This window comes from Pseudoalteromonas shioyasakiensis, from assembly GCF_022398475.1.
Classification (GTDB): domain Bacteria; phylum Pseudomonadota; class Gammaproteobacteria; order Enterobacterales; family Alteromonadaceae; genus Pseudoalteromonas.
The window spans coordinates 1-57,671 of the sequence record NZ_JAKEVM010000004.1 but is presented as its reverse complement, the minus strand read 5'-3'; the positions used below and the strand labels follow the sequence as shown (position 1 = coordinate 57,671).

General features: G+C 42.2%; 51 protein-coding genes and 1 tRNA gene (1 of these 52 running past the window's edge). 30 read left to right on the top strand and 22 right to left on the bottom strand.

Annotation, left to right across the window (positions count from 1 at the left end):
* The 5 genes from L1D51_RS02020 to L1D51_RS02000 all read right to left on the bottom strand — a co-directional run.
* Positions 1-50, bottom strand: the beginning of a protein-coding gene (locus tag L1D51_RS02020) for a YqgE/AlgH family protein (RefSeq protein WP_054562737.1). The gene continues 508 nt to the left of window position 1, outside the view; 50 of the gene's 558 nt are visible here — the first part of the coding sequence; it begins with the start codon at positions 48-50; the stop codon falls past the left edge of the window.
* 24 nt (positions 51-74) lie between these two features.
* Entirely contained in the window at positions 75-1,028 is a 954-nt protein-coding gene (gene gshB, locus L1D51_RS02015; protein WP_054562736.1) for a glutathione synthase, read from the bottom strand.
* 68 nt (positions 1,029-1,096) lie between these two features.
* Positions 1,097-1,831 (bottom strand): 16S rRNA (uracil(1498)-N(3))-methyltransferase, encoded by a 735-nt coding sequence (rsmE, locus tag L1D51_RS02010; protein WP_239962380.1) that lies wholly within the window; start codon positions 1,829-1,831, stop codon positions 1,097-1,099.
* A 69-nt stretch (positions 1,832-1,900) separates the two neighbouring features.
* Positions 1,901-2,362 (bottom strand): hypothetical protein, encoded by a 462-nt coding sequence (locus L1D51_RS02005; protein WP_054562734.1) that lies wholly within the window; start codon positions 2,360-2,362, stop codon positions 1,901-1,903.
* Between the two features lie 28 nt (positions 2,363-2,390).
* On the bottom strand, positions 2,391-3,284 hold the full coding sequence (locus tag L1D51_RS02000; protein WP_054562733.1) for a DUF350 domain-containing protein: 894 nt from the start codon (positions 3,282-3,284) through the stop codon (positions 2,391-2,393).
* 72 nt (positions 3,285-3,356) lie between these two features.
* Here L1D51_RS02000 and glnE point away from each other — a divergent pair, with 72 nt between their 5' ends.
* Positions 3,357-6,143, top strand: a complete 2,787-nt coding sequence (glnE, locus tag L1D51_RS01995) for a bifunctional [glutamate--ammonia ligase]-adenylyl-L-tyrosine phosphorylase/[glutamate--ammonia-ligase] adenylyltransferase (protein ID WP_239962378.1) — start codon at positions 3,357-3,359, stop codon at positions 6,141-6,143.
* On the opposite strand, the gene L1D51_RS01990 is transcribed toward glnE, so the two are convergent.
* The 3 genes from L1D51_RS01990 to tolC all read right to left on the bottom strand — a co-directional run bounded on the left by L1D51_RS01990 (position 6,140) and on the right by tolC (position 9,149).
* The gene (locus L1D51_RS01990; protein WP_054562731.1) at positions 6,140-6,715 is read right to left on the bottom strand and encodes a TcpQ domain-containing protein; all 576 of its coding nucleotides are present in this window, start codon (positions 6,713-6,715) and stop codon (positions 6,140-6,142) included. The genes glnE and L1D51_RS01990 overlap by 4 nt on opposite strands.
* Positions 6,716-6,774: 59 nt before the next feature.
* Positions 6,775-7,701, bottom strand: a complete 927-nt coding sequence (lpxL, locus tag L1D51_RS01985) for an LpxL/LpxP family Kdo(2)-lipid IV(A) lauroyl/palmitoleoyl acyltransferase (RefSeq protein WP_054562730.1) — start codon at positions 7,699-7,701, stop codon at positions 6,775-6,777.
* Between the two features lie 107 nt (positions 7,702-7,808).
* Entirely contained in the window at positions 7,809-9,149 is a 1,341-nt protein-coding gene (tolC, locus tag L1D51_RS01980; RefSeq protein WP_055021194.1) for an outer membrane channel protein TolC, read from the bottom strand.
* A 150-nt stretch (positions 9,150-9,299) separates the two neighbouring features.
* Between tolC and L1D51_RS01975 the strand changes: the two genes are divergently transcribed.
* The 10 genes from L1D51_RS01975 to L1D51_RS01930 all read left to right on the top strand — a co-directional run bounded on the left by L1D51_RS01975 (position 9,300) and on the right by L1D51_RS01930 (position 19,753).
* On the top strand, positions 9,300-9,932 hold the full coding sequence (locus tag L1D51_RS01975; protein WP_055197686.1) for an NUDIX domain-containing protein: 633 nt from the start codon (positions 9,300-9,302) through the stop codon (positions 9,930-9,932).
* Between the two features lie 9 nt (positions 9,933-9,941).
* Positions 9,942-10,400, top strand: coding sequence for a DUF1249 domain-containing protein (locus L1D51_RS01970; RefSeq protein ID WP_054562727.1), 459 nt, complete (start codon positions 9,942-9,944; stop codon positions 10,398-10,400).
* Complete coding sequence (locus L1D51_RS01965) at positions 10,387-11,169, top strand: metallophosphoesterase (protein WP_239962376.1); 783 nt, start codon at positions 10,387-10,389, stop codon at positions 11,167-11,169. Before L1D51_RS01970 ends, L1D51_RS01965 begins: the two co-directional genes overlap by 14 nt.
* Complete coding sequence (locus L1D51_RS01960) at positions 11,154-11,714, top strand: YqiA/YcfP family alpha/beta fold hydrolase (protein ID WP_055021196.1); 561 nt, start codon at positions 11,154-11,156, stop codon at positions 11,712-11,714. The genes L1D51_RS01965 and L1D51_RS01960 overlap by 16 nt, the downstream gene beginning before the upstream one ends.
* 33 nt (positions 11,715-11,747) lie before the next feature.
* A complete protein-coding gene (gene parE / locus L1D51_RS01955; RefSeq protein ID WP_054552648.1) occupies positions 11,748-13,637 on the top strand; it encodes a DNA topoisomerase IV subunit B in 1,890 nt (629 codons plus the stop codon).
* 52 nt (positions 13,638-13,689) lie between these two features.
* A complete protein-coding gene (locus L1D51_RS01950) occupies positions 13,690-14,790 on the top strand; it encodes a PQQ-dependent sugar dehydrogenase (RefSeq protein WP_054562724.1) in 1,101 nt (366 codons plus the stop codon).
* A 10-nt stretch (positions 14,791-14,800) separates the two neighbouring features.
* On the top strand, positions 14,801-17,098 hold the full coding sequence (parC, locus tag L1D51_RS01945; RefSeq protein WP_058586579.1) for a DNA topoisomerase IV subunit A: 2,298 nt from the start codon (positions 14,801-14,803) through the stop codon (positions 17,096-17,098).
* A 167-nt stretch (positions 17,099-17,265) separates the two neighbouring features.
* Entirely contained in the window at positions 17,266-17,952 is a 687-nt protein-coding gene (locus L1D51_RS01940; protein ID WP_425605529.1) for a 1-acylglycerol-3-phosphate O-acyltransferase, read from the top strand.
* Entirely contained in the window at positions 17,952-18,287 is a 336-nt protein-coding gene (rraB, locus tag L1D51_RS01935) for a ribonuclease E inhibitor RraB (RefSeq protein ID WP_054562721.1), read from the top strand. Before L1D51_RS01940 ends, rraB begins: the two co-directional genes overlap by 1 nt.
* A 248-nt stretch (positions 18,288-18,535) precedes the next feature.
* Positions 18,536-19,753, top strand: a complete 1,218-nt coding sequence (locus L1D51_RS01930; RefSeq protein ID WP_054562720.1) for a cyclic di-GMP phosphodiesterase — start codon at positions 18,536-18,538, stop codon at positions 19,751-19,753.
* On the opposite strand, the gene L1D51_RS01925 is transcribed toward L1D51_RS01930, so the two are convergent.
* A complete protein-coding gene (locus tag L1D51_RS01925; RefSeq protein ID WP_239962396.1) occupies positions 19,713-20,036 on the bottom strand; it encodes a hypothetical protein in 324 nt (107 codons plus the stop codon). The two genes, L1D51_RS01930 and L1D51_RS01925, sit on opposite strands and share 41 nt — an antisense overlap.
* 335 nt (positions 20,037-20,371) lie before the next feature.
* Between L1D51_RS01925 and L1D51_RS01920 the strand changes: the two genes are divergently transcribed.
* Entirely contained in the window at positions 20,372-21,649 is a 1,278-nt protein-coding gene (locus L1D51_RS01920) for an outer membrane protein transport protein (protein WP_054562718.1), read from the top strand.
* 110 nt (positions 21,650-21,759) lie between these two features.
* Here the strand turns inward: L1D51_RS01920 and L1D51_RS01915 are convergent, their stop codons facing one another.
* The 3 genes from L1D51_RS01915 to pepA all read right to left on the bottom strand — a co-directional run bounded on the left by L1D51_RS01915 (position 21,760) and on the right by pepA (position 26,726).
* Positions 21,760-24,615 (bottom strand): valine--tRNA ligase, encoded by a 2,856-nt coding sequence (locus tag L1D51_RS01915; protein ID WP_054562717.1) that lies wholly within the window; start codon positions 24,613-24,615, stop codon positions 21,760-21,762.
* Positions 24,616-24,638: 23 nt separating this feature from the next.
* Positions 24,639-25,085, bottom strand: a complete 447-nt coding sequence (locus L1D51_RS01910) for a DNA polymerase III subunit chi (RefSeq protein WP_054562716.1) — start codon at positions 25,083-25,085, stop codon at positions 24,639-24,641.
* 126 nt (positions 25,086-25,211) lie between these two features.
* Entirely contained in the window at positions 25,212-26,726 is a 1,515-nt protein-coding gene (gene pepA, locus L1D51_RS01905) for a leucyl aminopeptidase (protein WP_054552638.1), read from the bottom strand.
* A gap of 322 nt (positions 26,727-27,048) precedes the next feature.
* Between pepA and lptF the strand changes: the two genes are divergently transcribed.
* Both lptF and lptG read left to right on the top strand, forming a co-directional pair.
* Positions 27,049-28,161 (top strand): LPS export ABC transporter permease LptF, encoded by a 1,113-nt coding sequence (gene lptF / locus L1D51_RS01900; protein WP_055197692.1) that lies wholly within the window; start codon positions 27,049-27,051, stop codon positions 28,159-28,161.
* Positions 28,158-29,225: an LPS export ABC transporter permease LptG gene (gene lptG, locus L1D51_RS01895; protein WP_055197694.1), complete on the top strand. Its 1,068-nt coding sequence runs from the start codon at positions 28,158-28,160 to the stop codon at positions 29,223-29,225. The genes lptF and lptG overlap by 4 nt, the downstream gene beginning before the upstream one ends.
* A gap of 66 nt (positions 29,226-29,291) precedes the next feature.
* On the opposite strand, the gene L1D51_RS01890 is transcribed toward lptG, so the two are convergent.
* Entirely contained in the window at positions 29,292-29,792 is a 501-nt protein-coding gene (locus L1D51_RS01890) for an RDD family protein (RefSeq protein ID WP_054562713.1), read from the bottom strand.
* A 141-nt stretch (positions 29,793-29,933) separates the two neighbouring features.
* Here L1D51_RS01890 and L1D51_RS01885 point away from each other — a divergent pair, with 141 nt between their 5' ends.
* The 5 genes from L1D51_RS01885 to L1D51_RS01865 all read left to right on the top strand — a co-directional run bounded on the left by L1D51_RS01885 (position 29,934) and on the right by L1D51_RS01865 (position 36,503).
* Positions 29,934-31,586: an acyl-CoA dehydrogenase family protein gene (locus L1D51_RS01885; protein WP_239962372.1), complete on the top strand. Its 1,653-nt coding sequence runs from the start codon at positions 29,934-29,936 to the stop codon at positions 31,584-31,586.
* Positions 31,587-31,762: 176 nt separating this feature from the next.
* A tRNA-Leu gene (locus L1D51_RS01880) sits at positions 31,763-31,847 on the top strand.
* A 1,012-nt stretch (positions 31,848-32,859) separates the two neighbouring features.
* A complete protein-coding gene (locus L1D51_RS01875) occupies positions 32,860-35,031 on the top strand; it encodes a putative bifunctional diguanylate cyclase/phosphodiesterase (protein WP_055197696.1) in 2,172 nt (723 codons plus the stop codon).
* Between the two features lie 46 nt (positions 35,032-35,077).
* Positions 35,078-36,091 carry a fatty acid desaturase gene (locus L1D51_RS01870; RefSeq protein WP_054562710.1) on the top strand — a complete coding sequence of 338 codons (1,014 nt, stop codon included), beginning with the start codon at positions 35,078-35,080 and terminating at the stop codon, positions 36,089-36,091.
* A 1-nt stretch (position 36,092) separates the two neighbouring features.
* On the top strand, positions 36,093-36,503 hold the full coding sequence (locus L1D51_RS01865; protein WP_055021203.1) for a GFA family protein: 411 nt from the start codon (positions 36,093-36,095) through the stop codon (positions 36,501-36,503).
* A gap of 8 nt (positions 36,504-36,511) precedes the next feature.
* Here the strand turns inward: L1D51_RS01865 and L1D51_RS01860 are convergent, their stop codons facing one another.
* From L1D51_RS01860 to rhlP, 3 genes are all read right to left on the bottom strand, one after another.
* Positions 36,512-37,702 carry an MFS transporter gene (locus L1D51_RS01860; protein ID WP_055197700.1) on the bottom strand — a complete coding sequence of 397 codons (1,191 nt, stop codon included), beginning with the start codon at positions 37,700-37,702 and terminating at the stop codon, positions 36,512-36,514.
* 96 nt (positions 37,703-37,798) lie between these two features.
* Positions 37,799-39,856, bottom strand: coding sequence for a TonB-dependent receptor (locus L1D51_RS01855; RefSeq protein ID WP_055197702.1), 2,058 nt, complete (start codon positions 39,854-39,856; stop codon positions 37,799-37,801).
* A gap of 88 nt (positions 39,857-39,944) precedes the next feature.
* Positions 39,945-40,757 (bottom strand): rhombotarget lipoprotein, encoded by an 813-nt coding sequence (gene rhlP, locus L1D51_RS01850; RefSeq protein ID WP_055021206.1) that lies wholly within the window; start codon positions 40,755-40,757, stop codon positions 39,945-39,947.
* A 514-nt stretch (positions 40,758-41,271) separates the two neighbouring features.
* Here rhlP and L1D51_RS01845 point away from each other — a divergent pair.
* The 3 genes from L1D51_RS01845 to L1D51_RS01835 all read left to right on the top strand — a co-directional run bounded on the left by L1D51_RS01845 (position 41,272) and on the right by L1D51_RS01835 (position 43,219).
* Positions 41,272-41,715 carry a hypothetical protein gene (locus tag L1D51_RS01845; RefSeq protein WP_055022156.1) on the top strand — a complete coding sequence of 148 codons (444 nt, stop codon included), beginning with the start codon at positions 41,272-41,274 and terminating at the stop codon, positions 41,713-41,715.
* A gap of 98 nt (positions 41,716-41,813) precedes the next feature.
* Positions 41,814-42,128, top strand: coding sequence for a hypothetical protein (locus tag L1D51_RS01840; protein ID WP_054562704.1), 315 nt, complete (start codon positions 41,814-41,816; stop codon positions 42,126-42,128).
* 17 nt (positions 42,129-42,145) lie between these two features.
* A complete protein-coding gene (locus tag L1D51_RS01835) occupies positions 42,146-43,219 on the top strand; it encodes an endonuclease/exonuclease/phosphatase family protein (protein ID WP_082401630.1) in 1,074 nt (357 codons plus the stop codon).
* Between the two features lie 63 nt (positions 43,220-43,282).
* Here L1D51_RS01835 and L1D51_RS01830 read toward each other — a convergent pair whose 3' ends face one another.
* Complete coding sequence (locus L1D51_RS01830) at positions 43,283-44,659, bottom strand: NAD-dependent succinate-semialdehyde dehydrogenase (protein ID WP_054562702.1); 1,377 nt, start codon at positions 44,657-44,659, stop codon at positions 43,283-43,285.
* Between the two features lie 165 nt (positions 44,660-44,824).
* Between L1D51_RS01830 and L1D51_RS01825 the strand changes: the two genes are divergently transcribed.
* The 3 genes from L1D51_RS01825 to L1D51_RS01815 are packed head-to-tail and all read left to right on the top strand — an operon-like array spanning position 44,825 to position 46,969.
* Positions 44,825-45,862 (top strand): NAD(P)H-dependent flavin oxidoreductase, encoded by a 1,038-nt coding sequence (locus tag L1D51_RS01825; protein WP_054562701.1) that lies wholly within the window; start codon positions 44,825-44,827, stop codon positions 45,860-45,862.
* Complete coding sequence (locus tag L1D51_RS01820; protein ID WP_054562700.1) at positions 45,859-46,425, top strand: Crp/Fnr family transcriptional regulator; 567 nt, start codon at positions 45,859-45,861, stop codon at positions 46,423-46,425. Before L1D51_RS01825 ends, L1D51_RS01820 begins: the two co-directional genes overlap by 4 nt.
* A 49-nt stretch (positions 46,426-46,474) precedes the next feature.
* Complete coding sequence (locus L1D51_RS01815) at positions 46,475-46,969, top strand: YgjV family protein (RefSeq protein ID WP_054562699.1); 495 nt, start codon at positions 46,475-46,477, stop codon at positions 46,967-46,969.
* A gap of 7 nt (positions 46,970-46,976) precedes the next feature.
* Here L1D51_RS01815 and L1D51_RS01810 read toward each other — a convergent pair whose 3' ends face one another.
* Positions 46,977-47,510: a cytochrome b gene (locus L1D51_RS01810; protein WP_054562698.1), complete on the bottom strand. Its 534-nt coding sequence runs from the start codon at positions 47,508-47,510 to the stop codon at positions 46,977-46,979.
* 81 nt (positions 47,511-47,591) lie between these two features.
* A complete protein-coding gene (locus tag L1D51_RS01805; RefSeq protein ID WP_239962364.1) occupies positions 47,592-48,104 on the bottom strand; it encodes an NUDIX hydrolase in 513 nt (170 codons plus the stop codon).
* Positions 48,105-48,318: 214 nt separating this feature from the next.
* On the opposite strand from L1D51_RS01805, the gene L1D51_RS01800 reads away from it, so the two are divergent.
* The 5 genes from L1D51_RS01800 to L1D51_RS01780 are packed head-to-tail and all read left to right on the top strand — an operon-like array spanning position 48,319 to position 53,859.
* On the top strand, positions 48,319-49,659 hold the full coding sequence (locus L1D51_RS01800; RefSeq protein ID WP_055197715.1) for a sigma-54-dependent transcriptional regulator: 1,341 nt from the start codon (positions 48,319-48,321) through the stop codon (positions 49,657-49,659).
* 10 nt (positions 49,660-49,669) lie between these two features.
* Positions 49,670-49,879: a histidine kinase gene (locus L1D51_RS01795; protein WP_054562695.1), complete on the top strand. Its 210-nt coding sequence runs from the start codon at positions 49,670-49,672 to the stop codon at positions 49,877-49,879.
* Between the two features lie 22 nt (positions 49,880-49,901).
* Positions 49,902-51,380, top strand: coding sequence for a sensor histidine kinase (locus L1D51_RS01790; protein ID WP_054562694.1), 1,479 nt, complete (start codon positions 49,902-49,904; stop codon positions 51,378-51,380).
* Complete coding sequence (locus L1D51_RS01785; RefSeq protein ID WP_054562693.1) at positions 51,380-51,841, top strand: response regulator; 462 nt, start codon at positions 51,380-51,382, stop codon at positions 51,839-51,841. The genes L1D51_RS01790 and L1D51_RS01785 overlap by 1 nt, the downstream gene beginning before the upstream one ends.
* A 50-nt stretch (positions 51,842-51,891) precedes the next feature.
* Positions 51,892-53,859 (top strand): response regulator, encoded by a 1,968-nt coding sequence (locus tag L1D51_RS01780; protein WP_239962362.1) that lies wholly within the window; start codon positions 51,892-51,894, stop codon positions 53,857-53,859.
* On the opposite strand, the gene L1D51_RS01775 is transcribed toward L1D51_RS01780, so the two are convergent.
* Genes L1D51_RS01775 through L1D51_RS01765 form a run of 3 tightly spaced genes read right to left on the bottom strand, consistent with a single transcriptional unit; the run spans position 53,822 to position 57,550 of the window.
* Complete coding sequence (locus tag L1D51_RS01775) at positions 53,822-54,844, bottom strand: LacI family DNA-binding transcriptional regulator (protein WP_239962360.1); 1,023 nt, start codon at positions 54,842-54,844, stop codon at positions 53,822-53,824. The genes L1D51_RS01780 and L1D51_RS01775 overlap by 38 nt on opposite strands.
* A 21-nt stretch (positions 54,845-54,865) precedes the next feature.
* Entirely contained in the window at positions 54,866-56,197 is a 1,332-nt protein-coding gene (locus L1D51_RS01770; protein ID WP_239962358.1) for a glycoside-pentoside-hexuronide (GPH):cation symporter, read from the bottom strand.
* A 24-nt stretch (positions 56,198-56,221) separates the two neighbouring features.
* Entirely contained in the window at positions 56,222-57,550 is a 1,329-nt protein-coding gene (locus tag L1D51_RS01765; protein WP_055197721.1) for a GH1 family beta-glucosidase, read from the bottom strand.
* Positions 57,551-57,671: the final 121 nt, after the last annotated feature.

The following is a 57,671-nucleotide window of genomic DNA, read 5'->3' as shown; positions in this document are numbered from 1 at the left end:
TCTTGCATGCTCGGCATTGCGATTAAGAAGTGATTCTCTAATGACTGCATAGGTCGCCCCTTTTGTTGTTTAATTTAAGTATGGCTCAGTTTTCTTTCAATGGCATCAAATAAGTGACCAGTGATTGAAATGTCATAAGCGGCTTCAATCTCTTTTACACACGTTGGCGCAGTGACATTGATTTCAGTTAAACGGTCGCCAATGATATCTAGACCAACAAAAATAAGGCCTTTTTCTTTTAGTGTAGGTGCTACAGCCTCTGCAATTTTACGGTCTGAATCGCTAATCGGGCGTGCTTCACCTCTACCACCTGCTGCCAAGTTACCGCGCGTTTCGCCATTTTGTGGGATACGAGCTAGGCAATACGGCATTACTTCACCATCGACCACAAGTACGCGTTTATCGCCTTGCTTGATTTCAGGAATATAGTTTTGTGCCATTGCAAAACGACTACCATGTTCGGTTAGCGTTTCGCAGATCACACCAATATTGGCATCATCTTCTTTAACTCTAAAGATAGATGCACCACCCATACCATCTAGCGGTTTTAAAATAATATCTTTATGCTCAGCTAAAAATGCACGAATGTCTGCTTGGCTACGTGTTACTAAAGTATCAGGCGTATGTTCGCTAAACCAAGCTGTGAATAGCTTTTCGTTAGCATCGCGTAAGCTTTGCGGCTTATTGATTATAAGCGTGCCAGCTTGCTCAGCACGCTCTAAAATATAGGTAGCGTAGATGTACTCAGTATCAAAAGGCGGATCTTTACGCATTAAAATAACGTCTAAATCTGCTAAAGCAATGGTGGCTTTTTCTTCTAATTCATACCAGTGATTTACATCATCAAACACACGGGCTTTGGCGGCTGTTGCAAAGCCTTGACCTTGACGTAGAGAAAGGTCATCCATTTCCATGTAGTAAATTTCGTAACCGCGCTGTTGCGCTTCCATCATCATTGCAAAGCCAGTGTCTTTTTTAATATTAAAGCCACTAATTGGATCAGAGATTATGCCTAGCTTAATTGCCATATTTTTGCCTTAGAATCGTATGCCATACTATGTTTTGTTACTTTGATATATGGGTATTTTTACGGTTTTCAATTCGCTAAATCGCCAAACTGTAATTGTAATGCGCTCAATACCGTCAGAGCGGCTGTTTCTGTTCGCAGAACACGTGGGCCTAAGCGAATATCAACAAAGTTTTGCTGTTTAGCAATGTCAATTTCTGCATCGGTAAATCCTCCTTCAGGGCCGACTAAAAAGCGCACTCCTTCGTTTGGTACTTGAATAGTTTTAATACTGTGCTCAGCACGCGGGTGCAAAGTAAGTTTAATCGCCTCACTTGCTTGTTCTAGCCAGTCTTTTATATCGATAGGAGGGTGTACAACAGGCACAAAATTACGGCCTGATTGTTCTGCGGCGGCAATTGCAATTTTTTGCCATTGTTGATGTTTTTTCTGCAGTCTGTCACCACTTAGTTTTACGCCACAACGTTGGCTAAAAATTGGGGTGATTTCTGTGATACCCAGTTCAACAGATTTTTGAATAGTGAAATCCATTTTATCGCCACGAGAAATGCCTTGGCCCAAGTGAATTTTTAAAGGCGATTCAACATCATGATCAACAAATTCCTGAGGCTCAACGACGACATTTTTTTTGCTGACTTCAATAATTTCACTGAGGTATTCACCTCCTTCACCATTAAAAATCGAAACCTTATCACCGACTTGCATACGCAATACACGGCCAACATGACCTGCTGCATCATCATCAAGTGCTACTGGGGTGTTTAAAGAAATCGCTGAAGGTTGGTAAATATGTGGAACTCGCATGGCTGTCACTTATCAATAAATTTAGCAATATGGTAAGTATACAGCGGCTTAGGTGCAATTATTTATTTGTTATTTAAATTCGTCTTTGGCACTTAAAACATGTGCAGTGGTTTCGGCAATCTCAGACTGGCAAGAAAGGTGGTTAATGTGAGCAGCATCCGGGCAAGGTGTAAAACTAAAACTATGTCCATCTTGTTGCACTAAGTAACGTATTTTGTGAAGTGAGTTATAAATAAATTTTTGTGCATCATTCGCCAGTTGATAGTCAGTCTGATTAATCAGTACACCTTGAATATCGTGGTGTTCATGTAAATAGCTGGCGAGTTCTGAGACACTAATTTCATTACTAAAATCGCAATAGCAATAATCCTTAACGAGTTGATCAAACATGAGTTTAACCATATGGCGGCTATTAGCACCAGCCACAACTAGAGTCGAATTTTCGGCATTTGCAAAGTAGTGCTGAGCAAATGCGCGGCTAAACTCATCATCTATATCAACTAATAAATAATTATTAACTTTAAAGGGCATAATGCCTCACGATTCAAATACTTCCGTATCAAATTGAAAACATACTTATTAGTAAATAGCCTATTGCACCGAAAACGGCAAACTCTATACAGGCTATGCCAATGTTATCTTGGTGATCTACTTCTAACGATGTGTCGATATTAGGTAGAGAGATATATTTAATAATGTAGCTCAAAATATATAACAATACCCACATTGCACCGCAATGAGATACTAGAGTGAATAAATTTTCTACCATCTTACCACTAATAAATGATGCACTGGCAAGACCAGCATAGCCCGCAAGTGCTAGGCCGATAGACTTACCCGCGTAGCGAATGCCAATAGAGGTATTTTCAAGGTTAAAGTTACTTTGTAGTGATGCACCTTGGTTGGCTTTTGCAAAGCGATATTCACGAATTTTACTATCAAGGGCAAACATACCTTGCAGCACAAAAAAGCTCACAGTGGCGATCAATAAGCTGCTGTAACCTTGGGTATGGCACCAGTTATAAAGGCCAAGAGCGATAATGCAGTTTGCGATTAACATGCCTGAATCAACTAAAGCGGCGCAGACATTTTGCTTTAGAATGGCTGCTTCTTCATTAAAGCGATGCAAAATCCATTTACGATGAATTAAATGGCCTATTTTTATAAAGGCAAACAACAGCACAATGAGTAAAAGTACTTTTAGCGGGTTAGATTGGGCTGCACTTAAGCTAATTTCATCAAATATATAAGCGATAGTGGCTATAACGACCATAATTTCGCTGGCAAAGCTGATCCCCATGGCAAAGTTATCATGTTGCGCAAGCTCTTCTTTAAGCGCTTGTTTTGCTTTGATTTGCGTTAGAATACGTAGCAGTACTATAGTGACGCAAATTACAGCGAAACTAATAGCAATCGCGACTAAACTAGTGTTAGATAGTGATAAATATGACATGCAGGTCCCTGCTAAATAATTCTTTGATAATCATTCTAGTACGGTTATTGGCAAGTTAAAAGAGAGTATTTAATGAGTAATTTACACGCGCTTCCCGAGTCACTTCATCAGTTAGGCCAAACCCGCTTCGCGAGCTTGTATGAGGGGCAAACTGAGCAACAAAAGATTATTAACTTGCTGTCTTTAAGTGACTTTGCGTGGAACTGCTTACAATCTCAGCCTGATTTAAAAGACTGGTTACTTGATGATAAGGAGCTTGCTAATCGTGCAGTTGAAGCTCCGTTAAGTAATTCTGAAATCAATGAACTGGATGACAATGCTGCGCTGGCAAAGTTACGTTTGTATCGAGAAAAATACTGGTTGAAAGTGGCTTTTCTTGATTTGTGCTGTGCAAACCCAATTGCCGATAGCATCGCTTATATCTCGGCCCTTGCAAACCAGCTTATCGATAGTGCCAATCAGTGGGCCTTTGCGCAGGTCGCAAAAGTCAGTGGCATGCCGCTTGATGATGACGATAATGCAATGCCAATGTTAGTTTTAGGTATGGGCAAACTTGGTGGGGGAGAGCTTAACTACTCATCTGACATAGATTTAATTTTTTCTTACCCTCGCGATGTTGCAACGCAAGGGGGGCGCCGCTCCATTGAAGCGCAAGTTTTTTATACCAAAGTGGCGCAAAAGCTAATTATGGCGCTTAACCAAACTACGGTAAATGGCCAAGTTTTTCGGGTTGATATGCGCCTGCGCCCATTTGGTGAAAGTGGGCCTTTGGTAATGAGCTTTCATGCAATGGAAGATTATTACCAAGAACAAGGACGTGAGTGGGAACGCTACGCCATGCTAAAAGGGCGATTAATTGGCACAGAAAATAGGTATTGGGATGAGTTTTATGAATTGCTACGCCCGTTTGTGTACCGCCGCTATATTGATTTTTCGGTGATTGAATCGCTGCGCAAGATGAAGCAAATGATTGCTCAAGAGGTACGCCGAAAGCGCCTTACAAACAATATCAAATTAGGTGCTGGCGGCATTCGAGAAGTAGAGTTTGTAGTACAAGCGCTGCAAATGGTCCGAGGCGGCCGTGAAGCGAACCTACAAACTCAGTCATTACTGGTTGCTTTAAAAGAGCTGGTTAACAACCAAGTGATGTCGAATAAAGAAGCTGAGTTATTAACACAAAACTATTTAGACTTACGTCAAATAGAGCAGTACCTACAGATTTTCGATGATAAGCAAACGCAAACCCTACCTGATGACGAGTTAAACCAGCAGCGTTTATGCTATTTGCTCAATAAAGATGATTTTGATCAGTGTTTAACTAGCATTGAGCAGACCATGTCTCAAGTACATGGTGAGTTCGAACAAGTGATTGGCTTTGAAAGCGAAACGGCAGATCCGTGTGAAAGTGAGTACATTAGCGCTTGGGAAATGACAGATGTTAGCCTGATGTGTGAGCCAAATCTTGACTGGCAAGCGGCGCTTGAAGATTTTAAAGCGCGCTTAACTAAGGCGAAAATTGGCAGTCGAGGTCGTGATATCCTCGACAAATTAATGCCGCTTTTACTTAAACAGTTAACAGTTACAAAAGCCAGTAGCGACGCTTTTACCATGATCTGCCAAGTGTTGAATAAGATCATCTCACGAACTGCCTACCTAGAGCTGTTATACGAAAACCCAGGGGCGTTAAATCAATTGGTTGCACTTTGCTGCCATAGTAAATGGATTGGCGAGCATATCTCTCGTTACCCAATTTTACTTGATGAGCTGATCGATCCACAGGTGCTCTATAAACCGACGCCTTTATCTGCTTACAAAGATGAAATAAGGCAGTATTTCTTGCGTATTGAACATGGCGATTTAGAGCTGCAAATGGAAGCACTTCGTCAGTTTAAACAAACGCATCAGTTACGCATTGCAGCAGCCGATGCAACCGGTGTACTGAGTGTGATGAAGGTAAGCGATCATCTTACTGCACTTGCTGAGGCTATTGTAGAGCAAGCGGTCAATATTGCATGGCATGCATGTGTTGAGCGCTTTGGTCGACCAGCGAATACCTCAGATCAAGAAAAGGGCTTTGCTGTTATTGCTTACGGCAAAACTGGCGGCTTTGAAGTTGGCTACGATTCAGATTTAGATCTGGTATTTGTGCATAACCACGATGGTAGCAGTTATACCGATGGTGATAAGTCGATTGATTCCCGTCAGTTTTACTTAAAGCTTGCGCAGCGCTTAATGCATCTATTCAACACGCGAACTGCGTCAGGCATATTGTATGAGCTTGATACTCGTTTACGTCCTGAAGGGGCATCGGGTTTACTAGCTATTAATTTAGAAAGTTACTACCACTATCAGCAAACTCAAGCATGGACCTGGGAACATCAAGCTTTGGTTCGTTCACGCATGATTTATGGGCAAGATTCGTTGCGAGAGCGTTTTGCACAAATCCGCAAAGACGTTTTGTGCCAAGCCCGCGATAATGAGAAGCTTAAGATTGATGTGGTTGAGATGCGCGAAAAAATGCGTGCTCACCTTGCTAAAGGCAATGATGATCTGTTTGATTTAAAGCAAGATAGGGGCGGTATTACAGATATTGAGTTTATCACTCAGTATCTGGTGCTGAATAATGCAATGCAGCACTCTGAGCTAACGACCTGGTCTGACAATGTGCGTATTTTAGCTGATGCTGCACGTTTAGGCTGTATTACTGAGCAAATGCAGCAAGAATTAGTGGCTGCGTATATTGCCTATCGTTCACGTTATCATGTAATGAGTTTGAATCAGCAAGGGCGTTGTGCGCAACGTGCTGAGTTAACTCAGCACATCGAATTAGTAAGTCAGGCGTGGCAACAGGTGTTTTAGCTTTTTAAGCGACGGCAGTTTTCGCGCACATAAGCAGAGGGCAGCTCAGTGATAACTGCGGCTCTTTGCTTAAAGCAAAAATAGGTGTAAACCTCATTTTCGAAATCATCGTTGATGGCGCGGCCAACCTGATAAAGGGTTGAGACAAAGTTACTATCAACGCGAAAATGATCTTTTACAACATAGTCTTTGCTTAAATACCAGTACAGTACGATATCTTCGTGACGAGCATAGTCAGAGAGTACATCTTTTAAGGTGTTACCATTTTCAAAGCGGCGCGGTTGAATATCACCAGTCCAGTTAGGTGATGAAGGCTCTACGACTTTTTCGCGTTCAAAAAGTGCGACATCTAAGCTGGTTTCTGGCGTAGGTAATTTAAGAACGTATTTATCGCGCTCATTATTCTTGTTATTTACTTGGTTACGTAGCGCCGCATAAAAGCGCGATAATCCTTGCGCTGCAGCATTTTTGGTATCTTTAATGTCCATTACTGGACCACTACCAAATAAAAAGTAAATAGCAGCAGCAATCAAAATAACAGCTAATGATAAATGCTTAACCCAAAACCACATTTCTAATACTCTTGTTGTTGATTAGCTTTATAAAACCATACAAACGGTAAAATGTCACTCTACTTGTAATAAGAAGGTGCATTCTTATCAGGGCGAGTTTTAAAGCGACGGTGGAGCCACATATACTGCTCAGGCGCTAAATCGATAGCTTGTTCCATACGCTGATTTACGTGGGTAACGTCTGCAAGGTCATCGCCACTTGGGAAGTTTTCAAGTGCAGGTAATACCTCTAGATGGTAGCGACCCTCTTCATCACGACGGCTCGTTAAGCTTACTGTTTCGCAGTTACGGCTACTTGAAAATAACAGCGTTCCTGTTGTTGTTGCTGCTTCTTTTACCGCATAAAAAGGCGCAAATTCGCAGCGGTTACGGCCGTAATCTTGATCTGGCAAATAGTAGCAAACCTTTTTATTTTTAAGCGCTTGCAGTAAGCCTTTAACATCTTTTTTGCCAATTAAGTATTCGTTAGAACGAAGACGACCGTTAGTCGTGAAATATTCCATTAAAGGGTTGTTATGCGGGCGATAAAAGCCAATACCTTGGTGTTTAACACCCATAATACGGCTCGCCATTTCTAGGTGTAAAAAGTGTGGCACAAGCAACAGCACACCTTTACCTGATTGCTGAGCTTTTTCAAAGTGCTCTAGGCCTTTAACAGAACCAAACACTTTATTGATTCGCCACTGGGGCCACCACCAAGCCATGCCGGTTTCCATCATTGCAATACCGGTATTTTCCATATTCTTTCGAACTAGTTCGCGTTGTTCATGCTCTGGCATATCAGGAAAACATAAACGAATGTTTACCTCAGCAATATGGCGACGACGTTTCATAAAACGGTGTACTAAACGGCCAAGCAGTTTTCCAAGCGCTAGTTGTAATTTATGTGGTAACCAAGAGATAAGATATAAAAAGAACACGCCAATCCAAGTTAACCAGTAACGAGGGCCTAAAAAAGACGCTTTAAAAGGAGATGAACTAACCACAAAAAAATCTCTAAAAATAAAAAAGCTAGTTTAACTGTATGTCCTTAAAAACACAAAAAAGCCAGCACGAGGCTGGCTTTACAATAAGGACTTTATAGAAGAAATGCTTAGATTTCTTTTAAACCTTGGTTAATTGCAACAAGGTCTTCGCTAGTTAGTGTACCAGCAGCTTGTTTCAAGCGAAGTGTTGAAACAACATAGCGGTAACGCACGTTTGCTAAATTACTTTTTGCATTGTAAAGGTTTTGCGTGCTGATCAGTACGTCTACGATAGTACGTGTACCAACTTCAAAGCCTGCTTCAGTTGCTTTAAGCGCACTTTCAGCAGAAACAACAGCTTGTTGTAGCGCTTTATAAGTAGCAATGTCAGACACTACTTGGTTGTACGATGTGATAACCGAACGAGTTACTGCACGTAAGCTTGCTTCTAAATCTTCACTTGCCGCAACATAGAAAGCGCGTGCTTGATCTGTCGCTGCTGTTGTTGCACCACCTGAGTAGATAGGTAGGCTGAAGTTAACACCAATACTTGTACTATCTTCGCGTGGCTGGTGTGAGTTGCTGTTTAGATCAGTTAGGCTGTCACCGTATGAAGCACTTAATGTTAGCTTCGGATAGTGACCTGCTTTTGCTAAATCGATTTGATCTTTAGCAATATCAACCGTTACTTTTGACACTTGCAGATTTAAGTTTTGGTCTTTTGCAATTTCAATGTAGTCAGTTGACTGCTTTTTAGGTGCAACAGTTGAAAACGTTTCAGTATTCAACATGTCTAATTTCGCGTGGTATTTACCAGTGATTTCGCGAAGTTGCTCACGCGCTGTTTCAACACTGTTCTTAGCAACGATTTCTTGTGCTACAGAGTTATCGTACTGAGCTTGCGCTTCGTGTACGTCAGTGATAGCTGTTAAACCTACCGCATAGCGCTCTTTAGTTTGTTGTAATTGGCGCTCGATGGCACGTTTTTCTGCTTGAACAAACTCAAGGTTATCGATTGCGCTTAGTACGTTGAAGTAACCTTCAGCAACACGAACAATTAAGTCTTGGCGTGCAAAATCATACTGAGCGTTTGCTTGTAATGCTTGTTTATCTGCAATACCGAGTGAATTCCATGCACCTAAATCAAACAGCGTTTGGTTTAAGCTAATACCACGGCTAAATTCATCAGGATCATAGTCATAACCTGCATAACCCGTAGCATCATTACCCTCGTAAAGATCTGATTTGGTTGATTGGTAACCAAGGCTTAAACCAATTTGTGGTAATAGTGCACTTAACGCGCGATCGCTCTCATAGGCTTGTGCATCTGCTTGGGCTTTTGCTTTAAGTACGGTAGGATCGTTTGCTGTCGCAATTTCGTAAACTTGTAGTAAGTCTTCAGCGTAACTAGCTGTTGCAGTCAGTGCGCTTGAAAACCCGATCAGCGCAGCGAGTAGTGTTTTTTTCATTGTTCGTTCAGTCCTTAGACAATTTTGTACTGTGACCATGGTACTCTTTTTTAATGAATAACCAAAAAAAAATTACGTAAATCTGCATGTCCAAGTGTAACAGAATATAATTGGCCGTAACATTTACTTAAAACGCAAAGGAAATAGTGAATGAAAATATCAGCAATCTCACAATTTAATCATGATGACATAGAGTTAAAGCCGATTGAGCGTGTTTATGATGGTTTCTTTAAAATTAATACTTATCGCTTTCATCATGCATTGTTTGCTGGTGGTAAATCAGTAGAAGTTAAACGCGAAATTTTAGAGCGTGGCCATGCTGTTGCTGTACTTCCTTATGACCCTGCGACAGACCAAGTTTTGTTAATCGAACAAATCAGAATCGGAGCGCTCGCATCAAAGCAGTCACCTTGGTTACTTGAGTGTATTGCAGGCATGGCAGATGGCAGTACTGATTATGAAGATGTAGCGAAGCGCGAAGCGTTCGAAGAAGCGGGAATTGAGCTTAACGAGCTAGAATTTATGATGTCGTATCTTTCAAGCCCCGGCGGCACCACGGAGCGTTTGTATTTATATTTAGCGCGCACTGACTTAGCAGGGTATCAAGGCGGTATTTTTGGCCTTGATAATGAAGATGAAGATATCAAAACCCATGTAATGTCATACGATGAAGCTATGCTGCGTCTAGAACAGGGTGAAATTGATAATGCAGCGACAGTTATCTCATTACAGTGGTTAGCACTGAATAAGCAACGTATACTGTCTGATTGGAAAAACTCATAGGGGATTATTTTGTCGTACGTCAGTGCCCAGCAGCGTTATATTCAAAGCTTACCTAAGTACTTAACTTTGTGTGAGCATAATTACGTGCGTGCGCTCAAGCTATTACCTAATGAGCGCCGTATAGGTCAGGAACGAAAGGTACAATTAGGGCACAGCACTTTTGCGGTTAAAGTTGACGATACAGCAAAATACACCACAGATATTTCTATCAAACAAGAAGCCGGTCATTTACCTTCGGTTAAGCCATTGTATTTAACTGTGCGCATGTATCATGATGCGAAAGTCGCTGAAATTGTGCATCATGATTTTCATCAGCGCATCAAGCCTTCCTATGCTTACCCGAATCCGAATATGCATCAAAAAGATGAAAAATATCAGCTTAACGCCTTCTTATATGACTGGCTGGTGGCTTGTGTTGAAAATGGCCGAGCAGTTTTAAATTGGGATGTAAATAATGGCTTGGTTTAGTAACGCCTACCATTTTGATAAAACAGCACTGAAAGTTGCCCATATCACTGATTGCCACTTATCAAAAGACACAACGGGTGAATACTTTAACGTAAATACGGCAGCGTATTTTGGGCGCTGTTTACAGGCTATTTCTGAGCTCGATGTGGATTGTGTGGTATTTGGTGGTGATTTAACACAAGATCACAGCACTGAGTCTTACCAGCTTTTTGCTAAATTAATAGCAGACTCAGCGCTGAGTTGTCCGGTGTTTTGGTTGCCGGGTAATCATGATGAACTTGCCGAATATGAAAAGCTTACAAGCCCGCAAATTTTAAACAATAAGCGAATTACCTTTTTAGGTGGGCAGCTGCTGTTGGCAAACTCAAAAGGCCCAACGCCAGCAGGTTGGGTAACACAAACGCATTTAGATGAATTAAGCCAAGCGGTAGGGCAGGTACCTAGCGTGGTGTTTTGTCATCATAACCCGCTGCCTATTCAAGCCTACCTAGATAAACATATGCTAGAAAATGGCCCGCAGTTTTTAAATACCTGTGTTAATACTGAGCAGTGTGTGGGGGTATTTCATGGTCATGTGCATCATGGGTACACGCAAACCTACCGTAATCTTAGTGTGTATGCGACACCGGCCAGCTCAATACAGTTTACCAAACACACTATGGCGTGGCAGCAAGAGGATTTGGGCCCCGCATTTCGAATCATCGACTTAATAATTGATGAGCAACAAAACTTACTGTTAAGCACGGATGTAGTATGGCTAAACGAGTAATTTATATTCATGGCTTTAATAGCTCTGAGCAATCTTACAAAGCCGTTCGTTTTGGTGAGCACATGGCGCAATTTGATGTCGATTATCAGGTGCCGCGATTAACTCATGAGCCATTACATGCAATTTTACAATTAGAACAACTGCTAAATGATGATACTGTATTACTAGGTAGTTCATTAGGCGGTTTTTATGCGACCTATTTGTCGCAACGTTATTCGATCCCTGCGGTGGTCATTAACCCTGCGGTTCGTCCATTTGAGTTACTTGATAACTATTTAGGGGAAAACTATAACCCGTACCAAGACAGTCATTATGAACTTGGTACCCGTCACATGGATGCATTGCGTAGCTTATATTTGCCGCAATTAGACACCCCTTCATTGATTTATTTGCTACAGCAAACGGGCGATGAAGTACTGCCGTTTCAGCAGGCGGTTAAATATTATTCTCAGTGTAAGCAACACGTTGAATTTGGAGGCGATCATAGTTTTATCGGCTTCGAACAAACCTTTGCAAGTATTGTAGATTTTCTTAAAATCACGTAAAACATAGCTAAGCGCATAAAAGATATAAAAACTATGAGTCAGCAAAATTATAACGCCGAAGCAATTGAAGTCTTAAACGGATTAGAGCCCGTAAAACGCCGCCCAGGTATGTATACCGACACGGTTCGACCTAATCATTTAGGTCAAGAAGTTATCGATAACAGTGTCGATGAAGCAATGGCAGGTCATGCCACTAAAATAGATGTCATCCTTCATGAAGATAACTCCCTTGAGGTTATCGATGATGGCCGTGGTATGCCGATTGATATTCACCCTGAGGAAGGTATTCCTGGTGTGGAACTTATTTTTACCAAGCTGCACGCCGGTGGTAAGTTCTCTAATAAAAACTATCAGTTTTCTGGTGGTTTACACGGGGTAGGTATTTCGGTTGTAAATGCGCTATCGACTCGTGTTGAAGTAACAGTACGCCGTGATGCGCAGCAATTTCGTATGGCCTTTGAAAACGGTGACAAGGTTGAAGATTTAAACGTCATTGGCACTGTGGGTAAGCGTAATACAGGTACAACCGTGCGTTTTTGGCCTGATGCTAGCTATTTTGACTCAGCTAACTTTTCTATCACTAAGCTTAATCACTTATTAAAAGCCAAAGCGGTATTGTGCCCAGGCCTGCGCATTAAGTTTACCAACAAGCAAACCAAAGAAAGCCAAGAATGGTATTACGAAACAGGTTTAAAAGATTACCTAGTTGAAGCAGTTAAAGGTTTTGAAGTATTACCAAAAGAGCCGTTTATTGGTGACTTTTCAAGTTCAACAGAAGGCGCTGACTGGGCTGTTGTATGGCTACCTGAAGGCGGTGAATCAATCGCTGAAAGTTATGTAAACTTAATTCCTACTGCACAAGGCGGTACGCATGTTAATGGTTTACGCCAAGGCTTGCTTGAAGCTATGCGTGAATTCTGCGAATTCAGAAACTTATTACCGCGTGGTGTAAAGTTAACGCCAGATGATATTTGGGAGCGCTGTAGCTACGTATTATCGGTTAAAATGCAAGACCCACAATTTGCAGGCCAAACAAAAGAGAAGCTTTCATCTCGCTCATGTGCTGCATTTGTATCTGGTGTAGTGAAAGACTCATTTAGTTTATGGTTAAACGAGCATACAGAAACGGCAGAATTATTAGCTGAGTTATGTATCTCAAATGCGCAGCGCCGTTTACGTGCTGCTAAAAAAGTTGTGCGTAAGCGTGTTACCTCAGGCCCTGCATTACCGGGTAAATTAACTGACTGTAGCGCCCAAGATAATGACCGTACTGAACTGTTTTTAGTAGAGGGTGACTCAGCGGGTGGCTCAGCAAAACAAGCGCGCGACCGTGAGTTCCAAGCAATTATGCCGCTGCGCGGTAAAATCTTAAATACCTGGGAAGTTGAATCTGGGCAGATTTTAGCATCGCAAGAGGTGCATGATATTTCTGTCGCTTTGGGTATTGACCCTGATTCAAGTGATTTATCTGGTCTGCGTTATAACAAAATTTGTATCTTGGCCGATGCTGACTCGGATGGATTGCACATTGCTACCTTGCTTTGTGCGCTGTTTGTTCGCCACTTTCCATCGCTTATCAAACAAGGCCATGTGTATGTAGCTATGCCGCCGCTATTTCGTATCGACATTGGTAAAGAGGTTTACTACGCCCTTGATGAAGACGAAAAGAACGGTATTTTAGCGCGCATTGAAGCTGAGAAAAAACGCGGTAAGGTTAATGTTCAACGCTTCAAAGGGTTAGGTGAAATGAACCCGTTACAATTACGCGAAACCACCATGGATCCTAATACGCGTCGTTTAGTGCAACTAACTTTAGACGAAGAAGAACAAACCATGGAAATGATGGATATGTTACTTGCGAAGAAACGTTCGTCAGACCGTCGCCAATGGTTAGAAGATCACGGTAACCGCGCAGAAGTTTAATAAAGGGTGTAGCAACTTAGTTGCTAGCAAAGAATTAAAGGGCAAGACAAAAATGAAAAAACTACTGACCTCATTATTATCGCTGAGCTTGTTATCAGCGCCTGTAATGGCAAAAGATATTCTCGATAAATTAACAGTTGCTGATGGCTTTTCTATAAGCCTGTTTGCCGATGATGTTGAAAACGCGCGTCAAATTGCGGTATCAAAAAGAGGTATTGTTTACGCAGGTTCGCGTAAAGCAGGTAATGTTTATGCACTGATTGATCATAACAGTGATGGTGTTGCAGATAAAAAGATTGTCATTGCTACAGGCCTTGAAATGCCATCAGGTTTAGCGATTAAAGATGGTGATTTATATGTGGCTGAAGTGTCACGTATCATTCGTTTTAAAGACGTAGACAAAAACCTAAAAGATCCTAAATTCGACGTGGTATACGACAAGTTTCCAACTGATCGTCACCATGGTTGGAAGTTTATTAGTTTTGCGCCAACCGGTGAGCTAATTGTGCCAGTGGGTGTGCCATGTAACATTTGTGCGGAAGACGACAAATACGGCCGTATCTTCTCGTTAGATGTGGATACAAAAGAAATTAAAACCATCGCCAAAGGTGTTCGTAACTCAGTTGGTTTTGATTATCACCCTACAACGAATGCATTTTGGTTTAGTGATAACGGCCGTGACATGATGGGCGATGACATGCCACCATGCGAAATTAACCGTGTTGGTGAAGGTGAAGAGGGCGCGCATTATGGTTTCCCTTATGTTCACGCTGGTGCGATTTTAGATCCTGAGTTTGGCAAAGGTAAAAGTATTGCTGACTATAAATCGCCAGCCCTTGCACTTGGTGCTCATGTTGCTCCTCTAGGTATTCATTTTTATAACGGTAAGCAGTTTCCTGCTAAATACAAAGAGCAGCTTTTTGTTGCTGAGCATGGTTCGTGGAACCGTAGTAAAAAATCAGGCTATAAAGTGATGCTAGCGAATGTTGAACAAGGTCGTATTACTAAGTACACCCCGTTCATCACAGGCTTTATGCAAAACGAAGAAACATTTGGTCGCCCAGTTGCATTTGCAGAGCTTGCAGATGGCAGCTTATTGATCTCAGACGACTTTGCTAATGTGATCTATCGCGTTAGTGCTAAGAAAAAATAGGTAAGCGTTAATGAGTGATACAGATACCTTGCTGATGCAAGGCGTAGAACAACAAACAATGGGGCGCTTTACTGAAGACGCCTACTTAAACTACTCAATGTACGTCATCATGGACCGTGCTTTACCTCATGTAGGTGATGGTCTTAAGCCTGTACAGCGTCGTATCATCTATGCAATGAGCGAGCTGGGGCTATCGGCGCAAGCAAAATATAAAAAATCAGCCCGTACCGTGGGTGATGTACTGGGTAAATACCACCCCCATGGCGATAGTGCTTGTTACGAAGCGATGGTGTTAATGGCGCAGCCGTTTTCTTACCGCTACCCGCTGGTGGACGGTCAAGGTAACTGGGGGGCTGCCGATGATCCTAAATCATTTGCTGCAATGCGTTACACCGAAGCGCGTTTATCTAAGTTCTCAGAAGTTCTGCTAAAAGAGCTGGGTCAAGGCACTGTAGATTGGACCGCAAACTTTGACGGTACACTTGATGAGCCAATGGTGTTACCTGCGCGTTTACCACACATCTTACTTAATGGTGTAACGGGGATTGCGGTAGGTATGGCAACCGATATTCCACCACACAATGTGCGTGAAGTTGCCAGTGCCTGTTGTCTATTACTTGATAAGCCAAAGACAGAAATCGAAGAGTTGCTTGAGTTAGTGCATGCGCCTGACTACCCAACAGAAGCTGAAATCATCACACCAAAAGACGATATTCGTAAGATTTATCAAACCGGACGTGGTTCTATCAAGATGCGTGCAATTTACACTGAAGAGCAAGGTGACATAGTGATCACCGCGCTGCCTCATCAGTGTTCAGGTGCAAAAGTGCTTGAGCAAATTGCAGCCCAGATGAATGCTAAAAAGTTGCCAATGGTTGCTGATTTACGTGACGAATCTGATCACGAAAACCCAACTCGTATCGTGATTGTACCGCGTTCAAACCGCATTAAAGCTGAGCCACTAATGGCGCACCTATTTGCAACCACAGATTTAGAAAAGAACTACCGCGTAAACTTAAACATGCTTGGCCTTGATGGTCGTCCGCAAGTTAAAGATTTACGTAGTATTTTAACCGAGTGGTTAACGTTCCGCCGTGAAACAGTTCGCCGCCGCTTACAGCACCGTTTAGATAAAGTATTAGCTCGCTTACATATTTTAGAAGGTTTATTAACGGCCTTTTTAAATATTGATGAAGTTATCGAAATTATCCGTACTGAAGATAAACCAAAGCCTGTATTAATGGAGCGTTTTGGTTTAACTGATATTCAAGCGGAAGCGATTTTAGAGTTAAAACTACGTCATTTAGCAAAACTTGAAGAGTTCAAGATTAAAGGTGAGCAGGATGAACTTGCTCTTGAGCGTGACAAGTTAGAGCAAACGCTTGGTTCAGAGCGTCGTATGTCGACCTTAATGAAAAAAGAAATCCAAGAAGCGGCTGAAATGTATGGCGATGATCGTCGCTCACCAGTTGTTGAACGTGTTGAAGCAAAAGCGTTAAGTGAAAAAGACCTTATCCCTTCAGAGTCAGTGACCGTTGTGTTATCTGAAAAAGGTTGGGCACGTGTTGGTAAAGGCCATGATTTAGATGTTGAAGGGCTGAGTTACAAGTCAGGCGACAGCTATAAAGCCTCAGCGCGAGGTAAGAGCAATCAACCTGCAGTGTTCTTAGACTCAAGTGGCCGTGCTTTTGCTACTGATGCACACAGTTTACCTTCAGCTCGAAGCCAAGGTGAGCCAATGACAGGGCGCTTTAACTTAAGCGCAGGAGCCAACTTTGAGCATGTGGTGATGGCAGAAGACAACCAAGTGTTGTTAATGGCCTCAGATGCAGGTTATGGCTTTATAAGCGACTTTAAAGATCTGGTGAGTAAGAACAAAAACGGTAAAGCGCTGGTCAGTGTTCCTAAAGGCGGTGAATTACTCGCGCCAATTAGAGTAACTGACGTAGCAACAGATTACTGTATGGCAATTTCTAACGAAGGCCGTATGTTGTTATTCCCACTGCGTGATTTACCTAAGCTTAGTAAGGGTAAAGGAAATAAGATTATTTCTATCCCAAGTGCGAAAGTACAAGCCCGAGAAGAGTTTGTAAAAGTACTGGCAGTGGTGCCTGCGGGCAGTAGCGTAACCCTGCATGCAGGGAAACGAAAACTGACACTTAAACCGGCTGATCTTGAGCATTATCATGGTGAACGTGGTAGACGAGGTAATAAGTTACCCAGAGGCTTACAACGTGTTGATGAAGCTGTAGTCGAAGTGACTCAAACTGATGATAGTGATGAGTCGCCAAGCGAAGTAACAGAGTAAAAAATAAAAGGCCTGCAATTGCAGGCCTTTTTTATTGTTAAAACGTTATGAAATTTTAAGCGTACACATGTGCGCTTAAAGCTATGGAAATGGTATTTTTCACGTTATAATGCGCGCTGATTAGTACGAGGAGAATTCGTTTGTTAGCTATTTTTCGCATAATTTTCATGGCGTTATTCATTGTTTTAAGCTGTGTTTTTGGGCTGCTTTTATGCATCGTTAAGCCGTTTTATACTAATAACGTGCATATTATTTCGGGTTGGTTTTGCAAGGTAGCTAAAATTTTAGGTGTCAAACTAGAGCTTAAATATCACGAGGCTCCAAAAAATATTGGTCCTGCTGTCTATGTAGCAAATCATCAAAATAACTATGACCTATTCACTTTACCTGCCATGGTGCCAGAGAATTGCGTAAGCCTAGGTAAGAAAAGCCTCAAATGGATCCCATTTTTTGGTCAACTATATTGGTTATCGGGAAATATCTTAATTGACCGCGCTAACCGCTCAAAAGCGGCAGGTACAATTTCTAAATCAGCTGAGAAAATAAAACAAAAAGGTCTATCGGTTTGGATGTTTCCTGAGGGCACGCGAAGCTATGGTCGTGGTTTATTACCCTTCAAAACTGGGGCATTTCACACAGCAATGAGTGCTGATGTGCCAGTTGTGCCTGTTTGTATGAGTACAACGCACAAAACTATTAAGCTAAATCGCTGGGATAATGGTACAATTTACCTCGAAATGTTAGCGCCGATTTATCTTGATAAAGACGTATCTGCTCGTGACCATGCTTCACATGTTCATCAGATTATGGCTGCTAAAATAACTGAATTAGATGCTCAAGTGAGAAACAAATAATGGAAAATTGGCGCGAAATTACTGAAGACATCGTTACTTCATTACTTGAAGATGGCTCAGATCCTGAAGTACTTTATGAAGTGGAACACCACTTTGTTAGCGAAAATTTTGAAAAGTTAGAGCAAGCCGCTTTAGCCGCTTTTAAACTAGGTTACGATGTTGAAGAACCTGCAGAACTTGAGCTAGAAGACGGCGAGAAAGTGTGGAGCTTTGACGTGGTTGTTGAGTGTGAACTTGAAGTAGAAGCGATTATGGAAGACGTAGACAAGCTAGAAGCGCTTGCTCAGCAAACCGACGTTGAATACGATGGCTGGGGTACTTACTTTCAGGAGTAAAGTTAGCGAGTTGCTAGGGATGGGAAGTTAGCAAGTTTCAAGAGTAAAGTTAGCGAGTTTCTTGAGTCGTTAGCTAAGCGATTCTAGCTTTACTCTTTCTAACTTTCCCCTAGAAACTTTCCCCTTTCTAGCTTTCCCCTTTCTAACTCTTCCCTAATACCTATTTCGTATTCGCTACCCAATCTATAGACATTTGTAATCAATTAGCGATAATAAAAACTCGATGTTTTTATGCGCTAAGCTCACATATGCTTATTACCTTACCCATTGCCGAACTTGTACCAGGGATGTTTGTTGACAGTGTCAGTAAGCAACAAGAGCATGTAAATAGTATTAAAATCAAAACACGTGGTTTAGTGCGTGATAAAACGATTATTCAACGCCTTATCTCTGAGGGGGTTGAAGAGCTACTCATCGACTTTACACAAAGCGATGTTGCACTCCCTAAAAAATACCAACCAAAGCCTGAACCGGCTAAACCTAAGGTTGAACAAAAGCCTGCAGCTAACGAAGCACCACAAGGGATAACGGTTCAACAAGAGTTTTTAAAAGCCAGCGTGCATTACGAGCAGCACAGCCGAAAATTACAAGGTTTCTACTCAGATATCACATCGGGTTTAAAGATGAATGTCGCTGTGCTTGATGATATCGCCGTTGATATAGTCAGCTCGGTATTTCGTAATCACAATGCCTTAACTATTTTAACTCGCCTTAAAGATAAACATATTTATAACTGGCGGCACATGATCAACACCGCTATTTTGGTGAGTGTGTTTGCTAAGTACCTAGGCTACAAAGAAAAGACAATAAAAGAGCTGGCAATGGGTGCATTGATGCACGATATCGGTCAGGCGAAAATGCCACAAGGTGTATTGTCTAAACCAAGTGCCTTGAACGACAACGAAATGCAAGTTGTTAAAAAGCATGTGGCGCAGAGTTTAGGTTTAGTGAAAGGTGAAAAGGGCATTACGCCGTTAATGCTTGATATGATAGTGAATCACCATGAGCGTTTAGATGGTACAGGTTACCCTCGCGGTATTGCAGCTGAAAAGCTGAGCCGTGCAGCCCGTATGATGGCAATCGTCGATGTTTATGATGCTATGACAGCAGACAGGCCGCATCAAATGGGAGAAGAGCCAATCTCAGCGCTGCGTTATTTACTTGCCAATAAGCAATTGTTTGACTCTGAGTTGGTGCAACGCTTTATTAAATGCCTAGGGGTGCACCCTGTTGGAACGATTGTGAAGTTGAATAATGAGCGCTTGGCGTTAGTGATGGAAGGTAACCACGAAAACCCAATTAAGCCGAAAATAAAGATCTTCTATAATGCCAAGCATAAGCATCATATTACTGCCAAAGATGTCGATTTAAGCGTAGAAAAAGAACTAAAAATTATTGCGAGTATTAAGCCTCTAGATTATCAGCTTAATTTGGCTCGTTTGTTAAAAGAGCATCTGCTTGTTTAGACTTAAAACAGCGTTTTTTGGCACTGCGTTTTGCTGATATAAATGCACCACTAAAACAACTCGTCATTAATACCAACCACAGCAATGTGCCTTTTTCTACATGTAAGGCCACACAACATAACAGTAGTGATAAAACAGCACTCAGCATGGCGCCTAGCCAATAGTGATTGACTGGGTTATCGCAATCACCCGCTTTAGTGCACGCGCAATAGTTTGCTTTACAAAAATAATGAACACTCACACCACATAACATCAGTGCCGCAATAATCAATGCGATTTCCATACTCAAACTCAACAGTAAAACCTTTATTTTTAGTCTAAAGGGACAAGAAATAGATGTCAATGCAAATGATAATTACTACTGTTTGTTGTTTTTGTAATCAGAGCTCTGATGAGTTTTAATAAGTTGTTATCTTGTTGTTAAAATGCGGGTTTTTACCTATTTCTAACGAAAAATTACAGTTTTTTGATCTTAATTAAGGTAATGTTCGAAAGTTTGTAATCATTAGAATAAAACATCTAATACCAACATACAGCGCTAATCTTTTATGCTTAACTAATAGGTTGCCCTCATTGTTGGATTAGCTTTCGCACAAGTTTGCAAGAGGACACAGATTTATGAAGTTCACTAAAACACTAATTGCAGCATCACTTGCTGTTGTTTCTGCTGACAGCTTCGCTGCAGCTTTCCAATTAGCAGAGCAAAACGTTTCAGGTTTAGGTCGCGCATACGCTGGTGAAGCAGCTGTTGCAGATGACGCATCAGTTGTTGCTCGTAATCCTGCACTTATGTCTTTATTCAAAGACAAGCAAATCTCAGTAGCAGGTATTGCTGTAATTCCAGATGTAAGTTTAAAAGGCGAAAGTGCTGCATACGGCTTAGATGAAAGCTCTATCGATGACGATAGCATCGCACCATCTGCATTTATCCCTGCAGGTTACTTCACAATGCCTTTAAACGATAAAGTGTCTTTAGGCTTTGGTGCTTTTTCAAACTTCGGTCTTTCAACTGAGTTTAAAGATGACTACGCGGCAGGCTCTATTGCAGGTGAAACTGAAATCGTAACAGTTAACATGAATGCTAGCGCTTCATATAAAATCAACGAACAGTTCAGCTTAGGTCTTGGTTTAAACTATGTTTATGCTGATGCAAAAGTTGTTCGTAATGCAGGTACTAATCCATTTGGTTTACCAGCTAGCACGCAAATTGCTCACCTTGAAGGTGACGACTACGGCTTTGGTTGGAACATTGGTGCGATGTATCAGTTAGACGAAAACAACCGTTTTGGTTTTAACTACCGCAGCGAAACAGATATCGACTTTGAAGGCGAGTACTCAAACCAACTTCCAGCTGCAGTTGGCGGTTTAGCGGGTACTACAGTACCGGGTGAGTTAAAACTGACTTTACCAGCAATTGCTGAATTTTCTGGTTCACATCAACTTGATAAGAAGCTAGGCGTACACTACAGCATCTTATGGACTGGTTGGGATAGCTTCCAAAAATTAGAAGCTTATACACCAAGCCTTGAAACGCCTGTATTCTCTAAAGAAGAGAACTTCTCAGATTCAATGCGTTACTCTATCGGTACTGACTACCAGTACAGCGATGCACTTTTACTTCGTGCAGGTATTGCATACGATGAGTCACCAGCAGACCAATCACACCTTTCAATCTCTATCCCTGATACAGATCGTTTCTGGTTCTCGTTTGGTGGTAACTACGCATTCAGCGAAAACTCAAATGTTGACTTAGGTGTAAGTATCCTTCGTGGTAAAACACAAAACTTCTCTGAAAAAGACAGCCTAGCTGCTTCTTTAGGCCAAGATGTTTCATGGGAATATGAATCAAAAGGTCACGCAGTTCTAATTGGTGCTCAGTACAACTACAAATTTTAATTTTGACGCGACGTAAAGTCGCTGCTACAGAGCATTAAAAAGCCGCGCTATAACAATGTTATAGCGCGGCTTTTTTGTAAGCGCGAATAAATCGCGCTTTATATATGCTGTTATAGACTTTCGATTTTCGCTTTTTGCGCTAATAGTTTGTCTTTCGCATCTGTAAACTCAGCCAGCTTAGCATGCTCTTTAGCAAGCACGGCTTCTGGCGCGTTATTTACGAACTTCTCGTTAGCTAATTTGTTATTAACTTGAGCTAAGCCTTTCTCTGCTTTTTCAAGCTGCTTCGCGATACGAGCTAGTTCAGCTTCAACATCGATTAGGCCAGCCATTGGGATCATGATCTCAAGGTTACCAACATACGATGTTGCACACGCAGGTGCTTCGTCTTTGCTATCAAGAAGCGTGAACTCTTCAAGCTTAGCAAGAGACGCTAAGAAAGCTTCGTTTTCCGTTAAGCGGCGTTTGTCTTCGTCAGACGCATTAGCAAGCAATACCGATAATGGTTTGCTTGGGCTGATATCCATTTCACCACGGATGTTACGAATAGCAAGAATGAATTGTTTAACCCACTCTAGGTCGTCCATCGCTTGGCTATCAACATTTGCTTCATTGTAAACAGGGAAACCTTGAACCATGATGCTAGTGCCCGCAGTTTCGATACCTGCAAGTGGTGCAACACGTTGCCAAATCGTTTCTGTGATGTATGGCATTAACGGGTGCATTAAGCGAAGTAGGCTTTCTAATACCGTGATTAAGGTATGACGAGTGCCACGTTGCTGTGCTTCGTTGCCTTTAAACAATACTGGTTTAGTAAGCTCTAGGTACCAGTCACAGAATTGGTTCCAAGTGAACTCATAAATAGTGTTTGCGGCTAGGTCAAAACGGTAGTTTTCTAGATGCTCAGTATAGGTTTTAACAGTTGCTTCAAACTGGCCTAAAATCCAACGATCAGCGAGTGAATACTGTTTCTCAGCATCTGTAGCGAAACCACAGTCTTGCTCTTCTGTGTTCATCAATACGTAACGACTTGCGTTCCATAGTTTGTTACAGAAGTTACGGTAACCTTCAAGACGGTTCATATCCCAGTTGATATCACGACCCGTTGAAGCCATTGCTGCAAGGGTGAAACGCAGTGCGTCTGTACCGTGTGCTTCGATACCGTTTTCGAATGTTTTACGAGTGTTCTTCTCAATCTTCTTCGCTAGTTGTGGCTGCATCATGTTACCAGTGCGCTTTTCAACTAGGCTTTCAAGATCGATACCGTCAATCATGTCGATAGGATCAAGTACGTTACCTTTCGATTTAGACATCTTATCGCCGTTTTCATCGCGGATAAGGCCAGTTACGTAAACGGTTTTAAATGGTACTTGTGGCTTGCCGTCTTCATCTTTGATGAAGTGCATGGTCATCATGATCATACGAGCAACCCAGAAGAAGATGATGTCGAAACCTGTTACCAATACGTCAGACGGGTGGAACGTTTTTAAATCATCAGTGTTTGCCGGCCAGCCTTGCGTTGAGAAAGTCCAAAGCGCAGATGAGAACCAGGTATCTAAAACGTCTTCGTCTTGCTTAAGTGCAACATCATCAGCAAGGTTGTTATCGCGGCGTACTTCAGCTTCGTCACGACCAACGTAAACGTTGCCTTCGTTGTCGTACCAAGCTGGGATGCGGTGACCCCACCAAAGCTGACGTGAAATACACCAGTCTTGTACGTCGTTCATCCACGAGAAGTACATGTTCTCGTATTGTTGAGGTACGAACTTAATGTCGCCATTTTTAACGGCTTCTTTTGCAGGCTCAGCTAGAGGCGCTACGCGCACGTACCACTGATCTGTAAGAAGAGGCTCAATCACTACGCCAGAACGGTCACCGTAAGGTACAGTTAGGCTATGATCTTCAATTTTTTCTAGTAGACCAAGTTCTTCAAATTCGCTCACAATCGCTTTACGTGCATCAAAGCGGTCAAGGCCATGTAGGCGCTCAGGAATTGGCGCATCTAATTCAAGCTCTTTACCATCAAATGTGTAGCTTTCACCTTCGCTTAATACCGCAGCATCTTTGTTGAAGATGTTGATCATTGGTAGTTGGTGACGTTTACCTACTTCGTTATCGTTAAAGTCGTGGGCAGGCGTGATTTTCACACAACCAGTGCCTTTTTCCATGTCTGCATGCTCATCGGCAACAATTGGAATACGGCGGTTTACGATAGGCAGTAAAATTTCTTTACCGATCAGATCTTGGTAACGCTCATCATCAGGGTTAACAGCAACACCTGAATCACCTAGCATTGTTTCAGGACGTGTTGTCGCAACAATGATGTAGTCTTTACCATCTTTGGTTTTTACGCCATCAGCAAGTGGGTAACGTAGGTTCCACATGTGACCTTGTTTGTCTTTGTTTTCAACTTCAAGATCAGAAATCGCAGTGTGTAGCTTAGGATCCCAGTTAACTAGGCGCTTACCACGGTAGATTAAATCTTCTTTGTGAAGACGTACGAATACTTCTTTAACCGCTTCAGAAAGGCCTTCGTCCATAGTGAAACGCTCACGGTCCCAATCTACAGAAGCGCCTAAACGACGTAATTGTTTAGTGATCGTGCCACCAGAGTGGTTTTTCCACTCCCAGATTTTATCGATAAATGCTTCACGGCCAAGGTCGTGACGTGTTTTACCTTCTTCAGCTGCAAGCTTACGCTCAACAAGCATTTGCGTTGCGATACCCGCGTGGTCAGTACCTACTTGCCATAAAGTGTTGTTGCCTTGCATACGCTTTAAACGCGTTAGCGTATCCATGATGGTATCTTGGAACGCGTGGCCCATGTGTAAGCTACCCGTGACGTTTGGTGGCGGGATCATAATTGAGTATGCGTCACCTTGGCCAGACGGTTTAAAGTAGCCATTTTCTTCCCAGCCTTGGTATAAAGACTGTTCAATATCTTGCGGATTATAGGTTTTATCCATTACACAGAACCTTAAATAAATGCTTAAATGTCAATTTCTTGCGTTGCAATATGGGCGCCCAGTTGGCGAAGCTTTTTAAACCGCTCACGGGCGGCTTGCTTAGCATTTGGCTCAACGGGTACGAAATCATAAACCTGCTGAAAACGGCGAATAAAATCCGGTAGGTGTTCAGCTAAGTTGATTAATATTTTTCTGTTGCCGACAGGTGGAGTCATACCAATTTCAACCGGAGCGCCACCTTTAGGGCCTTCACCTTGTAAGTTGTGAGGTACAAAACTATCTGGTTCAAATGACCAAATGATGTCGTCGATTGTGTGGGCCGTGTCGGTGTTATCAGCGTAAATAAATACGCGATGACCTAGACGATACTGATCCGCAGCAATTTTAGCTGCCAGATCGAAAACAGCGCCAGCCGTTTGGTGGGCACTATCATCTTGTTTTAGAACGTAAAATTGTGCGTTCATATTCATAGTGACTTTCGTCCCCACAGATACACAGATCAAAGCAGGGATTTTGACATAGAACGCGAATTGCTTCAATTAATAAGGCGCCATTTGGCGCCTTATTTAGGGATAGTTTTAAGCTTGCGATAAGGCTTAATCGTGACTTGCTTCACTCACGCCTGCGCGGTTTAGTAAATACTGAGTCAACATAGGTACCGGACGACCGGTTGCACCTTTGTTTTTACCGCCGCTGCGCCATGCCGTACCTGCGATATCCAAATGCGCCCAGTTATATTTTTTGGTGAATTTAGATAAGAAGCATGCAGCTGTAATGGTGCCTGCGGCACGGCCACCTAAGTTGGTGAAATCAGCGAATGGGCTTTCAAGTTGCTCTTGATAGTCATCCCATAAAGGTAACTGCCATGCGCGGTCGCCACTTTGCTCAGACGCTTTTAGTAGGTCATGGGCCAGTGGGTTGTGGTTTGATAGTAAACCTGTGGCATGTGAACCCAGCGCGATAATACACGCACCTGTCAGTGTTGCTACGTCGACAACGGTATCAGGTTCAAAGCGCTCAACATAAGTGAGTGCATCACACAGTACTAAACGGCCTTCAGCGTCTGTATTTAACACTTCAACTGTTTGCCCCGACATAGTGGTTAAGATATCACCCGGGCGATAAGCGTTTGAGCCTGGCATGTTTTCACAACCCGCTAAAACACCGACAACGTTAATTGGTAATTGCATTTGCACTAAAGCGCGCATAGTACCAATAACACCTGCTGCACCACCCATGTCGTATTTCATTTCATCCATGGCTTCGCCTGGTTTGATCGAAATACCACCTGAGTCAAAGGTTAAGCCTTTACCCACTAACACGATTGGCGCTTGGTCTTTGTCGCCACCTTGATAGTTGATCACTGACATAACCGATTCATTAGCACTACCACGGCCAACTGCTAGGTATGAATTCATGCCCAGTTCTGCCATTTTTTCTTCGCCAATAATATCAACGCTTACATTATCGAAGTTATCAGCAATTTCTTGTGCTTGCTCACCTAAATAAGCAGGGTTACAGATATTTGGCGGCATGTTGGCAACATCTTTACATAACTTGCTACCTGCAGCGATGGCTAAGCCATGCTCAATTGCACTTTCGCCAATGGTTAACTCGCGACGCGTTGGTACGTTGAAAACAATTTTACGTAGTGGGCGACGTGGGTCGCTCTTTTTGCTTTTCAGTTGATTGAAGGTATACAAGCAGTCTTGAGTTGTTTCAACTGCTTGGCGTACTTTCCAATAAGTGTCACGGCTTTTAACGTGTTGCTCAGTTAAAAAGCATACCGCTTCCATCGAACCGGTTTCGTTTAGCGTGTTAATCGTTTTTGAGATGATTTGTTTATATTGTTTGTCATCAAGCTCACGCTCTTTACCACAACCTACTAGTAGTACACGCTCGCTCAGTACATTAGGTACATGATGCAATAGCAATACTTGGCCTGGTTTACCTTCAAGGTCACCGCGACGCAGTAAGTTTGAGATATAACCGTCACTGATTTTATCTAATTGTTCACCAATGGGGGATAAACGACGTGGCTCATAAACGCCTACTACAATACATGCGCTACGTTGCTTTTCTGGACTACCACTTTTTACGCTAAATTCCATTGTTACTCCTGATATTGAGTCGTATAACCTTAGTTTATAAGGGTAAGAAATTCTTTTTCGAGTCCTTTCTTACATTTTTTAGTTTAATAGCACTAATCTTAGTACATAAACTATGACTCTATTTATGTGTTTTTGAACTTTATCTTAATGTGAATATCAATATCACATAATAGACGCCATCTGCACCATTTATGCAAGATTATATGTTCTTGCTAGGTATGATATTTAACTTTGATGGCATATAATAAAGTGAGTAAAATAACTAGTTTACTCAAAATTCCTTACTATTCCAGTGAAACTCGATGTTTAACAGGGGCGAGCATTGCTAATTTTTCGTTATTTGACCACTGAAGTCTTCAAGTCGCAGGTCGCCGTATTTTTAACTTTGATGACTATTTTTGTGTCTCAAAAGTTTGTTGTTATTTTAGGAGACGCCTCTGAAGGGGGTCTTCCAGCTAAACTTGTGCTCTCGATGATTGCACTAAAACTTCCTCAACTTGCTTCACTTATCTTACCTTTGAGTATCTTCTTAGGGATTATTTTGGCATACAGTCGCATTTATGCAGACAGCGAAATGACTGTTTTCAAAGCCTGTGGTGTCAGTGAGTGGTATGTGGTTCGTGTCACGCTTATCTCAAGTACTGCGATGGCTATTTTAGCCGGTGCGCTTACTCTTTATGTTGCGCCATGGGCCAGTGAGCAAGAATATCAATTAAAAGAACAAGCGAAAGCCGATGCTGGCTTATCGGCACTTCGTGCTGGGCGTTTTCAGCAAACTGGAAACGAAAAAGCGGTGGTTTTTATTCACAACATCGAAAATAGCGGTAAAGAGCTTCACAAGGTATTTGTTGCACAGCTTCCTGACCGTGAAAAAGGTGACTTAGCCCGTTTAGTATATGCAGAGCGTGGTGTGGTGATTGAGCAAGATAACGGTGAGCAGCAACTTGTTCTTAATGACGGTAAGCGCTACGAAACAGATGGCGAGTCTGCTGCGTTAAACCTAACAGAGTTCGATGGTTACAGTGTACAAATTCAAGATCAAGAAATTGAGCACCAGCGTCGTAAGTTAGAAGCTATTCCAACACTTGATTTATTCAAAATGAAAACCTCTGAAGCAATTGCGCAGTGGCAGTGGCGTTTAGCTATTCCGCTTTCAATTCCATTATTAACTTTACTCGCAGTGCCTTTGAGTGTGGTGAATCCGCGCCAAGGTAAATTCGCTAAATTAGTGCCTGCAATCAGCTTGTATTTAGGGTACTTCATTTTATTGAATGCAGCTAAGTTTGCTGTTGAAGATGGTAAAATTCCGCCTTCAATTGGTTTGTGGTGGATCCATTTATCAGCCTTGTTTATTGGTGGTTTCTTGATTATTAAAGGTCGTCCGCTCGGCGCATGGTTAAAGGCAGTTGTGACTAAGCGGGAGTTAAGCGCATGATGAAAACACTCGACTGGTATTTAGGTCGCAGCATAATTCAAACCACCGGTTTTGCATTAATGGTGCTGGTAGGTATTAGTACCCTCATTAAGTTTATTGAGCAGTTAAAATCAGTTGGCCGTGGTAGCTATGATATTGCAACTGCGCTGATTTACACCCTGTATAGCATGCCGGGTGATTTAGTTATCTTTTTCCCAATGGCTGCCTTGATTGGTGGCTTAACAGGTTTAGGTGCATTGGCCTCAAACAGTGAGCTAGTCGTTATGCAAGCGGCGGGTATGTCACGCCTGCAAATTATTGCATCAGTCATGAAAACCGCGATGTTTATGGCGATTTGTATGATGGCGCTAGGTGAATGGGGTGCCCCAGAAGCACAGCTCAAAGCAAAAGAAATACGTAACCAAGCGATTTATGGTGGTGATGTATTTAATGCTAAGCAAGGTGTGTGGGCGAAAGATGGTAGCAACTTCATTAATATTGAAGATGTCGATCAGCAAGGCACTTTACGTGGCGTGCATATGTATCACTTTGATAAATCGTTACAACTTACTCAAATTACCAAGGCAGAAGAGGCAATAAACCGTAAAGATGGTTGGTTACTTCGTGATGTAAATAAAGTAATGATCACGCCAGAGCAGATCAATACTGAGCAGCATAAAGAAGAGTTTTACGACTCGCAGCTGACCGCCGAAAAATTAGGAGTGGTGTCGGTTAAGCCCGAAGCGCTGTCGTTTACTGGGCTTTGGTCATATTTAGGTTATTTGCAGCAAAATGAGCAAGACACCAGCACTTATGAGCTAGCGCTATGGCGTAAGATCATGCAGCCAGTATCTATCGCCGTTATGTTGTTAGTTGCTTTATCGTTTATATTCGGCCCGCTTCGCACAGTAACCATGGGCGCACGTATCATCATGGGTGTTATAACCGGTATTACTTTCCACTTAACCAATGAGATATTTGGTCCTGTGGTGATGGTTTACCAAATTCCAGCTGTGGTTGGTGCCGTATTACCAAGCCTACTGTTTATTGGTTTTGCTACTTATCTATTGAATAAACGAGTTTGATAGTCGTTTAAAAAGCACAAAAAAAGCGTGGGTTCAGCCACGCTTTTTTTGTGCTTGCTGTATTGCTTAATCAAGTGAGCGATAAATACGTTTATTTTCTTCTTTGGTGAGGGTGATCACTTCAGTTTTTGCGATGTAATCTTGCAAGGCACGCTTATTTTTAAAATCGACCAACACCACTAAGTTACCTAAACCTAATAGTGCTGTAATGGCTCTAAGTGCGCCTTGATGCCAGCTAATTAAATGACCATCGAGAGTTTGCACCTTTAAACGCCATGCACGCATACCAATAGTTTGACCGCTCTTAGCCCAAAAATAGCTAAAGAAACTAACACTCACTATCACCAATAACACACTACGAATGCCATACAATAATGGTGAATTTTGAATGAAAGCAGATACATCTTCAGCGTCACCAATACTTAGTAAGTCTAAAGAAATTAGCCCTTGAACAGCTAACAAATACAGTACGGTTGTCAGCATCGCAAAGGCAATGATAACCAAGGTATCGTAGATTAAAGAGGCAAAGCGGCGCCAGAAACCGGCACGTGGAAACTCAGCTGACATAAACAATCTCGTCCAATTAAATTGCGCAGTAGTTTAGCAAAGTCCTTCGCAAACAAGAAATACTTAACGGCTGTTTAGCAAGTCGACAAACAGGTCTGACCTGCTATAGTTGAGAAAATAATAAAAAATGAGCACACAGTTATGGCCGTTTCTCAAAGCGAAACTCATCAGGTATTTAATCAACCCAAACCACTTGAAAACTACAATGCCTATGAGGCCGACACGGTACTTCAATATTGGCAAAATCGTTTTGCTGGGCAATGGGGAACTGCGCATTTAACGGCCTTTGGAGAGCAAGTGGGTGGTGCATTACTGCAAGCAGGATTCTTAGCAAACAAACACTTACCAGAATTAACCACTCACAGCCGCTTTGGCGAACGCATAGACCAAGTTGACTATCACCCAAGTTACCATCAGCTAATGCAGCACGCTATAGAGCAAGGGCACTGCGCATTGCCTTGGCAGCAACAAAAAGCCGGTAGCCATGTTGTAAGAGCAGCAATGGCGGTGCTGCACAATCATGCTGATCCGGGCTCCGGCTGCCCATTAACCATGACGTTTGCTAGTGTGCCTGCCATTGCGAGTCAAGAAAATGTAGCGGCTATGTGGCTACCTAAAATACTGGCAAATCATTACGATTCTGACAATAAGCCTTGGACAGAGAAAAAAGGTGTCACCATAGGTATGGCGATGACCGAAAAACAAGGCGGCTCTGATGTTCGGGCGAACACCACCAAAGCAGACGCCATCAATGAAAGTGGTGCAGGGCAATTATATGCTTTAACCGGCCACAAATGGTTTTGCTCAGCGCCTATGAGCGACGCCTTTTTGGTACTCGCTAATACCGATGACAATCAGTTATCTTGCTTTTTAGTGCCGCGCTGGCTCGAAACTGGCGAGAAAAATGCCATGTATATTCAGCGCTTAAAAAGTAAATTGGGGAATCAATCAAATGCGAGTTCTGAAATTGAATTTAGAGGTGCACATGGTTGGTTACTCGGTGAGCCGGGGCGAGGCATTGCCACTATTATTCAAATGGTTGCTTTAACCCGTTATGACTGCATGTTGGGTTCAAGCTCGCTGATGTTACAAGCAATAAAAGAAGCAATTTGGCATACATCTGGGCGCAGTGTATTTGGTAAAAACTTGCATCAACAGCCGCTCATGCTCAATGTATTGGCTGATTTAGCTATCGAGGCCGAAGCTGCACTCGCCATTTCAATGCGTATTGCCCATGCCCTTGATAAACAAGATAATAGTAATGAGGTGGCATTAATACGCAGTGCTACAGCAATCGGTAAATATTGGATCTGTAAGCGGGCAGTGCAGCACACTTATGAGGCTATGGAATGTATTGGTGGTGTGGGTTATGTTCAAGACAACATTACCAGCCGACTTTATAAAGAAGCACCGGTAAACTCTATCTGGGAAGGCTCTGGTAATGTGCAATGCCTTGATCTTTTACGCGTGTTTAGCCGTGAACCAGAATCACTTGAGGTGCTTATTAATGAGCTTGAAAAAGCGCGCAGTTTGCACCCTGATTTTGCGATAAAACTCGATGAACTAAAAGAGATGCTCACAGATACTGCAAACCTCGAAATGCATGCTCGGCGCATAATTGAGAAGCTCGCGCTACTTTGGCAAGCAGCAACACTATTACAATTTGGCGAGTCACTTATTGCCGATGCGTTTGTAAAAAGTCGTTTTAGTGGTGCAGGGTTTAGTCAGTACGGCTGCCTGAGTCATGATATCGATTGTCAGGCGATTGTTTCGCGAATGATGCCAAAACTCTAAAGTTAACAACTTGTTTAATTATTGTGCGGTTGAGCACTGGCGCCGCACAAAACGCTTGCCGCCTTACCCATTCTTTGTATAATGCTTGGCATAGAGACAAAAGCAATTAAAAAAGCTCTTGCTCTAAAGTGGTTTTTCTTTATCTTCTCGTGTTTAGAAGGTTAAAGAAAAATGAAGCCAGTATGATGGAATTGGTAGACATGACGGATTCAAAATCCGTTGCCTTCGGGCGTGGCGGTTCAAGTCCGCCTACTGGTACCACTTTTGAACCCTAGCCAATTGGTTAGGGTTTTTTTATGCCTGAAAAAAAGTAGTTAGCGGACTTGAGCGCCACGCAGGGCGTGACACTGGAATAAGTAAAAGTCCGCCTACTGGTATCACTTTTGAACCCTAGCCAATTGGTTAGGGTTTTTTTATGCCTGAAAATAGTAGTTAGCGGACTTGAGCGCCACGCAGGGCGTGACACTGGAATAAGTAAAAGTCCGCCTACTGGTACCACTTTTATGACCCCAGCAGATTTGCTGGGTTTTTTTTATGCCTGAAAAACCCCAGCCATCAGCTATCAGCTGTCAGTTTTTAGCTAGAGCGGTGCGGTTGTTGGGTTTTGAAACCACCCTTAGCAATTTAATTCGTAAAAGCATTGTAGGAGGTAGTTTACTGCCGAACCAGCAATGCTGAAAAATATAATTCATGGCTAAAGCCATTCCTACGGGTGCATTTAGCCTAGCGCCTAAAGCCTACAACTCAATTCTATATTTAGAGTTAATTAAAAGTTCAGCCATCAGCTGTCAGTTTTTAGCCGAACGGTGCGGTTATTGTTTTTTGAAACCATCCTCAGCAATTCAATTCGTAAAAGCATTGTAGGAGGTAGTTTACTGCCGAACCAAGAAAACCGAACCAGCAATGCTGAAAAACATAATTCATGGCTAAAGCCATTCCTACGGGTACATTTTGCCTAGCACCTAGCACCTAGCACCTAGCACCTAGCACCTAGCACCTAGCACCTAGCACCCAGAGCCTAACACCTATAACTCAAATCTAAGTACCAATTCAGGCTCTATTAAAGCAACTTTTGTTCTATTTCTAAGCGGTCAAGTTCAAACTATGCTTAATCTACAAATAACCACGAAAAATGTGTGCTTATTTGTTTGAAAATTAACCGTTTAAGACTAGAGTACGATGGTGTTTGAATACATCTTATAATACAATTTGTGGCCTTAAGAATAAGTGAAGTCAATCACTTAGTGCACATTATCGGGTAAGGTAGCTTAGCGTGGGTACATACGACTTAAAGCGTATTGTTGAAAGTATTTCAAATCTTAAAAGTGAGAACTTTTATAATGCAATATGCCTGTCTTTATCAGAAGTGCTTGGTGCTTCTCATGTTTTTTTAGCTCAAGTTGATGAGTTAACTCAACATGCGACGACCATCGCTTTGGCTGCGCATGACGAAATCATTGAAAATATCAGCTACGATATTCGTAGTACGCCATGTAATGATGTTAGTTGTGGCTGTATTTCAAGTTACAGCTCGGGTGTTCAGCAGCTATTCCCACATGATCAGCTACTTGTCGATATGGGCATCGAAGCCTATGTGGGTGTTCCACTACAAAGTATTTCGGGCAAAACCGATACTATCCTTGTCGCGCTATTTCAGCATGAAATAGGCGATGCACTACAGATTGAATCGTTCTTTTCGCTCTTTACTGGCCTTATCCAGCGTGAAATCGAAAAAGACCGTTTTATTGCTAAATTAGATTTCTCAAACCAACTGATTGAGCAAAGTCACGAAGCGATTTTTATTTGCGACCACAATGTACATATTACCTACGCGAATACCGCATTTACTAAAATGACGGGTTATTCGTTGGATGAAGTCTTAGGGCAAAATCCAAAAATTTTAAGCTCAAACAAGTATGACCCGCATTTTTATAAAGCAATGTGGCACCAAATTAATACTGAGGGAAAGTGGTCTGGTGAAATCACCAATAAAACCAAACAAGGTAAGTTGTACACGCAGTTTTTATCGATAACCAAAATGCAAAATAATGGTGAAGATTGCTATGTGGCGTTTATTTTGGATATCACCGAGAAAAAAGAAGCCGAGGAGAAAATTTATTTTCACGCAAACCACGACCAACTTACCGGCTTAACTAACCGTTTTTACTTTAAAGAGTATTTGTGCAAGCTAATATCGTCTTTGTCGTACCAAGACGATGCAAATACTAACCTAGCCGTGATCTACTTTGATGTTGATAAGTTTCAAGATATCAATACCGTTTATGGCTTAACCTTTGGTGATAAGGTTTTATGTGAGCTTGCAGAACGCCTCGACGGTAGCTTCAAAGAATCTGCTTTTTCGCGTATCGATGGTGATAGTTTTGCTATCTTACAAACTTATCAGCATGTCAGTGAACTTGAGCATGTTTGCAAGCAAATTACCGCGTTACTTGTTGAGCCTGTATCTATTGGCGGCATTAGTCAGCAGGTTTCAGTTACGCTGGGCATTAGTCAATTTGAGCAAGCTGGAACGGCGACTTCACAAGAAAAAATCGAAAAAATAGCCCGTCGCTTAGTTCGCCAAGCTGAGCTTGCCACCTTAAATGCAAAACAAACAGGCGATGAATATCTGTTTTTCTGCAAAGAGATGGATAACAAGGTTAAAAAGCACAACTTACTGGTTGAGCAGCTTACACAAGCCGTGAAGAACAACGATATTGAAGTGTATTTTCAACCTATTATTGATATTGAAAATAACACGGTCGCTAAATTCGAAAGTTTAGTGCGTTGGAACAACCAAGGACAATGGGTATCACCTGCCGAGTTTATTCCGCTTGCAGAAGAGTCGCGGGTGATTATTCCTCTCGGTGAGCTTGTGTTGATTAAAACCTGTCAGCAAATAAAAGCGTTAGAAGCACAAGGATATGAAAACTTTGTTTTTAACGTAAACCGTTCTTTATTTGAGTTTACTGAGTTTAATCCAGAGCGTAATGCATGGCTTGAAACCATTAAAAGCCAAGGGGTTAAGCCATCGCAAATTTCATTTGAATTAACCGAGAGTGTTTTAGCGCCAGAAAATACCAACCACCTAGACGTGCTTACGCAGTTGAAGCAAGCTGGGTGTTTAATTTCGCTAGATGATTTTGGTACGGGTTATTCGTCTCTTAGCTACTTGCGTCGTTTTCCGGTTGATGTACTTAAACTTGATAAGTCATTTATTGATGAAGTACATGTTGATTTAGGCGACGAAGCGCTGGTTAAATCGATTATCCAAATGAGTCGTGTTTTGGGTATTAAAGTCGTTGCTGAAGGGGTTGAAGAGCGCGAGCAATTGGCTGTGCTAACCGAAGCCGGTTGTGACTATATACAAGGCTATTACTTTTCTAAACCATTGCCAGCAAATGATGTAATTCCATTTTTAACGCAATTTTCTCGAGAGCAGTAGGTAATTACTGTATGATTTTGACATCAAACAGTTAGCAAAGCTTGTGATGTCAGAATTAACCGCAAAGCAAAACATAAAGGCGATTGTTACAGCCATTAAGGCCGAAGAGCAGTCGCTTAGAGCGCGTTTCCCTATACTCAACCAGCAAAATACACTTGCGATGTTTATTCTGCTGGTGTCGTTGTGCTCACTAATCGGTGTTGCAACACTTTATTACTTAGCGGTTATTCCCTCGTGGCTGTGTATCATTCTGGTTGCCTTTATTACCTCGGTATCGCATGAGCTTGAGCATGACCTTATCCACAAGCAGTACTTTAGTAATCGTCCTTTTATACATAACTTTATGATGTTAACCGTGTGGCTTATGCGGCCAAATACGGTTAATCCTTGGTATCGCAGAAAGATTCATTTACATCACCATAAAGTATCTGGCACGTCGCAAGACTTAGAAGAGCGTTTGGTGGGCAATGGCATTAAATCGCCATTTTTGAGAGCCTTGGTCATCACTGATGGCTTGCTAGGTTTGCTAGTTAATACCAAGCGATTTAGTAAAGAAATTAGCGGTTTTAAGTTTTTACGGGTATTTAATGCGGGCTTTCCGATTGCAACCGCATATTTTGCGATTCTTTATGGGGTAATTGCTTATTACGCTGTGCAGTTTTTGCAGCCATTTACATTGCCAGATTGGGGAGCTGAGTTATTGGCGATGGCAGAGTTTTTAATGGTGGTACTTATCGTGCCTAATATTATTCGTTCTAGTTCTCTTAACTTAGTGACATCTTCAATGCATTATTATGGCGGTGTAAATAACTTGCTTGAGCAAACGCATGTGATCACCAGCCGCTGGTTTTTACCGTTTCAGCTATTTTGTTTTGATTTTGGCCGAACCCATACAATCCATCATTTTGTGCCGAATCAGCCCTTTTACATTAGACAATTGATCAGCAAAAAAATACGTCCTATTATGGCCCAGCACGGGGTACGTTTTAATGACTTACAAAGCTTAAAACAGGCTAATCATTACCCTGTAAAAGGGCAATCATCTCAACAAGGAGTTTAATATGAAGGTCACTGGTCGTTGTCATTGTGGTGAGGTAACTTATCACGCAGAAGTGGATGAAAATAAAGTGATTAACTGTCACTGCACTGACTGTCAAATTATCTCGGGTGCGCCATTTCGTACTGTTGTTGTGTCTGTGCCTGATGGGGTTACTTTTACAGGTGCTGAGCCAAAAGAATATATAAAAATTGCCGAGAGTGGTAATCAGCGTGCGCAAGGGTTTTGTGGTAACTGTGGTACAGCCTTGTACGCGACTTCTGTAGGAGCTGGCGAGCGTATTTATGGCTTACGTATTGGCGCCGTAGAGCAAGCTGATGAGCTTATTCCAAAAGCGCATATTTGGTATCGCTCATATAAACCTTGGCTAGATAACCTAAGTAATATGAGTGCCTTTGAAACCGCACCTAAGTAGCTGCGGTTTTATTTCTCTTGTTGGTCGATAGTGATATTTCGGCCGCTTAAGTAACCAAATAAAGCACACAGCAGGCTAGATGCAATACACAGCCAAAGTGCTCCTGCCCAGTTATTAAAATAACTATGTAAGGCGCCCGCAATAATAGGGCCTGTTGCAGCCAATAAATACCCGATACATTGTGCCATACCCGATAACGCTGCAGCTTGCATTGAGTCATGAGTGCGCAGGCTTACAAATGATAAGCCCAATATAAAACAGGCACCTGAGCAAAAACCTAAGGTGACTGACCAAAGCATCGCAAAGCTAGGCGCAACTAATAATCCAACAGAACAAAGCGCGCCAAGTAATGCCAAGCTTAGGGTTAAGATGCGTTGATCTTTTAATTTGGCAAGTAGTGGAATAAGCACAATACCTGGTAGCGCTGAGGCTACTTGAAAGGCGCCTTGCAAAGCACCCGCGTGCTGCGCACTGTGGCCGCCTTCTATTAAAATGCTGGGTAGCCAACCTAGCATGATATAAGTGAAAAACGAGTTAAAGCCGAGCAATAAGGTGATTTGCCAAGCAAGTGCAGAGTGCCAAATTTTGCTTTGTGTATTGTTCGACACATGTGCCTGTTTTGGCATGGTATGTTGCTTAAGTTGTGGTAACCACACCACAATAGCCAGCACAACCAATAAGGCATAACTGGCAAGCGCCAATTGCCAACCAAGGTCTTTATACTCAGCCAGCGGAATGATGAGTGCTGAATAGCTGCCACCAAATATGCCCATTGCCAAAACATAACTAGACGTCATTACTGCCACTTTGTGTGGAAAGTCTCGTTTTATCAGGCTTGGCAATAACACATTACCAATCGCGATACCGACACCAATCACTGCAGTGCCAATAAATAATACGGTGGCAGAATCAATAACACGAGAGACAACCCCTATGCCTATTAATACAAGGGCAATGAAAAGTGATACTTCAAGGCCACATTTTTTAGCAAGGCTTGCTGCCATAGGTGAAGCAATAGCAAATGCAATTAAAGGTAAAGTCGTCAACATGCCTGCTTGTGATGCATTTAACTTAAATTGATCAATGATCTGTTCAAGTACTGGAGCAATACCAGTGATAGGGGCTCGCAAACTGGCTGCAATAAGAAAAATGCCCAGCACTAAAAGAAGGTTACGAATTAGATTTTGAGAAGATGACACGCTGTTTAGGAACTATAGTAATAGGTACATTTATCATACCAAAACACTAAACAGCGTGGGTGAACTATGAGATAGCTCACCAAATAATGCGGTTATTTAAAACTGATAACTTGCTGATAACATGGCGTTGCGCGGTCTACCCGGAAAGTAGCGATCGCCACTAAATGTTGTGTAGTCAGCGCGCTCTGCATAACGTTCGTCGGTTAAATTGTTTATACGTGCAGTCACAGTAAAGTTAGCTGATAGCTGCCACGCCGCTCTTAAGTTTACTAATGAGTGACCTTCGTAGCTATGCTGGTTTTCAGGATCAGTAAAGTAGCTGCTGGTGGTATGTAGCTCAAGCCCAACACGCGTGATGTCGTTTGCTTGCCAAAGTAGTTGTAAGTTAGCGATGTTACGCGGTGCAGTATCAATGAGATTACCATTGATATTAACCCCGCTGAGTAATTGGTCATAACTGTATGTATGCTTGGCGTGGCTCGCGGCTAACTGCATCGATAAGCTTGGCGTAATGGCATAGGCTAACTCAAGCTCAATACCACGATGCTGGGTTTGGCCATCATTGACGTAATAAAAATCACTGTCGCGGAAAATCGTGTTCTTTTTATTCATTGCATAAATGCTAACTACATAATGCAGTTGTGCTTGTTGACCTTTTAAACCTAGCTCGAGGTTTTTAGCTGTTTCAGATTTCAGATCTGCGACATTTTGTTCGCGTTGTAACTGATAAAGCTCTGCCGCTTGCGGTGCTCGATAACCTTCTGAAGCATTGGCGTAGATAAACTGGTTATCAGCATATTGATAGCTTAAACCAAGCTTAGGTGAAAAGTTAGTAAAGCGATTTTCGCCGCTTTCTGGTCGAGAATAGCGGCATCCGCCCATTGCGCATGCTGTACCATCTTCTTTTGTGCGACCAGCCAACATATGGTTGTCGTAGTCATAACGCATACGCTCGTATCGACCACCAAGGCTGATGAGTAACTCATCAAGTTGCCAATCAAGATTCACAAATGGTGCTAATAGGGTGCTAGTTACTTGATAGTCGTAATGTTTTCCTTGAGGCACGGTGGCAACTAAAAACGCTGAGCCTTGAGTTGGGCTATACTGATATTGTAAAAAATCAGCATCCGTAAGCTCACCATCAAAGCCAACTGTTAAGAGGCTAGAGCCTGTTAACTTATGCTGCCAGCTTGATTGAAGGCCAACACCTTGCTGAGCATTTTCTTCAAGGGGAGTACCCGGTAAAAAATGCTTAAAGAAGGTCATGTTTTGATCGCGGATATAAGGCGTTAGGGTAAAGCTGTTAGCCTCATCTTGTGTCCAATTTAGCTTGGACCAAACACGCAAAGAGCGAGCTTTACGAAATGCATCAGGATCAAAATTAGACTGAGCTATTTGCTCATCCTTATAGCTTTCAAAGCCTTCGATGTAACCAGCCGTTTGTTGATCTAAATGGGTGTAAGTCAGGCCTGTATTTACACTTAGTTTTTCGCCATCAAAACGGTGACGCAGTGATAGCTTTTCTTGATCAACACTTTCGTCATCACGATAACCCGTATCTCGGGTGATCGTGGCATTAATGCCTAAACCTTGCTGGCCAAAGTCACGGCCCGTACCAAGTTTGTAGCGAGTGTAGCCAAACGAGCCGTAATCAAAACCAAGTTGGTTGTGGTCATAGGTTGTATCTGGCGTGATCACGTTGACTACACCATGGACTGCGTTTGAACCGTAAAGAGCAGAGCCCGGGCCTTTCAGTACTTCGATACGTTCAGCCATTTCAGTGTGGGCTTCGAATAACTCATTGATGTTGCAAAAACCAGCTGCGCGAAGTGGAATACCATCTTCAGCAGTAAGTAAGCCTCCGCATGCACCTGCGCCAGAAAGTACAGGTGAACGTAAAGCGGGTAAATACTCCTGGCCATTACCGTGTTGAAGATTAGCACCGGCCACTTGCTTAAGGGCTTGTTCAATATGAGTAGGAGCGATAAGCGCCAGTTGCTTTTGTGAAATACTGCTGACCACAACAGGCAAAGGATCTGCCAACACTTCGCTGCGCGAGGCGGTCGTTGTAATATGTTCTAGCTCATTATTAGCGAAAGCTTGATGGTTAAACAATGAGGTGCTCACAAGCACTGAGAGTATCGACAACTTCATGAAAACCCTTTGGTTAGGTACAACAAAAACCAAAGGGTAACTGCTTTTTAGGATGGGTAAAAGCTTTCGCGATTAATAACTTTGTCTGTTATGCGCTACGGCGATGTACGGCAAAACCAGCCAGTGCTGCAACTAACCAGAACAAGCTACTGCCGCTACTGCCGTTTCTGTGCGTGACATTAGCTACTTTTTCTTCTTTAACGCGGGTTTTAAATTGCGCCAATTCAGTATCTAGATTTGTGATCATGTCATCAACAGCGCCATTAAAGCTTGCCAGCGATTGCTCTTTAGCGACTTCATCGATGCCAATCGCTGTGCTGCGTTGCTCTGCTTTATGTATACCTGGAGCGCGAAACAGCATTTTTCGGCTTTTTACATCAAATACGGCGGTATCTACAAAGGTTTGTACTGAGTTTTCATTGCCCGGAATCACATATAAACCAACAATCGTTAGATATAAAAAAGCGGCGTTATTTTCTAAGCTTTGCGACACTTGGTCGTACGAAACAAGGGCCATAATATCCACATCATATAATCGTGATACTTGCTCTAATGCGGTAAATCCTTCGCCGCCTTTTAAATAAGTACTTGGGATCACTTCAATGCGGTCAATATAGTCATATTGCATAAACTGCTTTTTAACTTTGTTCAGCAGTGCCACTTCGTCACCGTGGTGTAAGCCATCATTGTACTTGTTAGGAATAAAGGCAATCCCAACAGTAGCAGGTAAGTTTAAAGTTGGGATCGTTGCTTGGTGTGCCGCTCTGTCTTGCTGGTCTGGGTAAAGGTACTCAACCAATGAACTTGATTGCGTTTTTTGATTGCCATATTGGCTCATCATGGCACTACAGCCCGTTAGTGCAGTAATGCTAATGACCAAACACCATTTTAGTAGATTCATAAATTATCCTTATTATGTAGTGAGGAAGCGTTTGTTTATGTTGCAAATATAACGACAGACGCCCCAAACGGAACTGTAACTCAGACTCGATTTTTCGTAAATAGTGCCAAAGTAGTTTAAAGAAATGTAAAGGTTAGCTTTCTAATGTGTTGATATATACCCAAGCCACCTCAAGATGCAGAATTCAGCGTTTCACAGGTGCTTAATATCAAGGCGTTACTTTGCAAGAATGGCATCCCCTTTTAAGAAGTAACAACGATGAGAGTAAGTGCCTGTGAAGCGCCCAAAGGGTTGGTTTAAAAGCGATTTATACTGCGTTATTGATTTTAACAATAGAACCACTATTACTTGCAATCAATGCCTTGCCTAAATCGCTTTTAATTCCAACTGAAACTCGCATCTTGAGGTGGTTTGGGTATATAAGTAGTTAAGTTTTTAAATTGTAACCCTTCATCTATGATTCAGGCTAAAACGTTAGGCTTTTTACCAAGAGCAAACGTTGAGGGTCTCTATTATGAATAAATTACTTACTATCTCAGTTGCCGTTTTAGGTTTGAGTTTGATACCTATGGAAGCAAACGCGAAACATGATCGTGACCATGATAGATACGAACAAAAACACGAACGCAAAAAGCACAAAAAACACCACAAGCATAAAAAACATCACAAGCATCACCATCATGACAGATATGATCGTTACGATAGATACGACCATTACAGCTACCGTGATTTACCACCCGGTTTATACAAAAAAGTAGGGCATGGTGGTGGCTTACCACCAGGTTGGTATAAGCGTTATCATCATGGTGATATTCTTGACCGAGATATATATCGTCATGGGCGAGTGATTAAACGTCGCGACCGAAATGGTATTATTGCCATCGAAATCGACGACCGCCTTATTCATCTAGTACACGATACGCGAGAGATTCTATCAATCGTTACTCGCCATCGTTAATTCTGTCAAAAGCCGCTTAGCGGCTTTTTTTAGCTGTTTCATACCCAGTTCAGAAAAACTTGCTACGCTTAACTAGGACTAACAAAAGGAGCACTCGTATGAAAGCATTGTTAACAGTTGCAGTGATTGGTTTAAGCCTAGTGACGGCTGGCGCACTTGCAAAAGACAAGGATAAGGACAAAGGTAAAAGTCTGCCACCTGGCCTTGAAAAGAAGCTTGATAATGGTGGTGATTTACCACCCGGTTGGCAGAAGAAATTACGCAAAGGCGATATTCTTGACCGTGATATTTACCGCCGCGGTAAAGTGATTAAATCACGAGACAGAGATGGTCTAATTTCAATTCAAGTAGACGATACTGTCGTGCGTTTAGTGGAAGATACCCGAGAAATTATTTCTATTTTGAGTCGCTAATTTTGCTTGAATCGATCATGACTTATGGATTGAGTTCACTATTGGCCATGCTGCTAGTGGTCTCAATCTTGCCATTTTCATATTCCCAACATTATTTAATTCGCAGTTGTGACTTTGTACGCTTGCAAGTGGTTTACCTTGCTTGTGCGAGTTTAATTGCTGCAAGCTATTTAATCAGTCGTACGGGATCAATGCTTTATATTGGTTGTGCTCTGGCGAGTATCATCGTGCTGCTTTTACAAGTTGGCTGGATTTATCCTTACACAAGACTAGCTAATAAGGAAGTTGCCTCAAGCAATAAAAGCGATAAGCACAGTATTCGTATTATGTCGGCAAATGTACTGATGTCGAACACCGAATATGCCAAACTAATTGGCTTAGTCAAAACGCACCAACCTGATTTCCTCATTACGTTAGAGTCTGATCAAACTTGGCAAAATAAACTGAGCAGTTTAGAAAAAGAGTACCCATATCGTGTCTACTGCCCAAAAGATAATCGTTATGGCATGCACTTGTACAGCAAGTTTAAAATTAAACAACAGCAAGTTTGTGAGCTTATAGAAAGCGACATCCCCTCAATTCATATTTTGTTTGAAGATGCAGATGGCGTAGAAGTACAAGGGCACTTTATTCATCCTGCTCCCCCGAGCCCCACAGAAGAAGACAGCTCACGACCGCGTGATACTGAGCTGATAATTTTAGCTAAAGCACTTAAAAACAGACAGCGACCTTGTATTGTTGCCGGTGATCTAAATGATGTTGCTTGGTCGCGGAGTACCCGCTTGTTTATGCGTATTAGTGGTTTGTTAGACCCACGCAAAGGTCGCGGCTTTTTTAATACGTTTCATGCCAGTTATTTCTTTATGCGCTGGCCGCTTGATCACCTTTTTCATAGTAATGAGTTTAGCGTTAAGCGTATTGAGCGTTTGGCAAAATATGGCTCAGACCATTTTGCACTACTTACTGAACTTGTTTATAACCCCGATTCTGACAATCAAAAACAACAAGAGCAGATTGATAAAGAAAAAGCAGTGGATGAGTTAAAAATGCCAGCAGCGTCTAAGCAGCAAGTGCCAATGTTTAACAAGTGATAACCTTATTCAGGGCGGACAATTAGATATAAGAAAGGGCTCTAATGAGCCCTTTCTTTGTGGTTAGTCGTTGACCATAATGGTTTTGATATTAACAAATTCACGTAGCCCAAAGCCGCCGTGTTCACGACCATAGCCACTGTCTTTTACACCACCAAATGGTAAGTTCGGTTGCGCAAGGCCATAACCATTAATATTCACCATACCGGTATCAAAATGATGCTTTGCAAGCTCAATAGCTGCTTGTTCGTCTTTTGAGAAAATACCGCCACCAAGACCATAGCGAGAGTCATTAGCAATTTGCATTGCCTCATCATTATCTTTTGCCCTGATAAGCGATGCTACAGGTCCAAATAATTCATCATCATAGGCGGGCATGCCCGGTTTAATGTTTTCAAGTAGAGTCGGGGTGTAATAAAAGCCTGTGTGCTCAGCAACTTTACCGCCAGTAACAATGCTCGCACCTGCATTGACTGAATCAGTCACTTGCTGATGAAGTTTATCGCGCAAATCTTTACGGGCCATTGGACCGAGCGTGGTTTTTTCATCATTCGGGTCACCAAGAACAACTTGTTCAAATTGATCTTTAATTAAGGCTTTAAAATCATCGTATAAAGCATCAACCACAATAAAGCGTTTTGCGGCAACACAGGTTTGCCCGTTATTGATCAAACGCCCTTGTGTACATGCGGTAATCGCCGTATTTAAGTCAGCATCATCAAGTACAACATAGGCATCGTTACTACCAAGCTCAAGTACCGTTTTCTTAACCTGTTTACCTGCAAGCTCAGCAACTTTTTTGCCTGTTTCGTCGCTACCAGTAAATGTCACACCTCGAATAGCTGAGTGCTCAATCAGTTTGCTTGCGGTTTTTCCGTCAATCAGTAAGTTTTTAAAGCAATAGTCATCAAAGCCTGCTTGAGTAAATAACTGCTCAATTTTTTCAGCCATGCCAAATACATTACCAGCATGTTTTAGCACTGTAGTATTGCCCGCCATGATATTCGCGCAAGCGTAGCGAATGACTTGATAAAGCGGGAAGTTCCAAGGTTGGATACCTAAAACGACACCGATTGGTTGGTAGCTAATAATTGCACGGCCGTCTTGCATATCTCGTTTTTCATCAGCAAGCACTTTTGGCCCTTGTTCTGCGGTATAGCGACAAATTGCAGCGCATAATTCAACTTCTTGTAGGCCTTGCTGATATAACTTGCCCATTTCATCGGTCATCAATTGCGCTAATTCTTGTTGATTAGACTCAATCACTTGTGCAAGTTGATTGAGTAATTTAGCGCGCTGTTCATGGGATGTTGTGCGCCACTTTAAAAAAGCTTGATGACATTGGTCAACTTCACTCTGTGCTTGTTGCAATGATAATAAATTATACGTATTTAAGGTTTGCTCATTGGCTGGATTGATTGTAGTAACAGTATCAGTCATCATTATCTCCTTACAAAATTGTAGGAAAAGGTTTGCAAGGCTAATACCTAATTTTCGATATCCTAGCTATCTGATTTAATTGACTTTTATTTTAACTTAATATTAGCTAGGCACTCTTTTTCTGTAAAAACTGCAACAGGCTGCAAAACTTACAAGGAATACGTAATGATAAATTCTGTGTTAAATACCGAGCTTGCGATTATTCAAGCGCCGATGGCAGGTGTGCAAAATGCCAAACTGACAGTGGCTGTGTGTGAAGCAGGGGGGCTTGGCTCGTTACCTTGCGCTATGCTATCGGCTGAGCAACTTGTCTCAGAGCTTGATTACATTAGTCAGCATACGGATAAGCCGTACAATCTTAATTTCTTTTGTCATCAAACACCTGACTATACACTGGCTCAGCAAACTGCTTGGCATAATGTGCTTGAGCCTTATTTTGATGAGTTTGCTGTCGATGCCTCACAATTTACCCGTAACGCTTCACGCCAGCCAATTAATCAACAAGTGATCGATATTATCGCGCCTTATAAGCCCGCTGTTGTGAGTTTTCATTTTGGTCTGCCCAGTAAAGAGATTGTTTCTCAGATTAAAGCGTGGGGCGGGGCTGTTCTTTCATCAGCCACAACGCTTGACGAAGCGCGCTGGTTACAAGCAAATGGTGCCGATGCGGTTATTGCACAAGGGATTGAAGCTGGTGGTCACCGAGGTCATTTTTTATCGATGGATTTATCGCTGCAACCAACCACAGCGCAATTAGTGCGAGAATGTGTAGAGCTTGAAATACCGGTTATTGCAGCAGGTGGAATTTGCTCAGCTGAAGATGTAGCTCAGTACCAAGCATTAGGTGTATCTGCTGTGCAGGTGGGGAGCGCTTATTTACTTTGCGAAGAAGCGACAACAAGTGCTTTACATCGTGAAGTATTAAAAACGGCTAAGCCAGACTCAACAGAATTGACAACCTTATTCTCTGGTCGCCCAGCACGAGGAATACGCAACAGAGTGATGCAAGAGTTAGGGGCGATGCCAGAGCAAGCGCCGCCCTTTCCATATGCATCGATTGCGATGACGGCATTACGTGCAAAAGCAGAGACTAAAGGCGACAGTGGTTTTTCTCCGCTTTGGTGTGGTGAGCGCTTTGTGGTTCGAGAAGGGGTTAACGCCCAGCAAATTACTGAATTACTAATGCAAGGTTGGCAATCTTGACAGATACCCAGTTACTTCCGCTCGGTGATAGTTATCATCAGCTAGCCGGTGAATTTCGTAACAAACTTGCAGGGCAATGCGCTATAAAGCGGTACGCTAAAGGTGATGTTTTATTGCAGCAAGGCGACGAACAAGATGCAGGTTACTTAATTATATCTGGGGTGCTTGGGGCATTTCATGCATCCTCGCAGGGTACGCAAAAGTGTAAAGAGTTTTACTTTCAAGATGAATTTGCACTGCTTTATGGTAACTGGTTAATTAAAACCCCAGCGCTTTATCAGCTAAAAGTAATACGTGATGCTGAGCTTATTAAGGTGCCTTTGGCTTTACTTGATAGTGCCGACTGGCAAGCAATAAAACATCAGTTAATTAGTCAGCAATTATTGTTTAAAGAAGCAAAAGAAGCGTTTTTATTACTCAATACCCCTGAGCAGCGTTACCAATATTTACTAGAACAAAAGCCGCATTGGCTTGAACAACTGAGTTTAAACGAAGTTGCTATGTATTTAGGGATCTCTGCGATTTCTTTATCGCGAATTAGACGGCGTCTTAACTTAAGTTAAGGCGCAGCAAAATAGTGAACATTACACTGCTGGTTTTTCAGGAGTCGTTATGTTTATTTTATCTCAGTGCTTAGTTGCCATTGCCACATTACTCGATTTGGCTTCATTTCAGTTTAAACAAAGGCAGGCAATTTTAGCTTGTTTGTTTAGCTCGGTTCTACTGACATCTGTGCACTTTATGCTGCTCGATAACTTCAGTGCAGCGAGCTTAATGCTGATTGCAGCACTACGTTATGGCTATTGTATTTTTGCCCGCAAAACCTGGGTGATGATAGCTTTTATGCTTTTGAGTATTAGCGCAGTACTATTTACTTGGCAAAGCTGGGTTAGCTTTATCGCGCTGTCGGCAACGTTACTGCAAACTTATGCTTCATTCCAAGGCAAAGATTTTACCTTACGCATACTGATGATTGTTGGCACGATTGGTTGGATAGCCCATAACACTTTGGTTTTTTCACCACTAGCAGTGGTAATGGAAACGGTATTTTTAATAAGTAATTTAGTGGGCTTATGGCGTTTTTATGCTCACCCTAAGCCCGCTTAAATTTGATTTAAGACTTACCTAGCATGCGACTAAGCATGCCATCTTTGTCAACAAACTGGTGTTTAAGTGCTGCGGCAATGTGTAAGGCTAAAATCACCACGATAATAAGCACTGAACTGTGATGCACAAAGCTGCCTGCATCAGCAAGCCAAGGTGTTTTCTCTGGTGCGCTCAATAGCTCAAACTCAAAGAAGCTAATTGCACGACCACCCGCATAGCTCATGATAAAACCAGATAACGGCATAGCTAGAGTTGCAAGTAATAATAAGCCATGAGTGAGGTGAGCAATCGCTGTTTGCCATTTAGGCATTGCAGATGTCGCGGGTAATGCACCTTCTTTAATACGCCAAATAAGCCTTGCAATGGCAAAAACTAATACCACTAAGCCCATTGATTTATGCCAACCCATATAAGTAAATTTAGCGGGTGGCTCGGCAAAATCAGCAACATAAATGCCCATCGCGAATACGCCGATAAACAAAATGGCAACGGTCCAATGTAAAAGGATGGTTGGTTTTGAAAGGGGGGCTACCTTACTCATGGTTTACTCTCATAATTGGCTTTAACTATAAGTATAGACTGCCACAATATCTGATGGTTGCGTAAAGTAATGTAAAATAACTTAAAGAGTGTCAGCAATGAGCTTTAATAAAAAGGTCTCGCGCTGAATCGATAGTCCCTGTTTATCACTCATTGTCATAGTGGTTTCGTTGTGTGCGATGGCATCAAAAATATTCACCCACTTAGGGTGCATGCCATTTTGCACTTCGTAATGCTCCATTTTAGGATCTGCAAATTCATCGCTAATTTCACAGAAGTAGCAATAGGATTTGATATGAACACAATCAAAGTCGTCTTTATACCAAGGCCTAACTTCTTCGTATAATCCTAATGGTTGCTTTATTTTAATTTGTAGTGCACCTGTTTCTTCATGTAACTCTCGTAGAAGCCCTTGCTCAATGCTTTCGCCTTCATCAACGCCACCACCAGGTAGGCTGTAGTCATCATAACGGGCGGTGTATAAAAGTAGTATTTGTTCACCTTTTAAAACAATGGCGCGGGCAGTGTGACGAATGAACACCGTTCCATAGTCATTACTTAAATTTGGGTGAATTACTTTTCTTAATAACTTCATAGGATTACAACTTTAAATTAATGCAAGTACAGCTTAGCTTAATATTGAACGTGCCATAATAACCTTTTTTTCGCATTTAATTCATTATGCTTACCCCAAATTGAAACTAATAAGGTAATATAACTGGAATTAAGAACTATTTAGGTATCTAACGTTTAGTTTTATTTTCGAAAAAACTTTGCGTAGAATGGTAGAAAAAGCTTAGGAAATTAATATGTTGAACGTACTTTTAGTTGATGATGACAGTGAATTTAGCGATGTAGTTTGTCATATAGTTGAGTTCCTAGGACACAATATAAATACCGCAGCGAACCTTGCTGAAGCTGAGCAATGGTTTGAAAACAACACGTTTGATCATGTCTTTTTAGATTTTATGTTGCCAGATGGCAGCGGCCTTCATTTACTAGAGCACTTAAAAGCTATCGGTCAATCGCCTCGTGTTACGTTAATTTCAGGTCACCCTTCAGTAAAAGGTAAGTTGGCTGAAATGTGTGAGCCAAATGTCGGCCACCTAGTTAAGCCACTGCAACGTGAAGATATTGAGCGTGTACTTAACCCTAAAAAAGCAGCCCCTAAGAAAAAAGCAACGCCAGCGATTAAACGCCACTTCGGCACTCTAATAGGTGAATCTGAGGTGATGCAAAAGCTTTACACTATGATTGAACGAGTCGCGGCCACTTCTGCCAATGTAATGTTGATGGGTGAAAGTGGTGCTGGTAAAGAAGTGGTTGCTCAGGCAATTCACAACGCCACTGAGTGTGATGGCCCTTTAGTGGCAACTAACTGTGGTGCATTTTCAAAAGAGCTGATTGGTAGCGAGCTTTTTGGCCATGAAAAGGGTGCATTTACAGGCGCGATTGCGCGTAAAGAGGGGGTGTTTGAGCAAGCTGCTGGTGGTACTTTATTTTTAGATGAAGTAACTGAAATGCCAATTGATATGCAGCCAAATTTACTGCGCGTGCTTGAAAGCAAAAAAGTAACTCGAGTGGGGGGTACCAAAGAGCAAGCAGTTAATTGCCGTGTTATTTCTGCAACAAACCGCACCTTGACCGACCTTGCGCAAAACAATGTTATCCGTGAAGACATTTACTTTCGTTTAGCGGTATTCCCCATTGATATTCCACCGCTTCGTGAGCGCAAAGAAGATATTCCACTGCTTGCCAATGCCTTTTTAGAGCAGCTTAATGAAGAAAACGGCACCGACTTTAAATGGCAAGCGGTGCAAATCAAAGAGCTTGAAGCCCATGATTGGCCAGGTAACGTGCGTGAGCTTCGCCACGCTATTCACCGCGCCTTTATTATGAGTGACCCTAAAGGCACAGCTATTACTTTACCTGAATCGCTAGAGTCGCCATTTTCTAAAGTGAATAAAGAGAGCCAAGCAAACCAAGTTGTTGCAGGGCAAACCATTGAAGAAGTTGAAAAAGAATTGATCCACGCTACTTTAGATAAAGTACAAGGTAACAAGACGATTGCAGCACAAATGCTGGGGATCAGTACGAAAACACTTTATAACCGTTTAAATGCTTATGGAGGCATTGGCGAATACAAATAAAAGGATAGCTATGAATAATAACGAGTCTTTACGAAAAATGGTACACGATGCCCGTGCGCCGCTGAACCGTATCTCAATGAATGCAGAGTTAGTTAAGCTCGTATTAGAAAATGATATGCCAAAACAAAAAGCATTAGAGGCATTAAATAAAATAATAGCTAATTGTCAGCAGTGTAGTGAGCACTTACAAGAAATAAGTGACACTCACGCTGCAGATTAAGCACTCATAGATTAGGAAGCAAATGCAAAAACAAAAAGGAAAGATAGCGGTCAATTGGGCAGGCTTTATAGCTGTGGTGCTCTGTATTGTGGTGGCTAATGCGTTTTTAGCTCTTAATAGCATTCGCTCACTCACCGAAACACAAAGTAGTCTTGATAACACCAATTCGCTCAACACCGCGATTGAGCGTTTGCACTTATCTGTGGTGCAAGCTGAGTCAGGTCAGCGTGGTTATTTACTTAGTGACCGAGAAGATTATTTACTCCCTTACAATGATGCAATCGCTTCAATGCAGGCGCAGATCATGCTTGTGAAAAGTTTGCACTCAGAAATTGAAGGGCAAGCAGACCGCATTGCTCGTTTAATACATTTGGTAAACGACAAAGTGGCGGTAATGACTAAAACAACTGATCTGGCCCTTGCAAATAAAGACGTTAAGGCTCGCCGCTTGTTACTAACAGACCAAGGTCGCGATCTATATAAAGATATTCGTACAGCAGTTGATGAAATACAAATGCGAGAGCTTAACTTTAAGATAGAGCAGTTTGCAAAGCTCTCGCAAATCAAAAACGAAGCGAAGATTACATTTGCTATTACGGCTGTGACCAGTACCTTATTGATTATAGGTATGTTTGTATTAACACGTATCAACTTACGCAACCAAGCTAAATACAGAGCTGAGCTTGAAAATCAAAACGAGAATCTAGCGGCAAAAGTTGCAGAACGTACGCAAGAGCTAACTATCTATTCTGATGAGCTAAGCCGCTCAAACAGAGAGCTTGAAGACTTTGCTTTTGTTGCAAGTCATGATTTACAAGAGCCACTGCGTAAGATCCAAGCCTTCAGTGACCGCCTTGAAAAGATGTTCAAAGATGAACTAGGTGAAAAAGGCATCGACTATATTAGCCGGATGAAAAATGCGGCTCAGCGTATGTCTAATTTAATCAATGACCTGCTTGAGTTCTCACGCGTAACCACCCGTGGTAAAGATTTTACTGATACTGATTTAAATGAAGTTGTTGCAGAAGTTCTTGATGATCTTGAAATTGCGATAAAAGAATCTGAAACTACGGTTAATCTTGATACTTTACCGCATATTCAAGCCGATCCAAGCCAAATGCTGCAATTGTTCTTAAATATTCTTTCAAATGCGGTGAAGTTTAGACGTGAGAATGTTGCGCCTGTGATTGATATTATATACCAGCGAACGTCAGAATTTAGCGAAGCTCACAATAGTGATGTGGAGTGGGAAGTTATTACCATTTCAGATAACGGCATCGGCTTTTCTGAAGAGTATCTTGAAAAAATATTTGTTCCGTTTCAGCGACTGCATGGTCGTTCTCAATATAAAGGTACAGGCATAGGTTTATCGGTTTGTCGTCGTATTGTTGAGCGTCATGGCGGAGAAATAACCGCAAGCAGTCGCGTTGGTGAGGGTGCAAGCTTCACCCTTAAACTACCCGTGGAAGCATCGCTTTTCACATTACAAGGAGAGGCGTAATGCCACTTAATAAAGTTAAACCAATTACCATTTTAATGGCTGATGACGACGAAGATGATCGTTTATTAACCCAAGATGCATTGGCCGAAAGCCGTGTATTGAACGAGCTGTTTTTTGTTGAAGACGGTGTAGAGTTGCTTGAATACCTTGAGCGTAAAGGCAAATTTAGTGAAAAAGAAAACTCGCCTCGTCCGGGCTTGATTTTACTCGATTTAAATATGCCGCGTATGGATGGCCGAGAAGCATTACAAGCCATCAAAGCCAACCCTAACTTAAAGGGTATTCCAGTAGTGATTTTAACCACATCAAAACAAGAAGAAGATATGGTTAAAGGCTACGACTTGGGCGCTGCATCATACATCACTAAACCGGTTACTTTTGAAGGTTTAGTTGAGTTAATGCAAACACTAGGGAAATACTGGGTAGAGTTTGTAGAGCTACCACCCTCGCAGAACGACTAAGTCCAATTCGCATAAATACTTAATTAAGCTAATTGGAATAAGGAATAAGAATGTTAGACAAGGTAACCCGATTACTCTTAGTAGAAGACGACGAAGACGATTATATTCTTACTTGCGACTACCTAGACCAATTAGGTTCCCATACATTCGATGTTGAGTGGTTAAGTTGCCCTGAAGAGGCCATTAGTGAGCTTAGCGAAAACAAACATGATATTTGTTTGTTAGATTATCGCTTAGGCGCATCAGATGGCCTCGAAGTACTAAAACGGGCTGTGGCAAATGGCTTTCGCGGCCCGATTATCATGCTTACCGGGCAATCAGATGAAGCTCTCGATTCTGCAGCGCTCGATGCCGGTGCGGTTGATTATCTGGTTAAAAGCGAGATGAACTCTAGCCGCTTTGCCCGTGCTATACGCTACGCTTTAGCTCGCCGAGATGTTGAAGATGAGCGTGTTGAACGCTTAAAAGCAGAAGCTGAAAACCGATCTAAAGACCGCTTTTTGGCCCATTTGAGTCATGAGTTACGTACACCTCTGTCTTCTATCTTGGGTTACACTGAGTTACTCATGCAAAGTGATAAAAATCAGCATGCTCAAAATGAGTTGGGTGTGATCTACCGAAATGGTAAACACTTACTGAGTTTACTAAATGATGTGCTCGACCTATCAAAGATTGCTGCCGATAAACTGGAGCTCAATTGCAGTGATGTTAACTTAGATAGCCTAATGGCTGACGTCTATACCTTAATGCGCGTTTCTGCGCTTGATAAAGGCTTAACTCTTAAGTTTGAGTCGCAGCAAGCTCTGCCTTTAGTTATAAACACAGACGCTACACGGTTACGCCAAATCCTCATTAACATCATCAACAACGCAATCAAGTTTACCAACCAAGGCGAGATCACAGTGCGAGCTTGGACTGCTTGGGTTAATGAACGAGAAATGCTGTTTTTTAGTATTAAAGACACAGGCCTTGGTATTCCAGCTGAAAAACAAGCACTGATTTTTAAACCATTTGAACAAATTGCCGATGTAGAATCACGAGATGTCGGTGGAGCAGGATTGGGCCTTGCTATTTGTTCAGAGTTACTTAGTCGTATGCAAGGCTCTATTGAACTTGAATCAACGCAAGGGGTGGGCTCTGAATTTACCCTTTCGATTTACCCTGGCAATGTTCGAGATATTGAACGCCAAGTGCTGCGCTTTGATTCAAACCCCGATTGCCAGCAAAAACTAGCAACGTTAAAAACCACTGGGCGAGTGTTGGTGGTCGACGATCTAAAAGATTTACGTAATCTCGTTGGTCATATGATCACCAGTACTGGCGCAGAAGTGGATTATGCCGAGCACGGTAAACAAGCAATTGAAAAAGTAGCTAATGCAGAGCAAGCGGGTAAGCCTTTTGATATTGTATTTATTGATTTGCATATGCCGGTTATGGGCGGCAAAGAAGCCACTATTGAGCTTCGTAAAATGGGTTATCAAGGGCCGATTATTGCACTTACCGCCGCCACCATGAAAGGGGTGAAAACTGAGTTAAGCGCGCTTGGTTTTAACGATATGATTGCAAAACCGGTTGATTCTGGGCTGCTTTACCAAGTGCTCAATCATTACATTTGCGAAGGCAATACTGCACCTGTGGTTGAGCAAGACGACAGTCCTGAAGTGACATTACAAAGCACACGCTATTTATTGGTTGAGGACGACAGTGATGCGGCGCAAATCACTCAGTTATTGCTTGAAAGCTTAGGTGTTGAAACTGTTATAGCGCCAAGTTGTGCTGCATGTCTTGCAACCCTGAGTGACGATCAAAACTTTGCTAAAGTGTTACTCGATATGCATTTGCCGGATGGTGAAGGGCTTGATTTAGCCCATGAGATAAAACAGCGCCACCCTGACTTAAATCTAGTCATTGTTAGTGGCGCAGAGCCAGAGCCAGAAAAAATTGAACAACTTGAGATTGAACAAGTGTTATTAAAGCCGATTAACCTTGGCTTGTTATCTGAGCTGATTGGCGGCTAATTGAATGTCTAACTATCAGCTCTGGTTCAAATAGCGTTTGTAGTGGTGGGGTTTGTTTTTGATAAACATGATTTAACACCCAATCTGCTGCCATGCGACCCATCTCATCTATTGGGTAATTAACGGTGCTCAATTGTGGGTAAACGTGACGGGTGAAAAATACGTTATCGTAACCCATAATCGACAATTGCTTAGGTAAAGTTAACCCTAAATCCCGCGCGCTAGCCATGGCGCCTACAGCCATTTCATCATTGGCACAGATGAGCGCTGTGAATGGATGCGTTTGTTGATGAAGTGCTTTTAAACCTTCGTAACCACTCGCTTCCATGAAGTCACCTTGGAATAATAGGTTTTCATCAAACTCAAGATCAAACTCAGCAAGGGCCTGTTTATGTCCTTCTAGACGGTCTTTGGCATCTTGTTTCCAAAGCGGCCCGCTGATGTAGGCAATATTTTTATGACCTTGCTCTAACACATGCTTCGCCGCTAAATAGCCACCTTTAATGTTGTTAAGCAAAATACAGCGGTCACTGAGTTCGCTGATATAGCGGTTGATCAAAACAAACGGCGTCCGACCTTTACTGAGTTTTATAAGGTAGTCGTCGCTGACCGCTTCAACATGCAAAATAAGGCCATCACAGTTACGGCTAATTAAAAATTCAATCCCTTGTTTTTCGCGTTCTTCATCACTGTGACCCGCAGCAATAATCAGATGTTTGCCTTGGTTACGAAAGGTATTTTCAATGCCGCTCATCATAGGCCCGTAAAACGGACCCTGTAATTCAGAGACCAGTAGGCCAACACTGTTCGAGCAATTTGATGCCAATGACTGAGCAATTGAGTTAGGTCGATAGCCAAGTTCATCCATTGCGGCAGTGACTTTTTTACGTGTTGCATCACTGACATTTGCATTGTTGTTCATTACTCGTGAAACGGTTGCAAGAGAAACACCTGCAAGTTTCGACACCTCGTAAATGGTGGCCATGTTATTCCTTTTTAAACAAAATTATGGATGCTGCTTTGACGATAAATCGGCACTGATCTGCTCAACCGTTTGGTTATCCAGAATATACCTTTTCATTATGAAAGCGACAAGCATACTACCTATTGCTGGGTAAAGGGTAAACGAAATTAAGATACCTGAAAGCGTGTGTTCACTGAGTTCGGTATTAGCTTCATAGCCATAAAATGCCAGTAACCAACCTGCAATGGCACCGCCAAGGGCAAGACCAAGCTTAATAAAAAAGACCACGCTTGCGTAGACTAGGCCTGTTAGCCTTTCACCGGTTTTCCATTGCCCGTAATCTATGGTGTCGGCCATTTTTGCCCACAGTAGCGGGGTTGCCATTTGCGTGAAGAAACACCATAAAAAATACACCGCAAAGGCAAGTATCAGCTGTTCGCCCGGCAACCAAAATGCCACGCAACTAATAGCTGCAGAGATATATTGTAAACGAATATAGGCGGTTTTCTTATCAACACGTTTGCTGAGTGGGTTTGCACAGGCACAGCCCAAAATATTACCTATCATGCCGATGGTAACAAAGTAGGTGACTAGCTCTGCTTCACCAAGTACATATTTTACATAGTAAATGGCAAGGGTAGTGCGTAGTACCATACTGGTTAACAACATAAATGCTGCAAAGCACAACACTTTAAATGGACTATTTTGCCATAGTGTGTTCATGCGGGTTTTCCAGCTCAACGATGAGCTGTTATGCGCCGCTACGCGCTCTTTGGTAAAGCGAAAACAAATTAAGAATAAGATCACACCTAAGCCGCTCATCAGGGCCATCGTGAGTTGGTAGCCCGTAGCGTTATCACCTTTGCCAAGCCAGTTTACCAAAGGTAAAGTACAGGCACTGACAATTAAGCCGCCCAGCATACCAAACACAAATCGATAAGATTGAATGGATACTCGCTCTTTCGGGTCGCCACTTAATACCCCACCTAACGCTGAGTAAGGAATATTAATCGCGGTGTAAACTAGCATCAGCAAAGTGTAAGTGACAAAGGCGTAAATGACTTTGCCTGACTCTGGTAGGTCTGGTGTGCTGAAGGTGATCATGCTGATCACCCCAAATGGTATAGCAAGCCAAAGCAAATAGGGGCGATAGCTTCCCCACTTAGTGCGGGTTGAATCAGTTAAAGCTCCCATTAATGGGTCGGTAATTGCGTCAACGATTCTCACCACCAAAAACAAGGTGCCAACAATCGCGGGTGAAATACCAAAAATATCAGTATAGAAAAAAGTTAAAAATAACATCACCGTTTGAAAGATGATATTACTTGCTGTATCGCCTAATCCGTAGGCTATTTTTTCTCTTTTTGTCAGCATGTGTGTTCTCGATTGTTGTTATTTTTATCGCTGTTTGAGCAGCGCGCGATATTGTTTTGCGCTTTCTTTTAAAATGCGTTGTTGGCTTTGATAGTCAATATAAACTAACCCAAAGCGCTTTTCGTAGCCATACGCCCATTCAAAGTTGTCCATTAAGCTCCACGCAAAGTAGCCTTGAATATCGACGCCTTGGCGAATTGCATCACATACCGCATTTAAGTGAGTGTGATAATAATCTACTCGTTCTATATCGTTCACTTCACCATTTTCTAACGTATCGGCCATGGCTGCGCCATTTTCGGTAATATACATTTTTGGTAAATCATATTGCTGATGAAGTGATACCAAAAGCTCAGTTAAACCTTGTGGGTAAACTTCCCAGCCCATATCGGTGACGCGAACATCCGTAAGGTTTGCTTCTTCAAACCAGCCATCAGCGGTATTTTTGTAGTGTATGCGGGTATAATAGTTAACGCCAATAAAGTCGACAGCTTGACTAATAATCGCCATATCGCCAGCAATTATAATTGGTTTAACTTCATCTGCTAAATCATCCAGTAACGATGGGTAAGCACCTTCTAAAACCGCTTTGATATACCATTGATTATGGTATTGATCAGCAAGCTCAGCGGCTTTTTTATCATCGGCGGTTAAAGGATAAGTTGGACTGAAGTTTAATACGATACCCGCTTCTGTGTCAGGGCAGTTTTTACGTAATACTTGCATAGCAAGGCCGTGGGCAAGTAATAAGTGGTGCGCTGCTTGTCGGCCAGCTTGTTGTGATTTTATGCCAGGTGCATGTACACCCACCTCATAACCTAAATAAGCACTACAAAATGGTTCGTTCAAGGTGGCGAATGAATCAACCAAATGGCCTAAATGTTGAGTAACAAGCTCGGTATATTCTTTGAATTTATAGGCCGTATCGCGGTTTAACCAACCGCCATTATCTTCAAGGTATTGAGGTAAATCCCAGTGATATAAGGTGACGTAGGTCTTAATATTACGTGCTTTTAACGCCGATAATAGCTGAGCGTAAAATGCCATACCTTGCTCGTTAACCGAGCCATCTTGCTGCATGACTCTCGGCCACGAAATAGATAAGCGGTAAGCATCGACAGCCAAATCTGCAATCATCTCGATATCTTGTTGCCAGCGTGCAACATGATCACAAGCTACATCGCCATGGCTGTTATCTGCAATGGTGCCAGGCTTTTCGCAAAATGTATCCCAGATGCAATCGAGGCGCTTATCGCGTGCCCCTTCAATCTGGAATGAGGCTGTTGCCACACCGAACGTGAACTCGGGCTTGAGTAAAGATGAATCTGGTAACAGTGAAATTGATTTATACACAGTTGATACTCGTCCTTCGGGTTAAGTGTAAGGCTTGGCTAATTAGAGCTTAGGCTCAACTGTAAGCGCTTACAATTTTTCTGCAAATAAATTGCTAAATATGATTTATATGTTATAAATG

Excerpts from the sequence above, each read along its gene's own strand:
- gshB (WP_054562736.1), bottom strand. The coding sequence starts at position 1,028 with ATGGCAATTAAGCTAGGCATAATCTCTGATCCAATTAGTGGCTTTAAT.
- rsmE (WP_239962380.1), bottom strand. The coding sequence starts at position 1,831 with ATGCGAGTTCCACATATTTACCAACCTTCAGCGATTTCTTTAAACACC.
- L1D51_RS02005 (WP_054562734.1), bottom strand. The coding sequence starts at position 2,362 with ATGCCCTTTAAAGTTAATAATTATTTATTAGTTGATATAGATGATGAG.
- L1D51_RS02000 (WP_054562733.1), bottom strand. The coding sequence starts at position 3,284 with ATGTCATATTTATCACTATCTAACACTAGTTTAGTCGCGATTGCTATT.
- glnE (WP_239962378.1), top strand. The coding sequence starts at position 3,357 with ATGAGTAATTTACACGCGCTTCCCGAGTCACTTCATCAGTTAGGCCAA.
- L1D51_RS01990 (WP_054562731.1), bottom strand. The coding sequence starts at position 6,715 with ATGTGGTTTTGGGTTAAGCATTTATCATTAGCTGTTATTTTGATTGCT.
- tolC (WP_055021194.1), bottom strand. The coding sequence starts at position 9,149 with ATGAAAAAAACACTACTCGCTGCGCTGATCGGGTTTTCAAGCGCACTG.
- L1D51_RS01975 (WP_055197686.1), top strand. The coding sequence starts at position 9,300 with ATGAAAATATCAGCAATCTCACAATTTAATCATGATGACATAGAGTTA.
- L1D51_RS01965 (WP_239962376.1), top strand. The coding sequence starts at position 10,387 with ATGGCTTGGTTTAGTAACGCCTACCATTTTGATAAAACAGCACTGAAA.
- L1D51_RS01960 (WP_055021196.1), top strand. The coding sequence starts at position 11,154 with ATGGCTAAACGAGTAATTTATATTCATGGCTTTAATAGCTCTGAGCAA.
- parE (WP_054552648.1), top strand. The coding sequence starts at position 11,748 with ATGAGTCAGCAAAATTATAACGCCGAAGCAATTGAAGTCTTAAACGGA.
- L1D51_RS01950 (WP_054562724.1), top strand. The coding sequence starts at position 13,690 with ATGAAAAAACTACTGACCTCATTATTATCGCTGAGCTTGTTATCAGCG.
- parC (WP_058586579.1), top strand. The coding sequence starts at position 14,801 with ATGAGTGATACAGATACCTTGCTGATGCAAGGCGTAGAACAACAAACA.
- L1D51_RS01940 (WP_425605529.1), top strand. The coding sequence starts at position 17,266 with ATGGCGTTATTCATTGTTTTAAGCTGTGTTTTTGGGCTGCTTTTATGC.
- rraB (WP_054562721.1), top strand. The coding sequence starts at position 17,952 with ATGGAAAATTGGCGCGAAATTACTGAAGACATCGTTACTTCATTACTT.
- L1D51_RS01930 (WP_054562720.1), top strand. The coding sequence starts at position 18,536 with ATGCTTATTACCTTACCCATTGCCGAACTTGTACCAGGGATGTTTGTT.
- L1D51_RS01925 (WP_239962396.1), bottom strand. The coding sequence starts at position 20,036 with ATGGAAATCGCATTGATTATTGCGGCACTGATGTTATGTGGTGTGAGT.
- L1D51_RS01920 (WP_054562718.1), top strand. The coding sequence starts at position 20,372 with ATGAAGTTCACTAAAACACTAATTGCAGCATCACTTGCTGTTGTTTCT.
- L1D51_RS01915 (WP_054562717.1), bottom strand. The coding sequence starts at position 24,615 with ATGGATAAAACCTATAATCCGCAAGATATTGAACAGTCTTTATACCAA.
- L1D51_RS01910 (WP_054562716.1), bottom strand. The coding sequence starts at position 25,085 with ATGAATATGAACGCACAATTTTACGTTCTAAAACAAGATGATAGTGCC.
- pepA (WP_054552638.1), bottom strand. The coding sequence starts at position 26,726 with ATGGAATTTAGCGTAAAAAGTGGTAGTCCAGAAAAGCAACGTAGCGCA.
- lptG (WP_055197694.1), top strand. The coding sequence starts at position 28,158 with ATGATGAAAACACTCGACTGGTATTTAGGTCGCAGCATAATTCAAACC.
- L1D51_RS01890 (WP_054562713.1), bottom strand. The coding sequence starts at position 29,792 with ATGTCAGCTGAGTTTCCACGTGCCGGTTTCTGGCGCCGCTTTGCCTCT.
- L1D51_RS01885 (WP_239962372.1), top strand. The coding sequence starts at position 29,934 with ATGGCCGTTTCTCAAAGCGAAACTCATCAGGTATTTAATCAACCCAAA.
- L1D51_RS01870 (WP_054562710.1), top strand. The coding sequence starts at position 35,078 with ATGTCAGAATTAACCGCAAAGCAAAACATAAAGGCGATTGTTACAGCC.
- L1D51_RS01865 (WP_055021203.1), top strand. The coding sequence starts at position 36,093 with ATGAAGGTCACTGGTCGTTGTCATTGTGGTGAGGTAACTTATCACGCA.
- L1D51_RS01855 (WP_055197702.1), bottom strand. The coding sequence starts at position 39,856 with ATGAAGTTGTCGATACTCTCAGTGCTTGTGAGCACCTCATTGTTTAAC.
- rhlP (WP_055021206.1), bottom strand. The coding sequence starts at position 40,757 with ATGAATCTACTAAAATGGTGTTTGGTCATTAGCATTACTGCACTAACG.
- L1D51_RS01845 (WP_055022156.1), top strand. The coding sequence starts at position 41,272 with ATGAATAAATTACTTACTATCTCAGTTGCCGTTTTAGGTTTGAGTTTG.
- L1D51_RS01840 (WP_054562704.1), top strand. The coding sequence starts at position 41,814 with ATGAAAGCATTGTTAACAGTTGCAGTGATTGGTTTAAGCCTAGTGACG.
- L1D51_RS01835 (WP_082401630.1), top strand. The coding sequence starts at position 42,146 with ATGACTTATGGATTGAGTTCACTATTGGCCATGCTGCTAGTGGTCTCA.
- L1D51_RS01830 (WP_054562702.1), bottom strand. The coding sequence starts at position 44,659 with ATGACTGATACTGTTACTACAATCAATCCAGCCAATGAGCAAACCTTA.
- L1D51_RS01825 (WP_054562701.1), top strand. The coding sequence starts at position 44,825 with ATGATAAATTCTGTGTTAAATACCGAGCTTGCGATTATTCAAGCGCCG.
- L1D51_RS01815 (WP_054562699.1), top strand. The coding sequence starts at position 46,475 with ATGTTTATTTTATCTCAGTGCTTAGTTGCCATTGCCACATTACTCGAT.
- L1D51_RS01810 (WP_054562698.1), bottom strand. The coding sequence starts at position 47,510 with ATGAGTAAGGTAGCCCCCCTTTCAAAACCAACCATCCTTTTACATTGG.
- L1D51_RS01805 (WP_239962364.1), bottom strand. The coding sequence starts at position 48,104 with ATGAAGTTATTAAGAAAAGTAATTCACCCAAATTTAAGTAATGACTAT.
- L1D51_RS01800 (WP_055197715.1), top strand. The coding sequence starts at position 48,319 with ATGTTGAACGTACTTTTAGTTGATGATGACAGTGAATTTAGCGATGTA.
- L1D51_RS01795 (WP_054562695.1), top strand. The coding sequence starts at position 49,670 with ATGAATAATAACGAGTCTTTACGAAAAATGGTACACGATGCCCGTGCG.
- L1D51_RS01790 (WP_054562694.1), top strand. The coding sequence starts at position 49,902 with ATGCAAAAACAAAAAGGAAAGATAGCGGTCAATTGGGCAGGCTTTATA.
- L1D51_RS01785 (WP_054562693.1), top strand. The coding sequence starts at position 51,380 with ATGCCACTTAATAAAGTTAAACCAATTACCATTTTAATGGCTGATGAC.
- L1D51_RS01780 (WP_239962362.1), top strand. The coding sequence starts at position 51,892 with ATGTTAGACAAGGTAACCCGATTACTCTTAGTAGAAGACGACGAAGAC.
- L1D51_RS01775 (WP_239962360.1), bottom strand. The coding sequence starts at position 54,844 with ATGGCCACCATTTACGAGGTGTCGAAACTTGCAGGTGTTTCTCTTGCA.
- L1D51_RS01770 (WP_239962358.1), bottom strand. The coding sequence starts at position 56,197 with ATGCTGACAAAAAGAGAAAAAATAGCCTACGGATTAGGCGATACAGCA.